Genomic DNA, 57,671 nt, shown 5'->3' with positions numbered 1-57,671 from the left:
GCGAACGCTGGCGGCGATGAGTCCACGTTGCGCCGGTTTAATTCAATCCTGTTGGCCTGGGCAATTCCCCTCGCGCTGGCCGCACCGCTGTTCTCTCGCGATGTCTATTCGTATCTCATGCAGGGTGCGATGGTCCGCGATGGGTTTGATCCCTACACCGAGGGAGCTGCAGCTAATCCAGGGCCGATGCTGCTGGAGGTATCCGCAGACTGGCGGAACACCACCACCCCGTATGGCCCGCTGCATCTGGGAATTGGAGAGGTCATCACGCGGATTGTCGGCGACAACATCACCGTCGGCGTGATTCTCTACCGCATTGTGTGCCTGCTGGGCTTCGCCGCCATTGTCTGGTCGATCCCGCGAATCGCCCGGGAGCTTGGGGCAAATCCGGCTTTCGCACAGTGGCTCGGTGTGCTCAATCCACTGGTGCTACTGCATCTGATTGCGGGTATGCACAACGAGGCACTGATGGTCGGCTTGGTCAGCTTGGCGCTCGTCGCCGCACTGCGCATGGAGCACATGCGGGGTGGCCTGGTCGCCGCTGTCCTCATCGGAATCGGCGTCGCGCTGAAGGCCACCGCTGTCCTGGCGCTGCCCTTCGTCGTGTGGATTGTGTTGACCAGGCGCGAGCCCATCGCCACGGTTCAAGAGATGCTGCGCAAGATTCCGGCGATTGCCGGTGTGGGCATCGTGTTGGTCGCAGTTTGCGTCGGCACGCTTGCAGTGGTGACGTGGCTGACCGGCTCGAGCTGGGGCTGGATTTCCGAGATCAGTGGCAATACCAAGGTGATTAACCCCCTGGCAGCACCGTCAGCGGTCGCTGGTGTGATCTCGGGCGTCACGGCGTGGTTCAACGACGACATCGGTTTCAATGTCATCGTCAGCCACACACGCGTGGTCTCCTCCATCATCATGCTGGTGGGACTCGTGATCTCCTGGTTCTACTTCCGAGCCACCCCTCGTAACAATGTCGCTGGCATGATTGCCGCCTACGTGGTGGCCTGCGTATTTAATGCCGTGGCACTTCCCTGGTACTACGCCAGCTTATTGACTCCCATGGGAACGATTCGCCCGCCACGATGGGTGGTTCAAGGCACCGTGTTGTTCACATTCATCCTGTCGCTGTCCTTCGCCGGCGGCGGCAATCACCGCTTCTACGACGTGCCCTGGATGGTTATCATTACCGTTCTCGGCTGGCTGGCCGTCGGCTGGCTGACCACTGGAAAATTCAGCTGGAAGTACCCGTGGCGTGACGATAAAACCGCCGCAGACACGGATTCCACGGTGGCACCCCTGTCGCGGTCAACCGAGGTCGCATAGTTGTCCATGCCCACCCCACAGCCTCTCTCGACCATCGCGCTGCCACAGTCCTACGAGCTCTGCCGCGATATTATGGCCTCCCACGGTCGCACGTATTCCCTGGCCACGCGACTATTGGCACCCCGCCAACAGCGTGCGGTGTGGTCTCTCTACGCCTGGGCACGCATCGTCGATGACTACGTCGACTGCCCCGCCGACGCCGACCGCTCCCCCACGCACATCGAAGCCACGGTCACACGTTTAAGCGAGCTTTTCCACTCAGCTGTCGTCATCGGTTCGCTTGACGACGTCCACCGCGACCGCGACCGTGCCGTCATCTCGGCGGCCGCACAGACTTTTCGCGACTACGACATCGATCCACAGCTCTCTGCGGACTTTGTTCACTCCATGTTGATGGACGTGCCCGACACATCGTGCCACATTGCGCATTTTGAAACATGGGAGCAACTCGACTCGTATATGTGGGGCTCCGCAGCAGTCATCGGCCTTGAGATGATGCCCATCCTAGGCACCCGCACAGGGGTCTCCCGTGAGGAAGCCACTCCCTACGCAGAGCTCCTGGGAAAAGCCTTTCAGGTGACGAATTTCCTCCGCGACATCGCCGAGGATTTTCGCCGTGGCCGTATTTACCTACCACTGAATGAGTGGGAGGCCTTCGGAGTGGGTACCGAGGAGATCGGCTACTGTGCCGCCACGGGACAGACGACCCCGGCGGTACGTCAGGCATTGGCCTTCTTCATCGCTCGCAACCGCGCACTCTATGCCGAAGCCAGCAGCGGCGTGGACATGTTAGAGGTGCCAGGGCGTCAGGCTATCCGTGCCGCGGAGATTCTCTACTCAGACATTCTCGGCGAAATTGAGCGCATGAACTACAACGTCTTTGCGCAACGCGCTCAAGTGGGACGCGCTCGAAAAGCAAAAATCGCCCTCCCGCTGCTTTTCACAGCAGTGGCCGGGCGATTACGACAGGAGCTATCGCGGGCGTAGGACGGCGGGCGTAGGACGCCGTCCAGGTCTTTACAACGCCATAGCCTGTGCGCGGCGCATTACTTCGCGTGCAAGGTGACCGTGCAGGGCGTCCACCGGACGTCCAGGCAGAGATTCATCTTCGGTGAATAGCCACTCCAGCGTTTCTTCTCGCGTGTAGCCGCCGTCGGCAAGCAATGCGAGTGCGCCAGGTACAAAACGCGCGACCTCATCATCTTCAAAGAAGCGGGCGGGAATTTGTGCAATGCCGTCGCGGTGGACTGCAATAAGGCGACCCTCCTGCAGCAACGCGTGAATTCGGGTGACGGTGACGCCAATGAGGTCAGCGGCATCGGGCAGCGCAAGAGTGGGTTCGTCGGCGCTCAGGACATCGTGGCAAGTTGGAATCTTTCTCACACTGGTCACTTTAGCGCGTTGGCCTTGCAGTAGGTACGTCCCCATATACTTATTAGAAGCAACTGATTGGAACAGGGAAGGCTGGTTTATGTCGCAGCTTGTCGAGGGGCAGATTCTCGATGGTCGCTACCGCATCGGAGCCACCATCGCACACGGTGGCATGAGCACCGTGTACTGCGCCACCGATTTGCGGCTCGATCGCAGGGTGGCCGCAAAGGTCATGGATCCGCGTTTTGTCGACGACGAGTCTTTCCGCATCCGCTTCGAACGTGAGGCCCGCGCGGTCGCGCACCTCAATGACGAGTCGCTTGTCAACGTCTACGACCAGGGCACGGACCCGGCGGGGCATGTTTTCCTCATTATGGAATTCGTCGACGGTGGGACCCTCCGCGAACTGCTCCGTCAGCGCGGTCCGATGCCTCCGCATGCAGCTGCCGTCGTGATGCGCTCAGTTCTGCGCGCCCTATCGGTGGCGCATTCCCGCGGCATGGTGCACCGAGATATCAAGCCGGAAAATGTGCTGATTGCCTCGGACGGGCGAGTGAAGCTGGCGGACTTCGGTCTAGTGCGCGCGGCCGCTGATGCCAAGGTGACCTCTAACTCGGTCATCGTCGGCACCGTCGCTTATCTGGCTCCGGAGCAGGTCACGGGTGAATCCATCTCCCCTGCCTCCGATGTGTATGCGGCGGGTATTTTGCTCTTTGAGCTGCTTACCGGCACCACGCCATTCATCGCCGATTCTTCGCTCGGCGTTGCCATGAAGCGATTGAACGAAGATGTCCCGCCACCCTCGGAGCTCATCGACGGCGTTCCCGAGGAGTTCGACGAGTTGGTCGCCCGCGCTTGTTCCCGCAGGCCGGAGGATCGGTTTGAGACGGCCGAGGAATTCGGTGACGCACTCGAAGACATTGCGGACAAACTCGCGCTGCCACCATTCCGCGTGCCATCGCCCGTCAATTCAGCAGCCGCCAACGCTGCCGCCATGGAGGGGCTCACAGAGGACTTCCACCGACCGGGCAACGACCATTTCGATGACAGACACGGCACCGCAGAGACGGCACCCGAGCGCTTCGGTCACGACGGCTATGGCTTCTCGACGGACGCACCCGGTAGCCCCGTTTCTTCCCGACCACCGGGACCACCAAACGTTTTCGATGATTTCGACGACCCGGATGCGGGGCGGACACGCACTTTCGATCGCTATGACGAGTACAACCCCACTGGCTGGGAATCCCCGGAGCCGTCTGGTGGAGCTCTCGTACCAGCCGACGTTCCAGGCGCTCCGGAATATCCGCTGCCGCCGGACACTCAGGGGCCACAGCACCCACAGCATCCGCAGCCGCGATCTGCTCAGACTCAGACGCCTAAGAGCCGTCGAGCTACCCGACAGCGGACGCGCCGTGGATGTGCATTGTGGCTGATTATCGCCCTGGTTGCCACGTTGGGCATGGGGCTTGGCGCGTGGTGGCTGGGCTCTGGCCGTTATGGCGAAGTGCCCTCTATCACTGGGCTGTCGCAACCACAGGCGATGACCGCAATCAGTGAGGCGGGCTTTGAACCGGTGGTTGATGAGCGCTACGACAACGATGTCGCAGTGTCCCAGATTATTGGCTCGGACCCCCTAGCTGGAGCGCGGGTTGTCCGCGGTGATGATGTTCGCGTACTGGTCAGTCTCGGCCGCCCGACTGTGCCCGCATATCCCGCGAACCACTCAAAGGAAGTGTTCAGCGCTGCCCTAGCTAAGCGGACGTTGAAAGAAGAGGTCGGAGACCCCGTCTTTTCCGATGATGTCTCCACCGGCGGCTTGGTCTTTGCGGTTCCTGCTCCAGGACAGACCGTCGAAGTTGGCTCGGTTGTGACTGTGCATTACTCCAAGGGGCCAGCACCGGTGAAGGTGCCAAAAATCGTGGGCCTTCAAGAGGATGAAGCTCGTGAGCTGTTGAGTAAGGCCGGACTGGAAGTCCGGGAGGTATCGGCGGAGTTCTCCTCCTCTGCTGAGCCGGAAGAGGTTCTTTCCGTGTCTCCTGAGGAAGGCACTGGCCTCGAACGCGGTAGTTCTGTGACGTTGACCATTAACAACGGCATCGAAGTGCCCAATGTCGTGGGCAAGTCGGAGGATACTGCTCGCCAAATTCTGCAGCGCGAGGGCATTGAGGTAAGCGAAGTAAAGGACGCGTCCTCCTCCTCGCGCGACTACGGCCGTGTCGACGCAGTCTCACCGAGTGCAGGTCGTTTGGTTAACCCCAATGATGCGACTGTCACGCTGACGGTGTCCAGAGCAGTGAAGGTTCCGCAGCTGCTGGGTAAAACTGTTGCGCAGGCACGTCGTGAAGCGGAGAAACAGCATCTTCAGCTCGACATCGACGTCTCTGCGAACGAGGAGGATCGCATCGTATTGCAGTCACCCCGACCGGGCGCCAAGGCCACGGCGGGCGACCGCATTTCGGTCAGCACTCTGTAAAAAGTGCAGCGCTCCACTGAACGCGGCGCTGCACCAGCTGGGCTAGTTGTACCTAGCTGAGCTGGTTGCAACTAGTTGCGCAGCATCTCGGCAACCAGGAAGGCCAGCTCCAGCGACTGCTGAGTGTTCAAACGCGGGTCACAGGCGGATGCGTAACGGCCTGGCAGGTCGACATCGGAAATGTCCTGCGCGCCACCGAGGCACTCAGTGACATCTTCGCCGGTCAGCTCCACGTGGATACCGCCCGGGTGTGAACCGATCGAGCGGTGCACCTCGAAGAAGCCCTGAACCTCGTCGACGATGCGGTCGAAGTGGCGGGTCTTGTACCCATTGGAGGCCGAGTAAGTGTTGCCATGCATCGGGTCGCACTGCCAAATGACCTTGTGACCAGAAGCTTCCACAGCCTCAACGATGGGAGGCAGCACGGAGCGAACCTTGTCATTGCCCAGACGCGAAGTCAGGGTCAGGCGACCAGGCTGGAAGAACGGGTCGAGCTTGTCGGCGTAAGTGACAGCCTCCTCCGGCGTGGTGGTCGGGCCAATCTTCACACCGACGGGGTTGCCAATCATGGCAGCCAGGTTGATGTGGAAATCCTCAATGCCACGGGTGCGCTCACCAATCCACAGCTGATGCGCGGAGAGGTTGAACAGCTCCTGGCTGCCATCGTTTTCAGAAAGGCGCAGCATAGCGCGCTCGTAGTCAACAACCAGCGCCTCATGCGAGCAGTAAATCTGCGCGGTCTGCAGGTTCGAGTCCGCAACACCACAGGCAGCCATGAACTGCAGTGCGTGATCAATCTCGCGTGCCAGGTCCTCGTAGCGGGCGCCAGCCGGCGAGTTGCTGACGAACTCACGGTTCCACTCGTGCAGACGGTGCAGGTCAGCGGTGCCCGAACCTGTCAGTGCACGTACCAGGTTCATCGCCGCGGAGGCATTGGCGTAGGCACGCACCATTCGAGCTGGGTCGTGAACTCGAGCTTCTTCGGTCGGCTCAACACCGTTGACCATGTCACCGCGGTAGCTGAGCAAACCGTCGCCGTCGATGTCCTTCGAGCGCGGCTTGGCGTACTGACCAGCGATACGAGCCATCTTCACGACCGGAGTGGATGCGCCGTAGGTCAGCACAACGGCCATCTGCAGCAAGGTCTTCACATTGGCGCGGATGTGCGGCTCAGTATTGGACTCAAAGGTCTCCGCACAATCACCGCCCTGCAACAGGAAGGCCTTACCATTAGCGACGTCGGCAAGCTCCTGACGAAGCTTGCGAACCTCAGGCGCGACCACAATTGGCGGCACCGATTCGAGAATGCGACGCACGTTTGCAGCGGCGCGGGCATCCCAGCTTGGCTGCTGTAGGGCTTGGCGGGATACGACATCAGCAAAGCGCTCAGCCATGTCTCCGGGAAGCGGTGGCAGATCGGGCAGGTCATCTACAGGGAGATCAATAGTCCAACTCACAGAAGTTCATTGTAGTGCCCCTGCCAGAAGGGTGTTAGTCAGGTCACCAAATATTCGAATTCCGTTGCTTAATCAAGCGGCAACTTCTGTGCAATCTTTTGAAACTTCAGCAGATTGTGCTGGGCATCTGCCAGCGCGTCGTGCTTACCTGCAGTCTGTTTCGGCAACCGTGGCTTGCCCGCCATCTCCCAGTACTGCTTGAGTTCACGGGTATAACGTGGCATGAACTGCGGCAGCTTGGTCATATCACCCCAAAGCTGCACCAACGCAATGTGATCGTAGGCGCCTACCCAAGCCCACAGCTCTGGGCTGCCCGTACCGGGTTCGGTGAAAAATGCCAGCAGTTCCTCGCGGATCGTGTCCCGGTTCTTCCACAGCGGAGATGAGGGGTTGGGCAGCTGATTGAGCACGTTGGCCCGCACCCACGGGCCGGCCTTGCTCTCATTGAACTCGGTAGACACCGCGTAGTATTCGCGGCCGTCCTCAGCTACGACACCGATGGAGACAAGATCAATAGTCTTGCCGTCTTCAATAAACTCGGTGTCATAAAAATAACGCACGGTGTGGAATCCTCTCCAGCCTCGGCCTCGCGTCGGCTACCTCGCGACCAAAAGACCGTGGAGCCCTACCGAGCAAATCTTACCCATGCACCGAATCGCCATAGGAAGTGTGCAGCCCCACTGTCGCGAAAACTATCTGCGCCTAATTATTCTAGCGAGCGCGTCGGAACCAGCGACGAGGGGTCGGCTTCGGCCCCGGAGCCGGAGTAGTGAGCTCTCCACCCGGTTCGGTTCCCGCTGGATAGCCGGTGCCGGCCTCCAAGGACTTCTTCACATCAGTCGCGTAAGCATCGACATATTCCTGACCAGAAAGCTTCTGAATTTCCTTAATCAGGTCATCCGTCAGTGCCCTGGCCGCTTCATACTCATCGCTGTACTTGGCTTTGTACTCCGACGGATCAATCGGATCACCGATAATCGTGCCGACCTTCACCGGACGAGGAATCCACGAACCAATCGGGTTGGCTTTCTCCGTATCAATCATCGCCATTGGGAACACCGGCACACCGGCCTCCAGCGCGACACGTGCCGCACCGGTTTTACCGCGGTACAGTCGACCATCGGGACTACGGGTGCCTTCCAAGGAAATGCCCAGCAGGTCACCGCGTGACAGCACCTTCAAGCCGGCGTTCAGCGCATCGCGAGCTGCATCACCAGAGGTACGGTCAATCGGCACCTGCCCCACCGAGGAGAAGAAGAACTTCTGGATACCGCCGACAAAGCCCGGCGTGGTGAAGTACTCCGCCTTCGCCAGGAACGTCAGCTGACGACGGCAGACCAGTGGGAAGAAAAAGTGATCCATCACAGCAAGGTGGTTCGACGCCATCAGCGCTGGACCTTCCTGAGGAATCTTCTCACCACCGATGTAGTACGGGCGATTATAGATCCGCAGCCAAGGGCCAATGAGGATGTACTTAAAGAACTTGTACCAGCGATTATTCACAGTTTAAAACTATACAGGTTCAGTTGGTCCGACGATCCATCTCCGCAGCCATTCCCCCACCTTTTCGCGGGCGAATCCCCTTGAATCCCCAAATTGACGCTTTACGACGATGTCGCACCCTCGGCAGCCACAACGCTGCGCGCAATATCCGCCGCACCAATCAACCCAGCATCCGCACCTAGTTCAGCGACCCGCACATCCGCTACCGGACGATAGCCAGCGCCGGTGAGATTGCGGGCAAACTCGGCCTTGGCCTTGTCCAGGTATAGATCAGACGCCGAGGCAACACCGCCACCGATAACAATCAATTCCGGATCAAAGACATCGCCCACCATCGACAGGCCACGCCCCAGCCAGGTAGCAAAGTCATCAATCGCAGCTAGAGCCAATTCATCCCCCGGGCGAGCAGCCGAGACGACATCGGTACCAGTTACCGAGCCGGCCACGAGCCCGTCGGTAAGCCGCGAGAAGTAGCGACCGGATTCAGAGAGTTCCTGAGCGGTGGTAACCAACGCCGTACCCGAGCAGTAACGCTCCAAGCAACCACGCTTTCCGCAGGAGCAGGGACGACCATCCGGCACAACGGTGAGGTGGCCGAATTCCGGCGCCGTGCCGTACGCGCCACGGTAAATCTCACCACCCTGCATCATCGCGCCGCCGATTCCCGTACCCAGCGCAAACAGCACCCAATTATCCGCACCGCGAGCCGCACCAAAGCGATACTCACCCCAGGCGGCCGAGTTGGCATCGTGCTCAAGCTGCAGCGGACATGGGAGAAGCAAGGATAAACGCTTGACGACGTTCGCATCGCGCCACGGCAGATGCGGGGCGAAACGAACCGTCTGGCGGTCAGAATCCAAAAAACCAGCTACAGCTAAACCGATGGCGCTGACATCTGGAAAGCGTTCAACCAAGCGCTCGGATGTCTGGACAATGCCACGTTCAATGGCATCCACACTGCCATCAGAACTGGTCTGAACTCGATACAACACCTGCCCATCAGCGCTGACCACTGCAGCGCGCAGGTTTGTTCCACCAATATCAAAACCGATAGCCGGGCGATCAGCGGCGTCGGACTCGTCTGAGTTCGGATGAATCGGAATATCGGTGGACATAACAGTTGATTATAAAGGGATTGCGCAGGTTCGGAGAATTCGGCGAGCCCGAGCAGCCATGACCTCCCAGGTCCACGACTGCACAACATGCTCCCGACCACAGGCCCCCATCGCCGCCGCGCGCTCCGGATCATCCAAAACCTCAACCAGCCCGGTGGCGACGCTGCGCTTCGAGGCCCCGTCGACAACGATGCCAGTTTCGCCATCGATAACTGTCTCCGGAGCACCACCGGACTTGCCAGCTATGACAGGGACACCGCAGGCCTGTGCTTCCAAGTAGACAATGCCGAGGCCTTCTACATCGAGGCCACGTCCGCGGGTTCGGGCGGGCATGGCGAAGACGCTGGCCGCATTGTAATAAGCGGGGAGGTCATCATAAGAGACCTTTCCGGCAAAAATAACCTGCTCGGAGACCCCGAGCTTTACTGCCAGCTTTTTCAATTCTCGGTTCAACGGACCAACACCCACGATCAGCAATCTGGCATCCGGGTGCTGCTCAAGAACCTTAGGCATGCTGCGAATCAGCATATCCTGCCCTTTTCGGCGCACTAGCCGAGAAATACAGACGATAAGCGGCTGGGATTCACCAATTCCGTGGTGCTGCCGGATCTTCTGTCCCGCCTCGGGGTCCGGGGAGAATCGCTCGATATCGACACCGGAAGGCAGGCGTTCAAATGCTGTTTGCGGACCAAAGGCTGCCGCAAATCGACCACGGGTGTAGCGGGAAATATAGGTCACAACATCGGAGCTCTTACCAATGCGCCTCAGCATCTGGCGGGCCAATGGCAGCATCGACCAGCCCACTTCATGTCCGTGAGTGGTAGCAACGATGCGGGTGGCACCTGCGCGACGACATGCGTCGGCAAGCAAACCAAGTGGCGCGGCGGCACCAAACCAGACGGTGTCAATGCGTTCGGTGCGAATAATCTGAGCGGCGCGACGAGCTACGTGCGGCAGTGGCAGCAGCACGGAATCACGCATGCGATAAACACGGTACGGTAGCGACTCGTCGTAGGCGCGGAGCTTTTCTTCGGGGGCTCGCGAGGACGCGAGGACTACGAGGTTCTCCGGGGCCAAACGAGCACAGAAATCACGCAGGTAGGACTCGATTCCACCATCGCGAGGCGGGAAATCATTCGTAATGAGCAGTACGCGCGCAGACATGGAGCCGAGTTTATCTACCTTGACTAAAAGGACGCGAGGTCACCTGCCGCTAGTTAGAAGCGGACAGCGCCTTGGTACGGGCCACCTTGGTCGATGGAAACGACCTGGACTGGAATACCGTAGTCGGAAGCATGGACAATCTGACCATTGCCGATGTACATGCCCACGTGCGTGATTCCCGGGTAGTAACCGATGATGTCGCCCGGCTGCAGCTGGTCGCGGCTCACCGGAGTACCACCGGCGAGCTGTGCCTGCGAGGTCCGCGGGATGGACTTACCAATCTGCTGGTACGCCCAGTACATCAGGCCGGAGCAGTCGAATGCGGAGGGACCAGCAGCTCCCCACGAGTACGGGGAACCCAGCTTCGACATCGCGGCATCAACTGCGGCGGAAGATCCGAGCAGTTTGTCCAACCCTTCGGTAATTGGGTTGTTCTTGGAAATCCAGATTTCCCGCTGTTCGGGGCTCAGCGATTCAACCATGGACTTGACATGCTCGGCGCGCTCATCAAATTCGGCACTGCGCTTGTCCAAATCATCGCGACGCTTAGCCAGGTCATCGAGCTGCTTGCGGATATCGCCCTGCAGACGCAGCGCATTGGCCTTACCATCCTCGGCATCCTTGCGGGCTTGCACCGCACGGCTGACGACTTCATCGTTGTCGCGGAACATCTTGTTGATGTAACCGGCACGGTCGATAGCGTCCTGAGCACTGGCAGATCCCAGGGCGGCCGACAATGGGTCGACGATTTCACCACGCATCCGCTTCTTCGCGAAGTAAGAAATCTCACCAGAGAGCGCCTTGAGGTCATCCTGTGCTCGGAGAACCTGATCCTCAGAGTGCTTCAGCTCCCCCTCGGCGTGCCGGAGTTCCTCTTCCTTGGCCTGAACCTGGGAATCCAGCTCGGTAACTTCCTCAGAAACCGCTTCGGCATCCCGAGAAATCTTCTCCAGCTCTGCAATAATGCCGCCTGCAGTAGCCAGATCCGGGGCTGGCTGTTCATCCTGTGCAGAGGCAATCGGCGCCAAACCTACGGAGCCAAAGGTTAGCCCAGTCACGACCGTAAGCCCGACTACACCGCGACGAGAGTTGTGGCGACGGCGAGAGGCACGGTGACGCGACAAATCCAAACCCTTTTCAAGTTGTGTATTCAAATTTCTTCCCCGAAAAACAAAACATCAAACCACTTGACGCATTCGAGCAAATTGTAGCAGCCTTGCCGCGGAACAACACACCGACAAACCGCCAGCACAAAGGGGTATCCAAAGGGAGTAACCAGGACAGCCCTTCGACTCCACGCATTGCGTAACCGCAGTAGAAAAACAAAAAATGAGGCGAGCGCCCCTATAGTGCTTTACGACGCGCATAGCGTCAGCACCCGGGCGCTCGCCTCAGTGCCCCCCTCGGTAAAAAGAGAGTCAAGGCTCTGCGGGGCATCAAGGCCCCGCAGGTTGTCATCCGTTCAAACAGATTAGAAGCGGACGAAGTTGTGAACCGGCATGTAGTTCATCGGAGCTTCCTTGACGACATCGCCGGACTGCGGAGCGTGAATCACGTTGCCGTTGCCGGAGAAGATGCCGACGTGGGTAGCGCCAGAGTAGAAGGAAACGATGTCACCCAGTGCCGGGCTGGAGACCGCGGTACCCTGGGAAGCCTGCGCCTGGGAGGTACGCGGGATCGACTTACCGACCTGCTGGTATGCCCAGGAGGTCAGACCGGAGCAGTCGAAAGAGTTCGGACCGGTAGCGCCCCACACATACGGGGAACCGATCTTGGAACGTGCAGCGGAGACGATAGCCGAACCAGTGGACGGTGCTGCAACGTTTGCAACGCTGCCGGAGGTAACCTCACCTGCGATGTCATTGAACTTGCCAACAACATCCTGCATACCTGCAACCTGCGGGGTATCGAAGCCGTTCAGTGCGCCCTGGATGTCGTTCAGCGGGTTAGCGTTAGCGGTCGGAACTGCGAGAGCGGTAACGCCGGCGACAGTTGCGCCAAATGCGACTGCGTTGCGTGCAAAGCTAGAACGGCGGTGGTGCTTGCCCATTGTTTTGAAACTCCAAAATCTTCCTGTTTAGCCGACCGGGTTAGCTGACGGGTTCGGAAGAATGGAAGACTTCCTACCCTCCGGGATTTCCCTTTGGGATTCACCCCATGGTTCGAGGTGGGTCCCCGGCTCGAATCCCCTGAGGCTCTCACTACTTAGACCCTCAGGACCTTCGATAAGGCTCTGTGTTTTCTTATCAATGACCGGCACCAACTCAGTGGCCCCGTTTCAATGTCTCGATAAGGTTACGAAATGGCATCAAGTTTTGTCTAGCCGTTTGTCCAGAAAACCGCTCGAGGTCCGGTTGTTACCATCGATAGAACTAAACCGTTACCAAGCTGTTACAACTAGACACTCCCCCCATAGCGGAATAATAACAGTTTGATAAACGTGCCACTATCTGGCATTTTGAAGTCCGCCGAGAACTTTACACTTAATGCCTTAAAGTCGACACATTTTTATCGCGGGCTCAAAACGTGTTTTATGTCACACCCCAGCTTGCAACAGCTCAATTTGCTCAAGTTTCACAGTTTTAACACCGCTAGGAGCGCTCAGAATAGGATTATTGATGTGGATTCAGGACAACAGCACTTCCCTCTCGAAGGCACCGTCGATGATTCTCTTTTCAACACCACCTTTGTCGTCGTAGACCTAGAAACGACTGGACTGAAGGCCAAGAACGACCACATCATTGAAATTGGGGCCATCAAAACCCGTGGCGGTAAGACGATTGGCACCTTTTCCAGCTTCATCGACCCCGGCATGGAGATCCCCGACCACATCACATCTCTCACCGGCATCACTACCGCCGATGTTGAAACTGCTCCACAGCTCGGCACAGTTATTACTCAGTTCCTCGAATTTGCCCGGGGAAGCGTCTGGGTTGCGCATAATGCCAAGTTCGATATTGGATTCCTCCGCCAGGCTTGCACAGATTTGGGCCTAGATTGGCCGAGCCCCAGTGTCGTAGACACTCTCACGTTGGCGCGTCGCGTCCTCGACCGCTCACAAGTTGGCAGTTTCAAGCTCTCACAGCTCGCACGGTACGTCGGTTCTCCGAATCGCCCTACCCACCGGGCGCTTGACGACGCAATCGCAACCGTCGACGTCCTTCACTACCTCATGGAGAGACTAGCTGGCGATGAAGTACAAACAGCGTCCGAGCTAGTGCACTACTCGCCCACCGTCGCTCCAGAGGTTCGTGCTAAACGGCACCTTGCCGATGGAGCTCCGCACACCCCTGGTGTCTATGTTTTTCGGTCAAGAAATGACGACCCCTTATATATAGGTACAGCTCTCGATTTGCGACGTAGACTTCTGCAGTATTTCAACGGCACTGATTCTCGTCGCAAGATTACGGAAATGGTCTCTCTAGCCGAACGCGTCGAGATCATCGAGTGCCCGCACGGCTTCGCTGCAGAAATCCGCGAGGGCCGTCTGATCTCTGCACTCCGTCCGCCCTACAACCGACAACGCACCGAACCAACCCGCGGCTGGTACATCGTCCCCACTAGCCCCGGTCGGCCTGCCAAGATTAGCCGGACAGTCACCGACGCCCGCGGCCTAGGTCCTTTCCGCACGCGCGACACCGCTACCGCCATCCGCGACAGGTTCTCTGCGCTTAACGACGACTTTGCGATAACAACCACCCAGATCTCTACCACCGGCGCAGACGAGATCGCAGACATGATTGCAGAGATATCAGCACTTGCCGAAGCACACCGCTTCCAACGCGCGGCAGTGCAGCGTGACCGCACTGCGGAGTTCATTATCAGCTTGGACAAGCAGCAGCGCCTGAGCATGCTTGCCGCCATCCCATCTCTGCAAGCCGCTTTCCCCGATGGCAATGGAGGCTGGCACCTAGCGGAAATTCGCTACGGCAGGTTGGCCGGCGCCTGCACCGCACCACGTGGCGCGGATATGAACTACATCATCGACCTCATGGTGAGTTCGGCCCAAACAGTCACTCCAGATGACTCCTTATATAAAGGAGCATCAATTGATGAACTCAGTATTATCTGGAAATGGCTGCAGCGCCCGGAGGTACGAATAAAGCCCACCGGAGGCGAGTTTTCCTACCCTAGGCTGGGCGCAGGAAAATACCTTCAGTGGGCAATTGACGCGCAGCAAGCACGTCGTGAAGCGCGACGCGAACCTTAACCCTTCATCGCCGCGGTAAGGATGTCCAAGCACAGCCCCGACTGGAGCGTTTCCTTGACCTCTTCAATGGAGTCGGCCATAGCTTCCTTTAGTGGACGGCCACTCAGACCACGCGAAATGGCGATCGCGGCAGCGGAGTTAAGGATGACTGCATCGCGAATCGGGCCTTCGAGCTCGCCAGCCCAAATGCGACGTGCAACATCAGCGTTGTAAGCAGGGTCACCGCCACGCAGCGCGTCAATTTCGGAGTACTCCATGCCATAGTCATGTGGATCGATGACATCTTCGGCAACTCCACCGTTTTCCACAATAAAGACCTTGGTGGGGCCAGTAACGGTAATCTCGTCGAGGCCATCGCTTCCGCGAACCACCAGCGCGCGCTGACCACGGCGGGCGAAGGTGTCCGCCATCGTCTCCATCTGATCTTCGAAGGCACAGCCAATCAAGCTCGCCTGCGGGCGTGCTGGATTCGTCAGCGGCCCCAACAGGTTGAAGACTGTCGGAACCGCTAGCTCCTTACGCACCGGTCCAGCGAAGCGCATGGCCGGATGAAAGCGAGCGGCAAAGAGGAAGCGCACGTAGAAATCCGGATGTTCCGGAGAAGTAACGAGACCGTTCTCAATGTCGATGCCAAAGGCCTCCAGCATGTCAGCTCCGCCCGACTTCGAGGAAGCCGCGCGGTTACCGTGCTTGAGCACCGGCACACCGCTGGCCGCGATAACAATCATGGACATCGTGGAGATGTTGACGGTATTTGCGCCATCACCACCGGTGCCGACGATATCGACTGCTCCACGCTCAATAACACCGGCGAGCTGTGGATCATGAACTGGGCGGGCAAATGAAAGCATGCCTTCAGCCGCAGCATCGAGCTCGGCAGCCGTAATCCCCTTGGCGAGGAGACCGAAAGCAAACGTTGCGGTCTGCACGTCTCCGGAAGCACCAGACATGATCTGATCCATGGCGAATCGAATGCCCTCACCGGAAACTTCGCGGCCAGCGCCAATCGTGGAGAGAACATGGCGCCAGTTCTCGACCGCCCTCTTATCGCCGATCTCGCTCATCGCCACTCCCTTCCACTAGATAGTCAAGTCTGTACCCGTACAGTATTAATACAACTGCACCTAGGTACTACTGGTTATCCGGTCCACCAGGTGCACCACATCACAGGGCTTTTGAAAAATCCCACCGTGATGTACGTAATAAGACAAGATACCTCCCCCATATATCCAGCGCATCACCAGGTCCACCTTTTGCGTTCGCCGAAAATCTCACCCCCATTGGGGCAACTGGAAAAATACGATATTAAATAGAGCCGAACCTGCGATAAACTAACCGACAGCTGATGCCGCAGTATCGCAAACCCAGGTTCGCCGGAAGTGAACCTGGCAGTCCAGGGGGGATGGACACCGCGCACCTCGGCACAACAAAGCCCTCGAATTCACCCGCGTCGGATAAAGACACTGGAAAGTTCCCAACAGGGGGAAAAATTAGTGAAATTCTCAGAAACCTTTCCTCGCGACCTGGGATTTTAGGAATTTTTATACAAAAACGGGGGTTGCAACGTGACTACTCCTTAAGAACAGTACATACTGTTAGTTGTGACGAGCGCAGTTGAAAATCAAGGTATGACAGCACCACGTCGTGCTGCGACACTGAACCGACCGAATATGGTCAGTGTCGGCACGATTGTGTTCCTGTCTCAGGAATTAATGTTCTTCGCCGGTCTGTTCGCGATGTACTTCGTGTCACGCGCGAACGGCCAGGGCGATTCGTGGGATTGGGGTACCGGCCACCTCAATGTCCCGTACGCACTATTGATCACCGTGATCCTAGTGTCGTCTTCGTTCACTGCCCAGTGGGGCGTGTTCGCGGCCGAGCGTGGCGACGTTTTCGCACTCCGTAAGTGGTACGCACTGTCTACCGCCCTGGGTGCAATCTTCCTCGTCGGCCAGGCTTACGAGTACTTCACCCTGGTTAGCCACGGTCTGACCATTCAGAACTCCATTTACGGTTCGGTCTTCTTCATCACCACCGGATTTCACGCAGCCCACGTCCTCGCGGGTGTGCTGGCTTTCGTTGTGGTGCTTATCCGTACCTCCAAGGCGAAGTTCACCCCGGCACAGGCCACTGCTGCCATCGTGGTCTCGTACTACTGGCACTTCGTCGACGTCGTGTGGATTGGCCTGTTCATCACCATCTACTTCATCCAGTAGGCCGTATTGGCCGTCCTTTGTTTAGTACGGCCTACAGCCCATCCACTTTCCACGAACAGTCTTAAAGGGAAAAAGATGGAAAACACTACCTCCGAAACCAAGGACACCACGTCCTTGGCTGCGGCCCCGAAGTCAAAGGGCCGCCGCAAGATGCGCCGTACTGCCTCCGGCATTATGGCTATGGCTCTCGCCCTCACCGGCGCGGGCTTCCTCGCTAATGCTCTGACCCCTGATGCACAGACGGCTACTGCTCAGCAGGATGAAGCCGCAATGATTCAGCAGGGCAAGGAGCTTTACGACGTTGCTTGTATTACTTGCCACGGCGCCAACCTTCAGGGCGTTAAGGACCGCGGCAAGTCGCTGATCGGCGTCGGCGAAGGCTCGGTTTACTTCCAGGTTCACTCCGGTCGTATGCCGATGCTCCGCAACGAGGCTCAGGCAGCACGTAAGACCCCGCGTTACTCCGAAGAGCAGACGCTGGCTATCGCAGCCTACGTCCAGGCTAATGGTGGCGGCGCCGGCATCGTCCGCGACGAGGACGGCTCCATCGCTATGGAGTCGCTACGCGGTAAGAACGCTGGCCCGAACGGTGAGCTTGACAAGGCTGACGTTGCTCGCGGTTCCGAGCTGTTCCGCCTGAACTGTGCATCCTGCCACAACTTCACCGGTCGTGGCGGCGCACTGTCCAGCGGTAAGTACGCACCGGTCCTGGATCCTGCAAATGAGCAGGAAATCTACCAGGCCATGCTGACCGGCCCGCAGAATATGCCGAAGTTCTCTGACCGCCAGCTGTCTGCTGACGAGAAGAAGGACATCATCGCCTACATCAAGAACGCCAAGGAAACTCCGACCCCGGGTGGTTGGGGCATTGGTGGCATCGGCCCAGTTGCTGAGGGCCTTGTCATGTGGATTGTAGGCATTGTCGCTCTCGTAGCGGCCGCTCTTTGGATTGGATCCCGCCGATGAGTAATAACGAAAACAAGAAGTACAGCTCCGAAGAGCTGTCGAAGATGAGCAATGCGGATCTCGCTCGTCTGGGTGCTGAACTCGATGACGTGACCATTGCTTACCGCAAGGAACGCTTCCCGATTGCCAACGACCCGGCTGAAAAGCGCGCGGCTCGTGGTGTCACCATCTGGCTGGCACTGTCGGTCATTCTTGGCCTGGCATTCATCGCCATCTACCTGTTCTACCCGTGGCACTACAAGGGGCACGGCGAAGAGGGTCTGTGGCTGTACACTATGTACACCCCGCTGCTGGGTATCACCATCGGTGGCTGCATCGTCACCCTGGGTATTGGTGCAGTTAAGTTCACCAAGCGCTTCATTCCGGAAGAGATTTCGGTTCAGCGCCGCCACGATGGTCCGTCCGAAGAGGTCGACCAGAAGACCATCGTTGCCCTGCTGAACGATTCTTGGCAGACCTCCACCCTGGGTCGTCGCTCCGCTATCAAGGGCCTCCTTGGTACCGGCGCCGTCCTGGCTGGTATCGGCATGATCCTTCCGCTTGGCGGCATGATTAAGAACCCGTGGAAGCCACGCCACGACGTTGACGTCACTGGTGACGGCACCCTGTGGACCACCGGCTGGACTCTCGTCGAGAAGGGCCACAAGGTTTACCTGGGTCGCGACACCGGCGCTATCGCTGAAGAGGGCGTACACGGCTACACCACTAAGGGCGTTTCCCGCCTGGTTCGCCTCCGCCCAGAGGACCTGTCCGCAGGTTCCATGGAGACCGTCTTCCCTCTTCCGGAGGAGGACGTCAACGACGGCGACAAGTACTCCAAGGATGCTGATGTCTACGAGGCACACATGCACTCGATTCACGGCTCCCGCAACTCGGTCATGCTGATCCGTCTGCGTTCCCAGGACGCTGAAAAGGCAATCCTGCGCAAGGGTCAGGAAGACTTCCACTACGGCGACTACTTCGCCTACTCGAAGATTTGTACACACATCGGTTGCCCGACTTCTCTGTACGAACAGCAGACGAACCGTATTCTCTGCCCATGCCACCAGTCGCAGTTCGATGCACTGCACTACGGCAAGCCGGTCTTCGGTCCAGCTGCTCGCGCTCTTCCAGAGCTGCCGATCAGCGTTGACGAAGAAGGCTACATGTACGCAGAGGGCAACTTTATTGAGCCCGTCGGTCCGGCATTCTGGGAGCGTCAGTCATGAGTAATCCAACGAAACTAGCAACCGCTGCTAAGAATATGGATGACCGCTACACCCTGTCTGGCGGCATGCGTAAGCAGCTCAATAAGGTATTCCCTACCCACTGGTCCTTCCTGCTGGGCGAGATTGCACTCTACTCCTTCGTAGTCCTGCTCTTCTCGGGTGTTTACCTGACTCTGTTCTTCGACCCGTCGATGTCGAAGGTCATTTACGACGGTGCCTACGCGCCGCTCAACGGTGTCGAGATGTCTCGCGCCTACGAGACCGCCCTGCAGATCTCCTTCGAGGTTCGCGGTGGCCTGTTCATTCGCCAGATTCACCACTGGGGTGCTCTGCTGTTCGCCGTGTCCATCATGGCGCACATGTTCCGCATCTTCTTCACCGGCGCATTCCGCAAGCCGCGTGAGGCTAACTGGGTCATCGGTTCCATCCTCCTGCTGCTGTCCGTGGCAGAGGGCTTCATGGGTTACTCCCTGCCGGACGACCTGCTTTCCGGTGTTGGTCTGCGTATTATGTCCGCAATCATCATCGGTCTGCCGATTATCGGCACCTGGCTGCACTGGATGATGTTCAACGGCGACTTCCCGGGTGACATGATTATCCCGCGCCTGTACATTGCACACGTGCTGATTCTCCCGGCCCTGCTGCTGGGTCTGATTGCCGCTCACCTGGCTCTGGTCTGGTACCAGAAGCACACCCAGTTCCCTGGCGCAGGTCGTACCGAGAACAACGTCGTCGGCGTTCGTATTCTCCCGATCTTCGCAGTCAAGTCCGTTTCCTTCGGTCTGATTACGTTCGGCTTCCTGGCGCTATTCGCTGGTATCTTCCAGATCAACGCAATTTGGAACCTTGGCCCGTACAACCCGGCGCAGGTTTCCGCTGGTTCCCAGCCGGATATCTACATGCTGTGGACTGACGGTGCTGCCCGTGTCATGCCGCCGTGGGAGCTCTACTTGGGCTCTTACACGATCCCGGCAGTCTTCTGGGTCGCCCTGCTCTGTGGTGTTCTGGTTGTCCTGCTCTTCGCTTACCCGTTCATCGAGGCGAAGATCACCGGCGACAACGCCCACCACAACCTGCTGCAGCGTCCGCGCGACGTGCCGGTTCGCTCCGGCCTGGGTGCCATGGCTCTGGTCTTCTACACCCTGCTGACTCTGTCCGGTGGTAACGACCTGATCGCATACCACTTCCAGATTTCGCTGAACGTGATGACCTGGGTTGGCCGTATCGGTCTGATCATCCTGCCTCCGATCGCTTACTTCGTCACTTACCGAATCTGCATCGGCCTGCAGCGCTCTGACCGCGCTGTCCTGGAGCACGGCATCGAGACGGGCATCATCAACCAGCTGCCTGATGGTTCCTTCATCGAGGTCCACCAGCCACTGGGTCCGGTCGACGAGCACGGCCACGCCGTTCCGCTCGAGTACCAGGGTGCTTACGTCCCGAAGACCATGAACGAACTGGGTGCCGCTGGTAGCCCGGGTCGCGGTAGCTTCTTCAGCCCGGACTCCCCGGAGATCGCCGAAGAGGCAGCTCGTATCGAGCACGAGAACCACGAGCAGCAGGCTCAGATGTTCCGTGACCTCGAAGCTCAGAACGCTGAAGAGCGTCGCCAGCTCGAGCAGTAAAACTCCGCGGTAGGTTTTCTACTGCGCTCAAATAAGACCACCCCGGTCCGCATCCACTTCGGATGTCGACCGGGGTGGTTTTTGTTACCCAGATTCTTCCGACCTCGCCTTGACCCAACATACGTCGGATACCAAATCTGCTGTTTACCAGTACTAAAATGGACATATGTCTACCAGTCCCTCCCCCACCACCGATCTTTCGAACAACGCCACACAGCTTGTCGCCAACGGTGTCAATTTCGACTACGAGGCCACGCCTGTTCTGCGCGATGTCTCGCTCACGCTTTCCGACGGCGATGTCCTCGGTCTGGTTGGAGACAACGGAGCCGGCAAGTCCACACTTCTTTGGCTACTATCTGGTCGTCGTCGGCCCACGAGCGGTACGGTGACTCATATTGGCACGCGTGTCCTCGGCTCTCAGGAGCTGGAAGCGCCTTTCGACTCCACGGTGCAAATGCTTATCGATGAGGCCCTCGGCCCCTCGAAACGTCGTTTAGCGGAGCTAGAAGAAGCAGCTGAGGCGATGGCCTTAGCAAAGACCCCAGATGAGTCTGAGGCGGCAGAGAAGGCGTATTCGAAGGCCTTCTCGGACGTCATGGCTCACGATGACTGGAACGCCGAACATAATGCGGAGATTGTGCTCGACCATCTCGGCCTGACCGGTACTGCTCCGGACGGCGCTCCCCTGACAGAGCAACTAACCACGGAGATTTCCGGCGGGCAGCGGGCGCGGCTGGGGCTCGCGATTACGCTCATTCGAAAGCCAGAGATTTTGCTTCTCGACGAGCCCACCAACCATCTCGATGAACGCGGTCGCCAGCTCGTGATTGACACCATCCAGAACCACCCTGGAGTGGTTGTGGTGGCAACACATGACCGCGACTTCCTGGATGCCGTTTGTACTGTAATTGGAGACTTGGTGCCGGGGCGCCCTGGTATTGGGCTGTTCCGTGGTAATTACTCCGACTACGCGAAGCACCGTCGCCACCAGCGTGAGCTATGGGAGCACCAGTGGCGCTCGGAGGAGCATGAACGCAATCGGTTGGAAGACACCATCGAGAATGGCGCTCGTGAGGTCTCACCGGGTCGGGAAATGACGGACAATAACAAGATGGCTTATGACCGCCGTGGCGGTCGTGTAGAGCGGCAAATCGCCCGCCGCGTGCGTTCGGCTAAGCAACGGCTGGAGGAACTCATTGAGGAAGGTGTGGAGCGTCCACCGGCACTACTGGGCTTTGATGCCCCGTTGACCGCACCCTTACCGACCAAGCGCGCTGCTTCGGGCAGCGATGAAGATTTTCACATCAAGATGCGCGGTGTGATCGTCCCAGATCGAATTCGGGTTGGTTCACTGACTATTCGTCCCGGAGACAAGGTCGTGATCACCGGCCCTAATGGGGCCGGCAAATCTACTTTGTTTAAGACGATCATGGGGCAAGTTGAGACGCAGGCTGGCGAGGTGCGTATCGGCGAGAACTGTCGAGTAGCCATGCTGGCTCAGGAACAAGACTGGGAAAACCCAAAGAAGTCCGCCCGTGAGTTGTACGACCTTGCGCCCTATGCCCGCGTGCCTCTCGACGACTTTGGATTGCTTAGCCCTGAGGATGCCAATCGACCGGTAGGAAGCCTCTCCATCGGCCAGCAGCGCCGGGTGGCGTTAGCGTTGGTCGTAGCCAACCCGCCGGAGATCTTGCTGCTCGACGAGCCTACGAACCACCTGAGTGTGGATCTGATCGAGCAGGTCCAAGACGCGATCGCATCTGCAGAGGGCACAATTATTGTGATTACCCACGATCACCGCATGATCAACTCGCTCGAAGCGCGTCATCTGCAGGTGACTGACGGTGAGGTCATCGAACTACCTAAGGGGCAGAAACCCATCGAATTCGCTTGATACGGAATCACATACTTACCACTCACCTACCGACTGCGGAGCCTAACCGGCAAAGTAACGCCGGTTGGGTTCTCTCTCCCCCGCTTGCCCAAACAAAAAAGTCTCTCCCACTAACGCCCTTGTTAGTGGGAGAGACTTTTCGGTTATCTACGACTGTGGTTCAGTCTGATTGCACTCGGACTAGTGCTTCTCCGGCGGAGTGATGTACTGAGTGTTGAGCTTGGTGCCGGAGACGATCAGAATTACCGCGCCAAGGACAATCAGCCAGTAGGCCATGAATGCGATGCCGTAGCCCATGAGGAGGATGCCCATGGTCATCACGAACGGCCAAATCGAGCTAGCGGAGAAGAAACCGAGGGTACCTGCACCGTCGGCAATCTCTGCCTCTTCGAAGTCGGCCGGGGTGATGTCGGAGCGGCGCTCAGTGAAGTGGAAGTATCCACCGAGCATCAGAGTCATCAGAGCTGCGAGGACCAGGCCGGTTGCGCCAGCCCACTCGAGGCGACCCTGGCTTTCGTTGATGACGTTACCGGTGTCCTGGAGGTACTGAGTGCCGAAGATGTAGACGACAGCCATGAACCCCAGGAACACGGTAAGTCCGTAGAAGAGCTTTGCTGCAGACTTCATTTGAGAACTTCCTTTAAGTAAGAATCTTGCTGGGTTTACTTGGCGGTCGCGTTCAGGTCAATGGTGTTAGCACCACGATCACCCATGTCGCGGGTGTCGACACGACCGGAGTTGAACGGCGAAGTGGAGACTGCGAATGCCGGCTCACCGATGTGCTTCAGAGCATCAGCGTTAGTAGCTTCTGGGTTCTCCTGGCGGAACTTGATGTACTCGGTGAATGCCTCACGGGAGACAGCACGAATCTCGAAGTTCATCATTGCGTGGTAGGTACCACACATCTCGGCACAACGGCCAACGAATGCGTTCTTGACCTTGTCGCTCGGGTTGTCCTCTGGTCGGTTGGCAATCTTGTCCGAGTCAATCTTTTCGATCTGGAAGACACGGTTGGACTTGTTAGCCTCCGGGTGCGGGAACACGTCGCGCTTGAAGAGGAACTCCGGAACCCAGAAGGAGTGAATCACGTCAGCGGACGCGAGGTCGAACTGGATTGCAGTGTCTTCCGGAACAACGAGGACCGGAACCTCTTCGGTGGTACCGAGGGTCTCAATCTCGTCGTAGTGCAGGTAGTCGAGGCTCTCCTTGGAGCGTCCGTGAACCGGGTGCTCCTTCTGCTTTGCGCGATCCTCAGCGGACGGAACCTCGTGGCCGCCCTCGGTGAAGAACTGCTCATCAGCCGGCTTCTCAATACGGCCGTTGTATTCCTCGCCGCCCATCAGGTCAGCGGAAATGTTGGCGTAACCGAACTTCCAGTTCCACTGGAAACCGGTGACGTCGACGGTAACTTCCGGATCCTTATCCAGGGCAGTGACCTTGTCCTGAGTCTGAACCGTGAAGAAGAACAGAGTCATCACGATCAGAATCGGGAGAATGGTCAGAGACAACTCAACCGGAACGTTGTATGCAGTCTGGCGCGGGAACTCGCCCTTGCCCTTCTTTTCAGCCTTCTTAGCTGTGAAGTTTGCCATCGAGTAAAGGGTAACGCCCCAAACGATGATGCCGATAATCCAAGCTGCAACCCAGGTCCAAACCCAGAAGTTACCCATGGACTGTGCTTCCGGGGTCACACCTTCCGGCCAACCAAAGCGGAGCAGCTTGAAGAAGCCGTTCTCCGGAGGATTAACATCGCAGCCGGCAAGCAAGGCTGCGCTACCGGTGGCAACGCCGAGGACGCCGAGCTTACGGGCGACTCCGAACTTTCTACGCTGATTCACGTGTGTCTGCCTTCCTGATCCACACAATTTTCGATAACCGATTAAGGTTTCGTCCTACCCAAGCAGAGTAGTCGATTCTTAAGCTTTCTCCACAATAAATATGGCTGTGGGGTGCCTTTGAGTATATCTGCCCTAATAAAATACTGAGAAAGACCCGCCTATCGGGGGTGGCATTCTCACCAGTTACACCCTGTTGCCGCTCCCAAGTCTATGAATTTTTTAGTGTTTGCGCCACGAGCTGACGCCCACACCGTTCCGCATAACCCCGCGCCGAGGCCAGACACGGCGAGCTAAGACATTCTCCCTTTTCCCCAAAAGGCATTAAAGTAGGTGCAGCATTTCTATGTGGCGCCAATCTGGGGTTCAACCCAACTACTCAGCCACGCGGCGGTTCTTCATGGCCACCGGTTCAGACGACAGTCAGTCGCGCTGAGCCTCTAGCTACGAAGCCGTCAAAATCCACTAAGTGACACTAACTGAAAGGTGCGCGCACGAAGCATGTGTGGTCTTCTCGGAATCCTGACTGCAAATTCTGACGCAGCGGAGCTCGTTCCCGTTGTCGAAAGGGCTCTGCCCTGCATGCGGCACCGCGGTCCTGACGATGCAGGCACGTGGCACGATGAGGACGCAGTTTTCGGCTTCAACCGCCTATCCATTATTGATATTGCTCACAGCCACCAGCCGCTGCAGTGGGGACCAGAAAATCAGCCGAATCGGTACTCCATGACCTTCAACGGCGAAATCTACAATTTCGTCGAACTTCGCGAGCAGCTGGAGAAGGAAGGTTACGCCTTTAATACCTCCGGCGATGGCGAACCTATCGTCGTTGGGTTCCACCACTGGGGAGCCGACGTCGTAAAGCACTTGCGCGGCATGTTCGGCATTGCTATTTGGGACAGCGTCGAGCGCAAGCTTTTCCTGGCGCGCGATCCGTTCGGCATTAAGCCTCTCTACTACGCCACCACCGAGCGCGGCACGATTTTCGGTTCTGAGAAGAAGTCCCTGCTGGAGGCCGCGCCGGAGATGGGCATCGATGCGAAAAAGCTGAATAAGCGTGCACTGGAGCACTACGTCGACCTGCAGTACGTGCCGGAACCGGAGTCTCTGCACACTGACATCGTCCGCCTGGAGTCGGGCTGCACTGCCATCGTTACGCCTGGTGGCGAAGTTAAGCAGACCCGCTACTTCAAGCCTAGTTTCCCGATTCAGCCAGTCACTAAGGGCGCTGAGCAGGACGTTTTTGACCGCATTGCCCGTGCGCTGGAGGACAGCGTCGAGAAGCATATGCGTGCCGACGTCACGGTGGGCTCGTTCCTGTCGGGCGGTATCGACTCCACTGCGATTGCAACTTTGGCTAAGCGCCACAACCCGAACCTGCTGACGTTTACCACTGGCTTCGAGCGCGAGGGCTTCTCAGAGGTCGATGTGGCTGCCGAGTCCGCCGCCGCCATTGGCGTCGAGCACATTGTGAAGGTCGTCTCGCCGGAGGAGTTCGCCGGGGCGATTCCGAAGATTATGTGGTACCTCGATGACCCGGTAGCTGACCCTGCACTGGTGCCGCTGTACTTCGTGGCCGCAGAGGCTCGTAAGCACGTTAAGGTCGTACTGTCCGGTGAGGGCGCAGACGAGCTCTTTGGTGGTTACACCATTTATAAGGAGCCGCTGTCGCTGAAGCCGTTCGACAAGGTTCCATCTCCCCTGCTGCGCGGTCTGGCTAAGGTCGGCGAAGCTCTGCCAGAGGGCATGCGCGGCAAGTCGCTCCTGCAGCGAGGCACTACTCCGCTGGAACAGCGCTACTACGGCAATGCTCGTTCCTTTAACTTTGAGCAGCTGCAGGAAGTGCTGCCGTGGGCCAAGAAGGAATGGGACCACAGCGATGTCACTGCGCCGATTTACGCGCAGTCTGAAGGCTGGGACCCGGTGACTCGGATGCAGCACTTGGATCTGTTCACCTGGTTGCGTGGCGACATTCTGGTCAAGGCGGACAAGATCACCATGGCTAACTCCCTGGAGCTGCGCGTGCCGTTCCTCGACCGTGTGGTCTTCGACGTTGCACAGACGCTGCCGGTGGACATGCGTGTTTCTCACGGCACCACCAAGTACGCACTGCGTCGCGCCATGGAGCAGATTGTTCCGGAGCACGTGCTCAACCGCCGCAAACTGGGCTTCCCGGTGCCGATTCGCCACTGGCTGGCAGGCGACGAGTTGCACGGCTGGGCCGAGGACATCATCCGCGAGTCCCAGACCGAAGAGTTCATTAATAAGGACGCCGTGCTCAAGATGCTCGCCGAGCACCACCCAGCCGAGCGCGACCACTCCCGCCGCCTCTGGACCATCCTGGCCTTCATGGTCTGGCACGGCATCTTCATCGAAGACCGCATTACTCCGGACATCGAGCAGCGCGACTACCCCGTCGAGCTCTAGCTCGCTTTACGACGGTCCCCGCGATTCAGCCCCATCCTGCCCCGGCAGGCTGTCACCATCGCTGGGGCAACCAATAGAAAAGGCTCGGACCTCACTCAGTTAACAAGAGTGAGGTCCGAGCCTTTTTACTATCCGACGCTTTTCACAGCGTCTGCTGACAGCTCTGCTCAGCTAATGACTTAGTTGAAGGAGTCACCGCAAGCGCAGGAGCCAGTGGCATTCGGGTTATCGATTGTGAAGCCCTGCTGTTCAATGGTGTCAGCAAAGTCGATGGTGGCACCGGACAGGTACGGAACCGACTGGCGATCAACGACCAGCTTGACGCCACCGAAAACTTCGGCGACATCGCCGTCGAGGCTGCGGTCATCGAAGTAGAGCTGGTAGCGCAGGCCGGCACAGCCGCCCGGAGCCACGGAAATACGCAGTGCCAGGTCGGTGGCACCTTCTTGGTCCAGAAGTGCCTTTGCCTTGGCAGCCGCAGCTTCGGTCAGGGTAACGCCAGTGCTCTGAGCAGTAGTCATAGCGCGTGTCCTCCTTGTTGAAGTGTTTAAGTATGCGAGTCGACCCCAAGGTCGGCTACGTCATTATTTATCACAACCTTACCGGCCAGTCTTTAATTCCCAATTCTGGGTTCTCTTTTTCTTTCTCTTTATCGAAAGTCTTTTTGCCGCCACATCGCAACCACACCACGGCTTCCCACGCCACAAGCGCACTCTTCCCGCCTGCCCCGCGGCGGTCATCCCCAAAACCTCGCCCTTGCCCCGCCCCTGACCCTCAACCTGCAACCTAATTAGGGAAGCACCTTGGAGACCTTATAATCTGGGGTCGTGAATCTACCGTGGAAAAAGAATGACAAAAAGTCCAAGGCAGCTGACGCAGCTAACGCTGACGCAACCAACGCCGGAGACGTAGCCACCGACGCGACCGCATCCAGCGGGGCCAAGGGCACCGCTTCGGAGTCTCAGCAGCCCGAGAAGAAGCACAGCGGTGCTTTTACTCCCAAGAAGGGGCGCCCCACTCCGAAGCGCAACGAGGTTGAGCGCGAACGCGGCATCCGCCGTGGCCCGGTCGAGGCGCCGCTGACCGCTAAGGAAGCTCGCCAGCGCCGCAAGGAGCTCAAGGCTTCCATGTCCAAGGAAGAGCTCAAGGCCGCCAAGGCACGCGAGCGAGCAGAGCGACGTGAGCAGCGTCGCATTGCCGACGAGCGCATGGCCGCCGGCGATCCGCGCTACATGCTGCCACGCGACCAGGGCGCTGAGCGCAAGTTTGTCCGCGACTGGGTTGATTCCCGTCGCTTCCTCGCTAACGTGTTCCTCCCGTTCGCGCTGATTCTGCTGCTGATTATGATGATTGGCACTTCCCTGCCGAAGCTGGCCAACATCGCATCTCTCATCGCTATGGTTCTCATCATTGCCCTGATCATCGAGGGCATCTACATCGGCCGCCGTGCCATCAAGCTGACGCGCGAGCGCTTCCCGAAGACCACCGAAGGGGCCTGGGGACTGGGCTTCTACGCTTACTCCCGCGCTTCTCAGCCGCGTCGTCTGCGTACTCCGCGTCCGCAGGTCAACATCGGCGACGAGATCAAGTAGCCTCATCTGCCATGCGCACTCTGGTTCTCGGTGGCGCCCGCTCAGGCAAGTCCTCATGGGCTGAGCACGAGCTGCTGGCCACCGCCGCAGCCTCAACCGGCGATGCCTCAGATGCTGCAGCCTCAACGGTGTTGCACTACATCGCAACAGCACGGCCCTGGCCCGGTGATAGCGATTTTCACTCCAGGGTTGAGGAGCACCGCATTCGTCGTCAAGCACAGGCAAAAGAGCACGGAGTGGCCTGGCACACGGTTGATGACGTCGATGCGGTGGAAGCTCTCGCGTCGCCGGAGCGGCGCATGCTGCTGGACGATGTCGGCACCTGGCTGACGCACATCATCGACGTGCAGGGGCTGTGGGAGGCGCCGAGGGGCAGCGTCTCGCCGTGGACGCACTCGCTTGTCGACGCCGTGCGCAACTTCCCCGCAGATTCCGACCTGTTCATTGTGTCGCCCGAAGTGGGCTTCGGTGTCATTCCCGAACACCGCTCAGGGCGGCTTTTCCGTGATGAAATTGGCCTTCTCAACCAACAGCTCGCAGCTGTCTGTGATCGTGTTGTCCTAGTTGTGGCTGGCTGCCCCATGGAAGTCAAGGCGGCGAACTAGATTCACTCCACGCCGCTTCCCCTATGACGGTCTGCCTAGCAATGCGAATAACTGTGCACCAATGGTCGGTAGACAAATCGTTTTCGGGTAGCGTTTGAGAGTATGAACGCGGATTATTTTGGACCGGTAGCACGCCCTGACGAAGAGACTGAACAGGCCGCCCGCGCGCGCCATGAGCAGTTGACTAAACCCGCAGGCTCACTTGGCCGGTTGGAAGAACTCGGCATTTGGATTTCGGCGTGTCAGGGAGAATGCCCTCCGCGTGACCTGGACGATTGTCGTGTTTATGTCTTCGCTGGTGACCACGGTGTTGCCCAGGGCGGGGTGTCCGCGTACCCGTCCGAGGTGTCTATTCAGATGCTTGCCAATATCGAGGCAAAGGGTGCCGGCGTGAACGCTATCGCTGACATCGCGGGAGCCACTGTTACCGGTGTGGACATTTCCCTCGACCACGATGCCGAAGGGCCATACCGTATCCGTCGCAGCTGTGGTTCTATCGACCGCGAGGATGCGATGAGCGAGGAGGAGGTCGATAAGGCCATCCGCACGGGCATCGCGATTGCCGACGCCGCCGTTGATGAAGGCGCTGACCTGCTCATTGCCGGCGACCTGGGCATCGGAAACACCACTCCAGCCGCGGCGCTGATTGGTGCCGTGACCAACTCCGAACCGGTGGTCGTCGTCGGCCGAGGCACTGGCATTGATGACGAGGGGTGGAAGCTCAAGGTCGCTGCCGTACGCGATGCCATGTTCCGCGTGCGTCGCCTGCGCAATGACCCGGTTGAGGTGCTCCGTCGTATTTCCTCGCCGGATATGACCGTGATGGCCGCGTTCTTGGCGCAAGCAGCGGTTCGTCGCACTCCTGTGATTTTGGACGGAGTGGTTGTCACATCCGCTGCTCTGCTGGCTGACCAGCTCGCTCCGGGCGCCCGCGATTGGTGGGTCGCCGGCCACAAGTCGGCAGAGCCCGCGCACGCGCTTGCCCTTCGACACCTGGATAAGGAACCACTTCTCGAATACGGGATGCGTCTTGGCGAAGGCTCCGGCGCCGTCGCTGCCCTACCGCTGGTCAAGTCCGGCGTATCGGTCCTGCGCAACATGGCTACTTTCGCCGACGCAGGCGTAAGCACCAAGGACTAATCGACTTGTCCGACAAAGCCGGCCCGTCTCGCCAGGACAACCTCGACGGCGATCCCTCTGCTCACGGCAATGCCGTCGCTGAGGCCATCACCACTGCCCTGTCCTGGCTCACCATCCTGCCTTTCAAAGGCGCGAGCGTGTTCGACCGCATCACCGGCCGTCGCGCCATCGCCGCACTGCCAGTAGCTGGGCTCGTTCCTGCCGCGGGTGCAGTTCTCATCACGGCGGCGCTGTTCGCAACGTCGTCGTCAGGCACGCCCACGCTTTACGACGTCACCCCGATCCTCGGCGGCACCCTGATTATGGTGGCGGCACAGATGTTGACCCGCGCGATGCACCTGGATGGGCTGGCGGATGTGGCGGATGCCCTCGGCTCGTATAAGCCGCCGGAGGGGGCGCGGGAGGTGCTGCGCGATCCGAGCACCGGCCCAATGGGCGTGGGCTCCATCGTGCTGACGATGTTGACGACGACGACTGCTTTTGCCGTGATTGTGGCTAGTGTGCTGTCGCAGTGGTCTGCTGGTCAGATGTGGCCTGGTGTGGTTGCGCTGTGCTTGCCTTTTGTAGCCTCTCGCGCGGCAGCAACGACTGCCTGCTGGCGCGGCTTTCCGCCTTTTTCGAACAGCGGCTTCGGCTCTCTGACTGCCGGTACTCAGTCCACAGTCACGGTGACCTGCTGGTGGATACTGCTGCTCGCTGTGTCGGGCTGGGTGGTTGGGCTCGTGGGCGTAGTCGCTTGTGCACTGAGCTTTGGCGTTACACTGCTGCTGACGCGGCATTGCGTGAAGAGGTTTGGCGGAGTCAACGGCGACGTGTTTGGTGCAGTCATTGAGATAGCGTGCGCTGTCTGTGCCGTGGCACTTGCCATAGGGTTCTAGCAGGGAAAATGCGCGCATTGCCCCCGTTGGGGTTTTCTTTAAAAAGAACTATTGACGGTCGCTTTGACGCGGACGTATTCTGAGGGCACACCGCCGGGAAGGCGGAGTACAGGAGGCTCGTTTCGGGGCTCGCCCAAATTATTTTGCGCCGACCGTTTGCCGGGGCGCCAAGAACGAGCACACCTTCTAGCCTCCCAGCTAATTAAAAAAGCGCGTCCCGCCGCAGCGATGCACGGGACGCGCTTTTCTTTGTTGGGGTGGCACTCCCAGGTTTGGGTTCAGTGGGGTTTGGGTTCAGTGGGGCTAGTGACTGCGGTTATGTTAGCGACGGCGGGCCAATGCGAGTTACTGACTGCGTTTATGTCAAAAATGGTCCGAAAAATGGCTTGAAAGTGTCATAAACTCACACAGTTTCACATCTGCAGCCCATAATTCTTGGAGTTGTCAGTTCTTGCGGCTAAGTAGCAAAAAATGTGCCCGCCAGCGATACGCCAAGCGGACACAATTTTGCTGCCTTCCCCACCCTGCCCCCCCTGCTCAGGAACTTCCTGATCTTACGGTTTGTCTACTCCTTGCGCTTCTTGTTCTGGTAGACGATTGCGCCGGCAATGCCGATAAACACGGCGACCACTGCTACAACGGTGCCAATGACCAACGGGCTCATGCCCTCATCTTCCATGTCCGACGAGGATGCGGATGCCTGAGAATCCGTATCCGAGGAGTCAGATTCATTCGACGCATCTTCTGACGAGTCCTTTGACGTTTCCTGTTCCGACTCTCCCTTGGCCAGAATCGGCTTATCGGATGGAGTCGGGCCGTTCTTGTCAGTCGGTCGCCAGTCAGGCCCCTTAGTTGGCTTGTTGTCCAGGAGGAATGCGAGCTGGAACGGCTGATCGATGCCACTGACCTCTTCATCCGGGCGATAGTTAGCCATTCGGACAGTCGCGTAGTAGTAGCCGGCGTTGGCTACAGGTCGTCCTCCAACATTAGATTCTCGGTTGTTGTATTCGACCGGACGATCTGTTGACAAGTTCAGGTCCTCGGAATCCTGATAAAAGTGCATTGTTCCATCCGCAACGGAAACCTCGAACGGATTCAGCAGGGCAACTCCCATGGAATCGGCATTATCGCGCTCCGAATTTCCAGTGCGGGCAGCAATCACTGGTCGCTGACCCCACTCGACAGGGATCTTGTAGAACTTCTGTTCACCGGGCACGATTGTGTCAGAGATGGTATCCCCAGATTTAACTTCCGGCGCTTGGGCTGCGTTATTGCCACCGTTTACGGGCTTGGCCTCTCCAAAAGTGGCCTTTTTGTAGGCTTTGTCGCCGGTCGAAGAAGACCGCCCCTCATTTAGCTTGCCAGCATCCTGCTTCTTCAGGACTGGCTCAAACTGGACGCTAACCTCGACCTTCACCGGTTCATCACGATAGTCCGCTACTGAATCACCGTCATAGACCCACACGTTATTTGCGACGAGCCACTTGGTTTGATCGCAACTGGATTCGATGCGGTCACTATCCCATGCAAGAATGCTTGCATCAGCCGAAGTTGGAGTCCACGAATCGGCACTAGCTTCGGCGCCAGTCAGCGACCCCATACGACCGTCGTCCTGGCATTTTCCGCCAGTTTCATTGATGATTTCGTCAACTTCAGTTCGGACATCCTGCTGGCCTTTACCCTCAGCATCGATATTCGCTAACACCTTTGAGGTAACAATCGCGTTGTGTCCCTTCGGCACTGCGATTCGGTAGTAGAGCGGGGTGCGATCGTGCTGGGCAACCTCTGGCACCAGCGTCGTCTGGTACTTGCCCTCGCCGAGCCATTTCGCGCCTTCCTTAGTCTCGGAGAACTCGAAAGGAGTACCCGTGGTTTCGTAGCCCTGCACTGACCGCTGAGTCAAGAACTTCATGTGGTCTGCAAGCTGGGTAGCATCGTCCGCAGTCATGCTCTGTCCACCGGATACCTGCGCAACACACTCCAGCTCAGCGCGAGCTTCTTCATCGACCTTGAAGCCCACTGTGTGAATCGTCAGGCCAACACCCTGCCCTGCCAGTTCCTTCGCAACCTCACACACCGGTGGCGGCGCGCAGGTGTCGATACCGTCAGAGACCAAAATAATTGACCGCTCACCGTCTGGGCCAAGCTCATCAGCCGCCTTACGCAGTGCATTGCCGATCGGCGTATAGCCCTGAGCTTCCAACCCGGCAATCCTGCTCTTCAGGCCTTCTTTGTCGACCTTTTGGACAGGCGACAGCACCTCGATGTCCTGGCAACCACGTTCGCGGTTGGATTCATCACTGGATTCGCGCTGGCCATAAACCAGCATGCCAAGCAGCGCATCATCCGGGAGGGAGTCAATCAGCTCCGTGGATGCGCGCTTTGCCGCATCGAGGCGGGTGCCTCCGGCGTCGTCGGCAAGCATCGAACCAGACAGATCCATGATTAGCTCTGCTTTTGCTTCGCCCGTACCCCCTTCGCCCGTAGGAGCGGGCTGTTCCACCCCGGACGGCGAAGGCGAATCTTGGGCTGCCGCCACCGGAGCCGGAATCGCACTAAACCCAATCGTCCACGCAGCCAACAACAGAGTGACAACGATGGTTACCCTTAGGCGCTTTGAACTACTTGACGAAAAACTATCTTTAAAAAAGTCTTGAACTACCACCATCACAGCGCCTCAAACTGTTTTCCCAACTACAAAAATCAATCGTGTTGGTAGTTTTTCACAGTGACCCCGGTCACGCTAGAGGTGTTTTTAACGGCTAAACAAATGCCGCCTGAACAATTCATGAACCATGAGAAAATCGCACAGCCGTTGGGGAGCCAGCAAAGCAAAAACGCAGCCCCTGAACAGCGAATACTGAACAGGGGCTGCGAAAGTACTAATTCTAGTAACCACTATTAAATTTTTCTTAGCCGACCTACGCCGAAACTAAGCCTCAACGAGCTTGTAAATCCAACCGTGGGTATCCTCAACCTCGCCGTGCTGGATACCGGTCAGCCGCTCGCGCAGCTTCATAGTCCACTCACCGGTCTCGCCGCCGTTGATCTCGAACTCGCCCTCAGCGGACTTCACAAAACCGACCGGGGTGATGACTGCAGCAGTACCGCAGGCGAATGCCTCGCTCATAACACCGGAGGTGGCATCATTCTTCCATTCCTCGGTGGAAATGCGACGCTCCTCGACATTCATGCCCAGATCCTGAGCAGCCTGCAGCAGCGATGCCCGAGTAATGCCCGGCAGCAGCGAACCAGACAGCTCTGGAGTCACCAGCCGAACACCAGCGTCAGCATTCTCATCCGGGTAGATAAACGCCAGGTTCATGCCGCCCATCTCCTCGATGTACTTGCGCTCGACAGCGTCCAGCCACACAACCTGGTCGCAGCCCTTTTCCTCTGCCTGCTGCTGAGCCGCCAGCGAAGCTGCATAGTTACCTGCGAACTTCGCAGCACCGGTGCCGCCCGGCGCGGCACGCACGTACTCGTGGGAGATCCACACGGTCACCGGGTTAATGCCACCGGAGAAGTACGCGCCGGCAGGTGAAGCGATGAGCAGGAAGGTGTAAGAGTTCGACGGGTGCACGCCCAGGGTGCTCTCGGTGGAGAACATGATTGGACGCAGGTACAGGGATTCTTCGCCACCAGCTGGCGGCACCCATGCTGCATCGGCTTCAACCAGTAGGCGAATTGCCTCGAGGAAGGTCTCCTCCGGCAGCTGCGGCATTGCAATGCGGTCAGCGGAGCGCTGGAAGCGACGGGCGTTCTGCTCCGGGCGGAAAGTAACAATGGAACCATCCGGCATGCGATACGCCTTCAGGCCCTCAAAAATCGACTGCCCGTAATGCAGGACCGAAGAAGACGGCTGCATTTCAATCGAACCGTATGCCTGCAGCTTGGCGTCATGCCAGCCCTTGTCTGCAGTCCAGTCAATTCGGACCATGTGGTCGGTGAAGTGCTTACCAAAACCAGGGTTGCCCAGAATCTCCTCGCGCTCGGCATCAGAGAGTGGATTCGGGTTACGTTCGATTGCAAATTCCAAAGCAGACATGTCTTTCATCCTAAACCGTCGAGGATCGAGTCGTATCAATACTCGCCCCCGAAAGACCGTGTTAGTCAGGGCAATGTCAGCGTCGCGGGCACTAGGCGCGGGTACATTCCAATAGTCGTGGCGCTGGCTCGTCAGTCCGCTGTCCAGGGGTGAAGGACACGAACCGGCAAATAGGGATACGGTGGTGTACCACATAGTACGACTACAAGGAGATGCAACTACATGTCAGTCCCCGCTAACAATGATTCGGCACAGCTCGGCGCCTCTCGCAACGCCGCTGTTTTGTCCAATTACCTGCCGGCTATCGGCACTCGCGTGGTCATCGCTGCCGACAACTCTCTGCCCGCGGACGCCGACGCGGTCCTCGTCGCGCTTATCGACGGCGAGGATGGCCTCGAGCTGGTCGCACCCGAGGCCATCGGTTCGGTTGCAGAGCAGCTGCTCGCCTCCTTTGAGGCAGTCTCCGCCAGCGCTAAGGCCGAGTCCGTGACCACCATCCCGGCTCCTGCTGGCCTGGATGTCGACAGTGTCACGGGCGTTGGCGTGGGTTCTGAGGACCTGGATGCCGAGGACATCCGCCGTGCCTGCGGCGCCGCTGCGCGCCGTATGACCAAGGCCAAGGTGGTCTTTAACACTCTCGGCGCCATCGATCCGCAGGCTGCAGCCGAGGGCTTTGCGCTGGGCGCTTACGCTTACTCCGGTCAGAAGAGCGACGAAGAAAGCAACGAGGCCACCCAGAAGGTGGTTGTGTTGGGCGCTGATGACGACGTCGTAAAGCGCGCTTCGGCAATTGTAGATGCCGTTGCCACCGCGCGTGACTTCGTCAATACAGCATCGTCGCACCTCTACCCCGAGACGTTTGCTGACGCTGCTGCAGCGCTGGGCCGTGACGCGGGGCTCGAGGTCGAGGTGCTTGACGACGACGCTCTGCGCGCCGGCGGTTTCGGAGGCCTCAATGCCGTGGGTGGTGGATCCTCGCGCGGGCCGCGCCTGGTGCGCCTGATCTGGAAGGGCGATGAGTCGGCAGAGAATTCGCTGGGCCTGGTCGGTAAGGGCATCACCTTTGATACTGGCGGTATTTCGCTGAAGCCGGGTGCCAGCATGGAGAACATGATCTCCGATATGGGCGGCGCTGCGGCTGTTATTGCCACAGTCGTCCTGGCTGCTCGCCTAGGCGTATCCACCCCAGTGACCGCAACCGTTCCAATGGCGGAGAACATGCCGGGCGGTAAGGCGTACCGTCCGGGCGATGTCATCACACAGTACGGCGGTAAGACCATTGAGATTCTGAATACCGACGCAGAGGGCCGCCTCGTACTCGCAGATGCCATTGTCCGCGCCTGCGAAGACAATCCGACTCACCTGATTGACACCGCCACCCTGACCGGTGCGCAGCTAGTCGCTCTTGGCGAGCGCACCCCGGGTGTCCTGGGTAACGACGAGTTCCGTGACCGTGTTGCAGAGCTGTCTCAGAGCATTGGTGAAAATGGTTGGGCAATGCCGATTCCAGTTGAGCTAGCAGAGGCCCTGAAGTCGCCGGTAGCTGACCTGCGGAATGTCACGAACTCTCGCTTTGGTGGCATGAGCGTTGCAGCTGCATACCTGCGCGAATTCGTTGGCGAGGATGTTGAATGGGTTCACATCGACGTTGCCGGTCCGGCCTTCAACACCACCGGGGAGTATGGTTATACCCCGAAGCGGGGCACTGGTGTTCCGGTTCGGACGATGTTCTCTGTGATTGAGGATTTGGCAACGAAGTAGCCGGTCATCCGACTGCGTCCCGCCCGGCTGGAATCATGGCTGGAATGAGCTATTCCAAGCACCAGTCGAAAGCGGGCGCAGCCCACGGGGCAAGCAGAGTTTTCAACCTGTAAGCTAATTTGTAATAACCGTCTTAAAACGAGATTTCTTAACTTTTCGAGGAGTGCACAAACATGGCGACCTCTATTGAGATGCCGGAGCTCGGTGAATCAGTTACCGAAGGCACCATTACCACCTGGCTGAAGAAGGTCGGCGACACCGTCGAGGTCGACGAACCGTTGCTCGAGGTTTCCACCGACAAGGTCGACACCGAAATTCCATCTCCGGTCGCCGGTGTTCTCACCGAGATTCTCTTTGAAGAAGACGACACCGTCGATGTTGGCGAGGTCATCGCAAAGGTCGGCGAGCCGGGCGAAGAGCCGGAAGGCACTGACGATTCCGCTGAGGAGACCGAGGAAGAGGCTCCGAAGGAAGACGCTGAAGAGCCAAAGAAGGAAGCACCGAAGGCTGCCTCCGGTTCCGCTACTGATGTTGAGATGCCGGAGCTCGGCGAGTCCGTCACCGAAGGCACGATTACCACTTGGCTGAAGAAGGTCGGCGACACCGTCGAGGTCGACGAACCGTTGCTCGAGGTTTCCACCGACAAGGTCGACACCGAAATTCCTTCCCCGGTCGCAGGCACCCTGCTCGAGGTCCTCTACGACGAAGACGACACCGTTGACGTCGGCGAGGTCATCGCTCGCGTTGGCGATGCAGACGCTGCTCCAGCCGCCAAGGAAGAGGCCGAGGAGGCATCTGCCACAGTCGAGAAGGACGAGGAGCCAGTAAAGGCTAACGAGGAGACTGAGGAAGACTCCACTGACGTTGACGCTGGCGACGCTACTGACGTTGAGATGCCGGAGCTCGGCGAATCCGTCACCGAAGGCACCATCACCACCTGGCTGAAGAAGGTCGGCGACACCGTCGAGGTCGACGAACCGTTGCTCGAGGTTTCCACCGACAAGGTCGACACCGAAATTCCTTCCCCGGTCGCAGGCACCCTGCTCGAGGTCCTCTACGACGAAGACGACACCGTTGACGTCGGCGAGGTCATCGCTCGCGTTGGCAGTGGCCAGCCAAAGAAGGCTGCACCGAAGAAGGAAGCTCCAAAGGCTGAATCCAAGCCTGAGCCGAAGAAGGAAGAGCCGAAGGCAGAGTCCAAGCCGGAGCCGAAGAAGGAAGAGCCGAAGAAGGAGACTCCGAAGGCTGAGGCTCCGAAGGCTGAATCCAAGCCTTCCGCTAACAAGGACGTTCCTTACGTCACCCCGCTGGTCCGCAAGCTGGCTGACAAGCACGGCGTTGACCTGACTAAGGTCGAGGGCTCTGGAATCGGCGGCCGCATTCGTAAGCAGGATGTTCTGCGCGCTGCCGAGGGCGGCCAGGAGACTACTGCTGAGTCCGGCTCCAACTGGTCCACCAAGGGCGTTCGCCCTGAGCTCGCTGAGCTGCGCGGCACCACCCAGCGTGTCAACCGCATCCGCGAGATTACCGCTGCCAAGACCCTCGAGTCTCTGCAGACTTCCGCACAGCTGACCCAGGTCCACGAGGCCGATATGACTGCCATCTGGGATCTGCGCGCTACTAAGAAGGCTGAGTTCGAGAAGAAGCACGGCGCGAAGCTGACCTTCCTGCCATTCTTTGCAAAGGCAATCGTTGAGGCTCTGGTCAGCCACCCGAACGTCAACGCTTCCTGGAACGAAGAGACCAAGGAGATTACCTACCACGAGCAGGTCAACCTGGGTATCGCTGTCGATACCGAGCGGGGTTTGCTCTCCCCGGTCATCCACAACGCTCAGGATATGTCCCTGCCGGAGCTGGCTGCTGCTATTGCGGACATCGCAGACCGCGCTCGCAACAACAAGCTGACCCCGAACGACCTGTCCGGCGGCACCTTCACCATTACCAACATCGGCTCCGAGGGCGCTCTGACCGACACTCCGATTCTGGTTCCGCCGCAGGCCGCAATGGTCGGCACCGGCGCGATTAAGAAGCGCGCAGTAGTCGTCACCGAGAATGAGGCAGATGCCATTGGTATTCGCGCCATGGTCTTCCTGCCAATTACCTACGATCACCGCCTGATCGACGGCGCTGATGCAGGTCGCTTTATGACGACCGTTGTTGACCGCCTCGAGGTTGCTAACTTCGAATCGGATCTGCAGCTCTAAGCAGCTTGCTCCCTTCCTGGGGTAGTAGCGCCGCGGGAATCTAGCTGGCTTGCTAGCAGGAGGTTCTGCCTCTTCCCTGCCCGCGTTAGTCGCACTTTGCGGCTGACGCGGGTATTTCTTTTGCCGCATTCGTCCCGCAGTTGAACCTAATCAGCGATTCCTTCAAATGCGCAGGCCCCCTATTCTTGGCTAGTGCTCAGATTTCACGTAGCCACACATAGCTAGCAAAGGCTCCATCGGCACAAAGAATTAACGTGCTGTTATTGCGCCGTTAAGCCATTAGCAGACAGCGGGAGGGTCGAACCGAAAGCAAAGCTGCAAGTAGCAAATGCGCATACTTTTTGTCCTGCCGAAATGCGAGAACACCACACACCCCCGCACACAGTTCCGGCTATCGCTTTCAGCTACACCGACGAGAGCTGAAGATAGCGATAATTAAATTCATTATTTGTTAACCTCGCCGTCACCTAGTTAGCAATTAGCCTTTACCAATCTAAGAAATCATTAGACAGCAGGCTTCTTTGGCGTGCCTATTTTTGCTCTCTGTACGTAACTTAGAAAGGTGGAGCATGTCCTCGGCTCCAGCGAATACTAGTTCGTCGACCGGGACCACATCATCTGAGCAATCGAGCTCCTCAGATAAGTGGTGGCACCTCTTCTTCGGCGGGCTTCTTGCAATCAACATCGTAATTTTTGTCTTCTGGGCTTATGACTTTGTGGGCCCGCAGGCAAATACGGCAATTCTTCTGATTACCATCGCGTTCGCCGTCTTCATGGCGTTCAACATCGGCGGTAACGACGTTGCTAACTCCTTCGGTACTTCAGTCGGTGCCGGCACCCTGAGCATGAAGCAGGCGCTTGTTGTCGCTTCAGTCTTTGAGGTTTCGGGCGCCGTCCTCGCTGGTGGCGAGGTTACTGACACCGTCCGTTCCGGCATTGTGGACCTGAACGCAATCCACGGTTTGGACCCGATGGAGTTCGCCTTCATCATGATGTCCGCGCTTCTCGGCGCGGCAGTGTGGCTCCTCGTTGCCACCCGCATGGGTTGGCCAGTTTCCACTACCCACTCCATCGTCGGCGGTATCGTCGGTGCCGCACTGACGGTCGGTTTTATCACCGGCAAGGGTGGCTGGAGCATGGTCCAGTGGGATCAGATCGGTCAGATCGCCGTTTCTTGGGTCCTCTCTCCGCTCCTCGGCGGTTTGGTCGCGTTCCTCCTGTTCGGCGGCATTAAGAACTCGATTCTCGTCTACAACGACAAGGCTTCCAAGCAGCTGCAGGCCATCCACCAGGAAAAGGCGGACCTCAAGGCGCAGCACCGCGACGACTTCGAAAAGCTCCCTGAGCACGATCAGATCTCGTACACCAACGCGATGCTTCGCGACGCGACGACGATGCGTGACAACGACTGGACTCCGGATGACCTGGAGTCTGAGTACTTCCGCAAGCTCGTCCACATCGAATCCAAGGTTGATGATGTCCGCGCTCACCGTGCGCTGGAAGCTTGGGTTCCGGGTCTAGCAGCCCTGGGCTCTATTGTCATCTCCGCGATGATGCTGTTCAAGGGTCTGAAGAACCTTCACCTAGGGCTTTCCAGCCTGGACAACTTCCTGATTATGGGCATGATCGCCACCGCAGTGTGGCTTGCCGTTTACATCTTCGCGCGTACTTTGAAGCGTCAGGATTTGGATCGTTCCACCTTCCTGCTGTTCAGCTGGATGCAGGTCTTCACCGCTGCTGCATTCGCTTTCTCCCACGGCTCGAACGACATCGCTAACGCGCTTGGCCCGTTCGTCGCAATTCTGGATGTTCTCCGTACCAACGAGATCTCTTCCGAGTCCGGCGTCCCGCTGGCAGTCATGACCACCATGGGTGTCGCTCTCATCTCCGGTCTGTGGTTTATCGGCCGCTTCGTTATCAAGACCGTCGGATCCGGCCTGACTGAGATCCACCCAGCATCGGGTTTTGCCGCAGAGCTTTCCGCTGCTGTGGTCGTTATGATTGCTTCCCTGCTGGGTCTGCCGGTTTCCTCCACCCACATTCTGATTGGTGCCGTTCTCGGTGTCGGTATCGTTAACCGTGCCGCTAACTGGAACCTGATGAAGCCGATTGGTTTGGCCTGGGTTATTACCCTTCCGGCCGCTGCAGGTATCTCGGCAATCACCGTTTCCATCCTCCGCGTCGTCTTCGGCTAAGCCCACAAAAGCACGCCACTTTTACCCCGGCGGTCACTTTCTAGTGACCACCGGGGTATTTTTACGTCTGGCGCTATCCAAGTAAGTTTGGCGCTATCCAAGTAACAAGTAATCTGAGGCCTACAGAATTTCGGCGTATCCTATAGGCCACCATGACTGCCCCAAGAAAACCTTTTACTCGCGCAGATGAATCCATTCGGGAATCAAGCTCCGACATCGAGATTCAACATCTCGGCCTTGTCGACTACGAAGAGACCTGGCACCTACAGGCAGACCTTGCTGCCAAGCGTGCGAAAGACCTAATTCCAGATCAGGTTCTCGTGCTTGAGCACCCGAGTCTTTACACAGCAGGAAAGCGCACCCAGCCGGAGGACCGTCCTACCAATGGGTTGCCGGTCGTCGATGTCGACCGCGGTGGCCGCATCACCTGGCACGGCCCGGGCCAGCTTGTGATGTATCCCATCATCAAGCTCGCTCAGCCGGTCGATGTGGTGGACTACGTCCGCAGACTGGAAGAAGCCCTCATTCAAACCGTTCGCCGAGCCGGCATCGCGGCTGCTGGCCGCATCGATGGCCGCTCGGGGGTATGGGTTCCCGCATCAAACGGACTGAGCGACCGAAAGATTGCGGCACTGGGAATCCGCGTGACCCATGGTGTAACCATGCACGGACTCAGTCTGAACTGCGACAACTCTATGGAGTTCTACAACTACATCATCCCGTGTGGCATCTCCGATGCTGGAGTGACCGCCCTATCCCGGGAGCTTGACCGAAATGTTAGCGTGTCAGAGATGACAGAGCCGCTTCTGGCAGATTTGCAAGATGCTTTGGAAGGCCGTTTGACCGTTGCCGACCATTCCTTCGGCTCCGCGCCCGACCCCACGAAGGACCTGCCACACCGGGTGAAGCACAACTCCACCACCGGCATATTCGAGTACTCATCAACAAAAGAGTAGGATGAAACTGTGACTGTTAAGCCAGAAGGACGTAAGTTACTGCGCGTCGAGGCACGAAATGCCGAGACCCCTATCGAGAACAAGCCCCGGTGGATTCGCAACCAGGTTCGTCCGGGCCCCAGCTACAAGGACATGAAAAACCGTGTCTCGGGTGCCTCTTTGCACACGGTCTGTCAGGAGGCTGGCTGCCCGAACATTCACGAATGTTGGGAAGACCGCGAGGCCACCTTCCTCATCGGCGGCGATAAGTGCACCCGCCGCTGCGACTTCTGCCAGATTAACTCAGCCAAGCCCGACCCATTGGATAAGGATGAGCCGCGTCGTGTTGCGGAATCCGTCCGCGAGATGGGTCTTCGTTACGCCACTATCACCGGTGTCGCCCGCGACGATCTGCCCGACGGTGCATCCTGGCTCTACGCTGAGACCTGCCGCCAGATCCACGAACTCAACCCGAATACCGGAGTCGAGCTCCTTGTCGATGACTTCCGTGGCGACGAATCTGCAGCACAGCAGGTCTTCGATGCCAAGCCTGAGGTTTTCGCCCACAACGTGGAGACGGTGCCTCGTATCTTCAAGCGCATCCGCCCCGCATTCCGCTACGAGCGTTCCTTGGAACTCATCACTCGCGCTCGCGAAGCTGGACTGGTTACCAAGTCCAACCTCATCCTGGGCATGGGCGAAACCTATGACGAGATCATCTCCGCTATGCAGGATTTGCACGATGCCGGCTGCGATATTCTGACGATTACTCAATACCTCCGCCCCACTCCACTGCACCATCCAATTGAACGTTGGGTTAAGCCGGAGGAGTTCGTCAAGCTCTCCAAGACCGCTGAAGAGATGGGCTTTGCCGGCGTCATGTCCGGCCCGCTGGTCCGCTCTTCCTACCGCGCTGGACGGCTCTACGCCCGCGCACTGGCGCACCGCGGTCAGGAACTGCCGGCGCATCTGTCCGCGCTTGCCGACGACAACGACAACAACCTCGCGCTTCAGGAAGCCTCGACGCTGCTCGACCGCTATGGCGCATCGGAGGATACGCCAGTCACTTCGGCTATTCCGGCTTCCTAGAGGCTGACGGCCGCAGCGCCGTCGTAAAGCGAAACGGCGCTACGGCGCGGTCTATTGCCTAAAACTACATCGCATGCCCTAAAGTTGGTGATTATGGCGACCAATGATGCGAAAGAAATGAAGAAGGCGAACCGCGCCGCCAAGCGCGCTCAGCGTAAGCAGACTCGTAGCCAGATGTGGCAGGCGTTTAAGCTGCAGCGCTCGCGGGACAACAAGCTCGTGCCTTACATGGCGCTGGGCTTCTTCGGTCCAATTATCCTGCTGTTACTGCTTGGTCTGCTCATTGGTGGAGTCTGGCCCTGGGTTCTGACGATTATTGGTATCTCGATCGGCTTTATGGTCGCGATGTACATCTTCTCTAAGCGTCTTGAGGCGTCCTTCTACACAGAGGCGGAAGGCCAGGCCGGCGCTGCGGCGTGGACGCTGGACAATATGCGTCAGGGCGTTGGCTATGTCTGGCACGTCAAGACCGGTGTTGTCGCTAATCAGCACATGGATGCTGTTCACCGTGTTATTGGTAACGCCGGTGTTGTGCTGGTCGGTGAAGGTGATCCGAACCGCGTCAAGCAGATGATTGCTCGTGAAAAGAAGTCGCTGGCACGCATTGCGGGCGAAGCTCCGATTTACGACATGATTGCTGGTAGCGACGAGGGCCAGGTCCCGCCGAAGAAGCTGCAGCGCGAACTCATGCGTTTGCCGCGCAACCTGAATAAGGATCAGGCTAACGCTCTGAATGAGCGCATCCAGTCGATGGACCGTATTCGCGATGCGCGCGCGAACATGCCCAAGGGTCCAATGCCGAAGGGCGCTAACCCACAGGCCGGCATGAACCGTCGTGCGCGCCGTGCCGCCAATCGCGGCAAGAAGCACTAGAGGTTTTAGCTAGGTTTCACCAGGGTCGGTTGCTCGGGCAACCCACCGAGGGGCAATCTAGGTTGAAGCAGAAAAAAGGGGCTTTCGGGCCCCCTTTTTTTGTGCTTTAAAGCTTTAAAACGATGCCTAAAGCCATGTCTTCACACACAGTTATTGATGTCTTGTTGAAGTGATTGCTCTCACTTATCACGCTGTCAGCAAAGGTCGTATCCTTGCTGGAAACAATGCTTAATGAAGATTACTGCTAGTTGTGCCACCATGGGATATGTGCAACTCTTGGCTGAAAATGAACTCTTAGCGCTTCTAGTGATTTTGTTTCTTGGCCTGGCAATTGGCCAGATCAAGATCTTCGGCTTCAAGCTTGGCGTGGCTGCCGTCCTCTTCGTCGGCCTTATCCTCGCGACTATTGAGCCGGAAATTCAAATCTCCCCGTTGATTTACATCGTGGGCCTGGCATTATTCGTCTACACCATCGGGCTGGAGGCGGGCCCCGAGTTCTTCAGCTCGTTACGCTCGCGCGGCATCAAGCACAACCTGTTCGGCATTGGTGTGCTCGCAGTTGTCACCATCGAGTCTTTCCTGCTGATCAAGTTTTTGCCTATCGATCCGGTGGAAGGCGCAGGCGCCTTCACAGGCGCCCTGACCAACACCCCGGCTATGGCAGCAATCGTCGATGCTCTTCCTAGCCTCATTTCGGATAAGGGCGAGCTGGCCGCTGCGCACGATATGCCGGTGATTGGTTACTCCCTGGCCTACCCAATCGGTGTGCTGGCAGTGATTGCCTCTATCGGCATTATGTCGAAGGTCTTCCGCGTCGATCACGACCAGGAAGCCATTGACGCAGGTGTCGCCGCACTTCCGCTGCATACTCGGGACATCAAGATCCTCAAGGACGACCTGCCTTCCATCACTGACCTTCCGTCGAAGTTCGGTTTGGACATTACGGTTTCGCGTATTGAGTACAAGGGCCACCTCTACATTCCATCTCCGGGTGACACTGTCTCCGTCGGCGATATTATTTCCGTCGTCGGCACAGAGGAAGAAATTGCTCGTGCCGCCGAGTACCTTGGCGAGCTTATGCCAGGCGATCCGACACACGACGGCCGCCTGGACTTCCGCCGCATCTTCGTCTCTGCATCTGACGTGGTTGGAGTACCCATCGCGGAGCTTCAGACTCGCATGGACGGCATGATCATTACGCGTATTCGCCGCGGCGACCACGACATCGTCGCGGAACCAAACATGCGCCTAGAGCTTGGTGATCGCGTCCGCGTAGTTGCACCGCCAGAGAAAATCAAGGACGCAACAAAGTTCTTCGGCGACTCTTACAAGAAGCTTTCCGACGTCAACCTCTTGCCGCTCACCCTTGGGCTTACGCTGGGTGTCTTGGTGGGTCTCATCAAGATTCCGCTTCCGGGCGGCAGCTCGCTAGCCCTGGGATCCGCTGGTGGTCCACTGGTTGTGGCGCTGATTCTGGGTGCTGTCGGTCGCACTGGCCCGTTGGTTTGGCCTATCCCCTACTCGGCCAACCTGGCGTTCCGCACCATGGGTCTAGCACTGTTCCTGGCTGGTATCGGCACCACTGCCGGTAAGGGATTCCAGGCTGCGTTGTCTGACCCGGCATCACTGACAGTTCTGGGTCTTGCCGCCATCATCGCGTTTAGCTCCGCACTGTTGACCCTCATTGTCGGTCACCGTGTGCTGAAGATTCCATTCGGCCAAACTGCGGGTATCCTCTCGGGCTTGCAGACTCACCCGGCAGTGCTCTCATACGTCAACGACCAGGCCAAGAACGAGTTGCCGGCAATGGGATACACAACGGTGTATCCAATGGCCATGATCATGAAGATTATTCTCGCCCAGGTCCTGGTCGTGTTGGTGCTATAGCGCTAACCCAAAATGACGGCCGTGCCAGTGGCACGGTCGTGCATGCCGCGCATATCCGAGTCGGTGATTGCTGGCGGCAGCAAGAAAAGAGTAAGCAAGCTGCGGAAGAAGGCACGAACAAAGCCAACTCGCTCGCCGGGCTTGTCCACGCGAGCGACACCCATCTTCATCATCCACTGGCCCGGAGTGCGGGCGAACAGCCAAACCGACACCGTGCCAATAATGAGGAAGACAACTGGCGAATAGGTCGCAAGGAATGACTGCCAGGCGATAAACGAATCTCCGAACTGGTCAATCTGCGCCTCGCTCGGGCCGAAGAACATCGAAAAAGCGCCGGCAATCATCAAGGAAATAATCCAGTCAATGAGAATGCCGCCGACGCGACGCATCAACGTCGCTTGCGATCCTGGGCCATCGGGGGCAAGACCCAATGCCTGGCCGGGATAGTCCGAGAGCTTGTCCGGATTATCGAACTCTCCCGGAATCTGAGGGCCATCTAGCCAACTGTGCTTTTCTTCCATGGGTTCATAGTCTAATGCAGCAATCCGGCTATCAAATCACGGGCTGGGACAGCCATTCAGCGCGTGCGGGGGTAATCCGGGGGCGATGTTGCGTCGCCTTTTCCATTTTCTTATCAGCATGGGAGCTAAAGGCGCGTCGTAAAGCGTGTGTGACATGAATGCGCAGGGTATTGCCTTGTTTCCACAAATAGATAACCCGCTCCCTATTTGCGTAACCCATTCCGTATTGGCGAATTTCTCACGCGCCATGCCAGAAATTCGTGGTTCTAATTCCAGAATGAATGCGTGGTTCGTTAAGCTTGAAGGCGTCAACCGGCCAGTCCTTGACAGCGCGGCAGGTGCACGAAACATCGTGCAAGAATTCCCTGCTGCGTACTAAACAAGGCCAACTAAGGAGACCGCACATGTCCTTCAAAACTCCCGAGGAAGTAGTCGCGTATATCAAGGAAGAGGGCGTCGAGTTCGTAGACGTCCGCTTCACGGATGTTCCCGGCATCGAGCAACACTTCACCATCCCGGCATCCGCATTTGACGAGGACGCGATGGCCGAAGGCCTGGCATTCGACGGTTCCTCGATTCGTGGTTTCACTTCCATCGACGAGTCCGACATGGCACTGCTACCCGACCTGAGCACTGCGCGCATTGACCCGTTCCGCAAGGCAAAGACCCTGAACGTCAAGTTCTTCGTCCACGATCCGTTTACCCTCGAGCCGTTCTCCCGCGACCCACGTAACGTCGCGAAGAAGGCGGAGGAATACCTCATCTCTACCGGCATCGCCGACACCTGCTTCTTCGGTGCTGAGGCTGAGTTTTACATCTTCGACAACGTCAAGTTCGAGACCGACACCAACCGCGGCTTCTACGAAGTTGATTCCATCGAAGGCTGGTGGAACCGCGGCAAGGACCAGAACCCGGACGGCTCTGCAAACCTGGGTTACAAGACCCGTCTGAAGGGCGGCTACTTCCCTACCGCTCCGTACGACCACTACCAGGACCTCCGCGACAAGATGTGCCTGAAGCTCGCTGACGCCGGCTTCGACCTGGAGCGCGCCCACCACGAGGTCGGCACCGGTGGCCAGCAGGAGATCAACTACAAGTTCAACACGATGTTGCACGCTGCAGACGACCTGCAGACCTTCAAGTACATCATCAAGAACACCGCCTGGGAAGAGGGCAAGTCCGTCACCTTTATGCCGAAGCCGCTGGCTGGCGACAACGGCTCGGGCATGCACGCTCACCAGTCGCTGTGGAAGGACGGCAAGCCGCTGTTCCACGATGAGGCCGGTTACGCAGGACTGTCGGACATCGCTCGCTGGTACATCGGCGGCATCCTGCACCACGCAGGTGCGGTACTGGCCTTCACCAACCCGACCCTGAACTCCTACCACCGCCTGGTCAAGGGCTTCGAGGCTCCGATTAACCTGGTCTACTCACAGCGCAATCGCTCCGCCGCTGTTCGCATTCCGATCACCGGCTCCAACCCGAAGGCAAAGCGCATCGAGTTCCGCGCCCCGGACCCGTCGGGCAACCCGTACCTTGGCTTCGCTGCCATGATGATGGCCGGACTGGACGGCGTGAAGAACCGCATCGAACCGCACGCTCCGGTCGACAAGGATCTCTACGAGCTCCCGCCGGAGGAAGCCGCCGACATCCCGCAGGCTCCGACCTCTCTCGAGGCCGCACTCGAGGCCCTGCGCAACGACCACGAGTTCCTGCTCGAGGGCGATGTCTTCACCGAGGACCTCATCCAGACCTACATCGACTACAAGTACGAAAACGAGATCGAGCCGGTTCGCCTGCGCCCCACTCCGCAGGAATACGAAATGTACTACGACTGCTAAAGTTTTCGCTTCACGACGGCCACAGCAAGCACCCCCCCCCCCATTGCTCCTCATGGCCGCCCAACGAGCTTGTTAGATGCCGCCTGACCACAGTTAATGTGGTCAGGCGGTTTTTCGTTGCGGCCATGCTGGCTGCGGGTGCCTGGGCCCTCATACGCGCGCGTATGTGAGCACGAATTTGTGCGCGGTTGCGGGCCACTCCCCTGAACAGGGCCATACACCACCACAAAAGGGCCGCGACCCCTGCACGAGTAGAGTTGCACACTCTCCGCCCCAGTCTTATCGATGCAATATTCACTTGTCGATGCGCTATAGCGTGGCCATAAGTGAACAGCGCATCGACAAGTGACAGGGTGGGGAGGATACCGTGCGCATAAGTGCCGGACAGCCGTCGATAAGTGACGAAAAATCGTCGATAAGTCAAGGAAAATCATCGATAAGTGCCAGGAAATTGGCCATACGTGCGAGGGTGGCGCTAGGGACAACACGAGGGACGGATGCGAGGGACACCGCAAGGGGGCGGACACCAAGAGCGGATGGGGCATGCTGCGAAGGTAGGATGCCAGGCAATCACGCCCGTTGAACCAGAAATGTGTCGCAACTTAATGACATGTGACAAAGTTCATAAACATTGATGCGTGGGAGGATAATTCACTCATCTGTAATCGTTCTCAAAAAGTATCAATTGTGCATGTCGAAGTAGTTATTACGGGCAACTTATTGACGGAAGTTGGGCTCTGTCGCTGTGACCGTCGTAAAGCGGGAATGTCGTGCTGAAAACTGCGTAAACGCCCCTACGCTGTGGTTTTTCCGTATGGTGGTACGCCATACCCCTCGGAAATGGCGACTCGAGAGCCCACGCCGAGGCGATTTGATTGATTCTGGAGAGCATGCATCTGGAATTTCTTAAGCAGAGCCGCCGCATAGGGTGGCCGATGAACATTAAGAAGGATTTGAGCATTCTTGACTAACGAAAACGCTGCCAACCCAGAAAACTCAACTCGCATTGATTTTCTCTACCTCAGCGAACCGGACATGGTTGAAGCTGGTGTCACGGATTTCGCCAAGTGTGTTGAGACCATGGAAGAAACCCTGATTCTGCTGGCTGACGGCGACTACCGCATGGCCGGTGCTTCCGCTAACTCCCACGGTGCCCAGATCAACTTCCCGGATAACCCAATCCATGAGGGTATGCCGGCAAATGGCCCTGACCGTCGTTTCATGGCAATGCCCGCTTACCTCGGTGGTCGCTTCAACGGCGCAGGTGTGAAGTGGTACGGCTCCAATGCCGATAACCGCCAGAACGACCTGCCACGTTCGATCCACCTGTTCATTCTCAACGATGCAATTACGGGTGCCCCGAAGGCTGTCATGTCGGCAAACCTCCTGTCGGCATACCGCACTGGCGCTGTTCCGGGTGTCGGCGTCAAGCACCTTGCCGTCGAAGACGCCGAGGTCGTTGGCATCATTGGCCCGGGTGTTATGAGCCGCACCATTCTCGGCTCTGCCATGTCGCAGCGTCCGGGCATTAAGAAGGTCAAGGTCAAGGGCCGCTCCCAGGCCTCGACTCAGAAGGCTGTCGATTGGATTAAGAACGAGTTCCCGCAGCTGGAAGAGGTCCGTATCGTCGAGACCGAAGAAGAGGCCATCCGCGACTCCGACATCCTCATCGCCGGCACCTCGACTTCCTCCGATGGTCCGGCCGGTTTCCCGTACTTCAAGAAGGAGTATCTGAAGCCCGGCGCGCTGCTGCTCATGCCGGCCGCTGCACGCCTCGACGACGACTTCGTGCGTTCCGACGACTGCAACCTCGTCGTTGACTACACCGGCCTGTACGAAGAGTGGTTCAACGAGAACGGCCCAGACGTGACCTATGAGCGCTTGCTCGGTATTCCGGGTAACCGCTGGTGGGACATGAAGGAAGAGGGCACCCTTCCCGCCGAGAAGCTTGTCAACATTGGTGATATCGCTTCCGGTAAGGCTCCGGGTCGCCAGAACGACGAGGAAATCTTCTGCTACTCCATCGGAGGCATGCCAGTCGAGGACGTCGCCTGGGCCTCCGATGTCTACGACAACGCCCTGGCAAAGGGCATCGGCACCAAGCTGAACCTGTGGGATGTTCCGCTGCTGAAGTAGTAGTGACCAGTAAGTTCGACAACACGATTAGTAAGCTCAACAAGCTAGACGCGAAGTAGGCGAGTTTTACCAATGGGTAAGTTCAAACCCAGCAGTGACCAGACAACTCCGGAAGGAATCCAACGATACATCCGGGACAATGACATTCGCTGGGTAGACGTCCAGTTCACCGACGTTCCCGGCATCGAACAGCACCTAACCGTTCCGGTATCCGAGTTTGATGAGGACTCCGCTTACGAGGGCCTTGCCTTCGACGGATCGTCCATTGCGGGTTACACCTCGGTGGATAACTCCGACATGATGCTGCTGCCAGACCTGGACACGGCTTTCATCGACCCGTTCCGTAAGTCGAAGACGCTGAACATGAAGTTCTTCGTCCATGACCCGCACACCCGCGAGCCGTTTAGTCGCGACCCGCGCAATATTGCCCGTAAGGCCGAGAACTACCTGAACGAACTGGGCTTCGCCGATACCTGTAATTTTGGCGCTGAGGCAGAGTTCTACATCTTCGACTCCGTCCGCTACGACTCCAGTTCAAACAAGTCATTCCACGAGGTGGACTCGGTTGAGGGCTGGTGGAACTCCGGTGTGAAGGTAAACCCGGACGGATCGCGCAACCTCGGCCACAAGGTGCGCACCAAAGGCGGCTACTTCCCTACTGCTCCGTATGACCACATGCAGGATCTTCGTGACGAAATCGGCGAGCACCTGCAGGATGTTGGCTTCCATGTTGAGCGCTCCCACCACGAGATGGGCTCCGGCGGTCAGCAGGAGATTAACTATCGTTTCAATACCCTGCTGCACGCCGCCGATGACATGCAGACTTTCAAGTACGTGGTGAAGAACACCGCCAAGTTCAACCAGAAGTCCGCTACCTTCATGCCGAAGCCGTTGGCCGGCGATGGCGGCTCTGGTATGCACATCCACCAGTCACTGTGGAAGGATGGCAAGCCACTATTCCACGATGAAAACGGTTACGGTGGCCTGTCCGACATGGCGCGCTACTACATTGGCGGCATCTTGAAGCACGCCGGTGCAGTCCTGGCTTTCACCAACCCGACAATGAACAGCTACCACCGCCTGGTTCCGGGATTCGAGGCTCCCGTCAACTTGGTCTACAGCCAGGAGAACCGCTCGGCCGCCATCCGAATCCCGATTACCGGCGCAAACCCGAAGGCCAAGCGCATCGAGTTCCGCGCTCCGGACCCGTCGGGCAACCCGTACTTGGCTTTCACCGCCGCAATGATGGCTGGTCTCGACGGCATCAAGAACCGCATCGAGCCTGGCAAGCCGATTGACAAGGATCTCTACGAGCTGCCACCAGAGGAACTCAAGGACGTCCCCACCGTCCCGCATTCGCTGGAGGGTGCGCTGAAGGCGCTGGAAGAGGACCACGAGTTCCTGCTTGCCGGCGATGTCTTCACACAGGATCTCATCGACGCGCATATCCGCTACAAGTTCGAGCAGGAGATTATGCCGGCACGTCTGCGCCCGACGACGCAGGAGTTCGAGCTCTACTACGACTGCTAGCATTAGCCCCGTAAAAGCTCGCTTGACGACGCCCACACCGCTACCCCACCTAACCGTATTGGGGTAGCGGTGTTTTTAGCTGGGACACGCTGTTTTTAGTCGGCACATTTAGTAGAGCTAGCACCACTGCGAACTAGACGGATCAGGGCTACCCTTGATTGTTATGAACAACAAGTCACTGACCCGTTCCACCAATAACAAAATGGTTGCAGGTGTACTCGGTGGATTCGCTGAGTATTTCAACTGGGATGCGACTTTGCTGCGCGTTATATTTGTCGCGTCTTTCCTGATGCCTGGTCCGCAGTTTCTTCTCTACCTCGCAGCATGGATTATCATGCCGAAGGAAACTTACGTATAAGCGCGGTCGACCGAAAAATACCTAAATAGCCATACCTTGGAGTATTTATCTAATGAGCGACGCCGCTCCCGAAAAACCCACCAAGAAAATTTACCGCTCGCGTAATGACCGCCTCCTCGGTGGCGTCCTCGCAGGAATCGCGGAAAGCCAAGGCTGGGATATCACTTTCACACGAATGGTCTACATCATCCTTCCCTGCGTTGGATCGATGATTGGCTGGAAGATTAGCGCTGGATTCCTAGCTCTTTACCTCTTAGCCTGGTTCGTCCTGCCAGATGGCGAGTACACGCTTGACGACGATGCCCGCGGCTCCAACCACGCAGAGAAAGAAAATAAGCAATAAACGTCAAGCTTAATAAGATTGATACCTTTCCGTTACTCGCAACGCCCTCACCAGCACTATTCCAATTTCGCAATCACGCACATTCGGTAACAAATAGAGCATAGAGTGCACAGATTCGCGCCATTTGACTTGCACAGGCCCCAGAATTACCTAGTGTTCTTTCTGTACGGCTTTGAAGCCACACCATCTTCGAATGTCCGATATTCAAAAGAATTGTCAATTTCTCTTTGAATTTAATTCGGACAAATAGTGGAAGATGCCAATAATTGAATAGGTAACTTAGTTAGCTCTCAAGAAAGTGGTTTTGAAATGCAGAACAAGAAGATGACCCGTATCGCTACCGCAATCGTTGGCTCCGCCGCTCTTCTCGGCGGCCTGGCTGCATGTTCTTCCGATGACGCACAGGATGCTGCTAACAACGCCAAGGATCAGGCGGGCCAGGTAGCAACCGACGCCACTGATAAGGCTGGCGAGGCTGCTGATGGCGCTAAGGACAAGGCTAACGAGGCTATGAACGGTCTGGGGCTGGGCGACGCTGCTGGCGAGGATGTGGCAGAGGCTGACCTGCCTGAGTCCATCACCGAGGCAGCTTCTTCCTTCACCTCCCCGTACGATTCTGAGGCTGGCGAGTTCAAGTCCGCTAAGAAGGTCGGCGACGCGGTTGCCGCTGAATACGAGAACGTCACCTTCGTTGAGTCCCCAGAGACTAATGGTGCACAGCCGCTGATCGGTAAGATTCGCGAGACCTGGGTTGCCAACGGTGCACTGGAAAACGAGATTGGTCTGCCGACCGCACCGGAGTCGGAGATTGAAAACGGCTGGGAGCAGCCGTTCACTAAGGACACCATGAAGTGGACCTCTGAGGACGGCCAGAACTACTCCGACTCCTACGAGAACAAGTAGTTCTACACGAACCGAAAGATTTTGAGCGTGCCGGGTGGCACGCTCTTTTTCTTTCCCCCTAGCTAGTTAAATCCCCCTTTCCCCTAGTCAAAAACGCCAGAGGCACCGCGCCGATGTGCGCCAACAATGTTGATATCGACAATCCCCACGGCAGCCATTGATGCAAAGACCGTGGTGGGGCCTACGAACTTAAAACCAGCTTTCTTCAATGCCTTGGCAAGCGCCTTGGACTCCTCGGAGTAGCTGGGCACCTCTTCGATTGAACGTGGCTCGGGAGACTTCTCCGGTTTAAACGACCACATCAACTCGGCTAAGCCGCCGTTTTCACGCAGAGCAATCGTCGCCACGGCGTTATTGATTACCGCGGTAATCTTCCTGTGATTCCGAATGATTCGTTCATCATTCATCAATCTTTCGACATCTTCGTCATCGAAATCAGCAACCGCATCGGGGTCGAAGTTCGCGAAGGCTTCCTGAAACGCGGGCCGCTTCTTCAGCACTGTCTCCCACGACAACCCCGCCTGAAATACCTCCAGGCTGAGCCGTTCGAATAGTCCTTGCTCATCGCGCACCGGCATCCCCCACTCGGTGTCGTAGTACTCTCTCAGCAGCTCACTGTGAGCAGCCCATGCCGGTCGAGCCAATCCATCCTCACCGATGATGAGCCCATTGTTTTCCGTGTAGTCCGATCCAATTTTCATCAGTCTTTCCAATCCCCCAATTCCGGTTTGACTTAGCTGAGCACCGCAGCTCTTAATTCTTATGCTTGTGTTGACGCCCAACCAGAGCGCCATACACCAGATCCAGCGTCGGCGTTTCCACTTTCGCCTTCTGCCCCATCCGGCGGATTGCGCCAATCTGGGCATCGAGCTCATTGGTAAGTCCCGCGGTGTAGTCGCGCTGCATCGACGAGGTGTTGTCGTACCCTTGATCATCAGTAAAGGCCAAGGTCCGCGACACGATGTCCTCTGGCAGCGCAACGCCGCAGGCTCGACCGACTGCCTCGGTTTCTTCAAACATCCGCGTCAAGCTGTCGCGCATTTCCGAACGCAAGTAACCAATCGGACTATCAGCCAGGGCACCTAGGGCACCGAGGTTAGCCACGAACATCGCTTTTGCCCAGATATCGACCCAGATATCCGGGAGCTGTTCGCCACCGAGCCCAGCCATGTGCAATGCCTCGATAACTGCCCCGACCAGGTCATTAGTGGAGTCATCGAATGTGCCGATGTTCAGGCTCATCGGTCCTGGTCGGAAGGTGACTTCTGCCGGGCCAGTGTGGATAAAGAAACCGCGGATAACACCCGGGAACACCTTGTCCTCACCGAACCGCCCCGCTGCCAAATAAGGGATTTCCACCGAGTTATGGGTGGTCACCACTGCTGCACCAGCCGGAACTTGCGGGAAAGGATCGTTGCCCGGCAGCGCCTTGGTTGCCGCAATCACAACATCGACGTCGACGCCATCGGCAGTGAGTTCACCCCAATTGTCGGCTGCTTTGACGGGGATAATGCTGCGTTCCCCGTGCTCGTCGATAAGCGTGAGCCCCACCTCACGAAGACGTGTCAGGGTCTCGCCGCGGGCGAGAAAGACGACATCATAACCCGCTTGCACGAGGCGACCGCCAAACCAGCCGCCGACAGCTCCTACACCTAAAACTCCAATCCTCATAGCTGCCACCTTACGACTTCCGCACTGAGCGCGAAATAGGTTGCATGCGGTTGTCCACAGGCAATCCAGGCTATCCCCAAATGTGAAATTTGAGCTTGAATTACTACCTTGTCAAAACTATGTAAAGCGGAGTAGGGTCGAAATTAATAGATATCAACCCAGGGTTGTTACTCTTTTGAGGCAAGACCTGAGGCCCACAGTTTGTGGCGCCTCGGGTCTTTTTGCGTTTAACGGCCCTGCTTACTGTGAAGGAAGGTCACGATGGGGTCGTCAAAAGATTCCAGCGCGAGGGCAATAGTTGAAAACCTCGGTGGACCCGGAAACATCACAAGCATGACGCACTGTGCGACGCGTCTGCGTTTTGAACTCGGTGATGTCTCCAAGATCAACGAGGACAAGATTGACAAGGTGCCGGGCGTACTCGGTGTCGTTCACCAGGGCGATAACCGCTACCAGGTCATCTGTGGCGGTGGCGTCGAATCGATGTACACGGCAATTAAGCATCTACCGGAAATGAAGGGTGCCGGCGCAGTCGCCACTAAGTCCGACGCAGACGTTAAGGCAGAAGCTCGCTCGAAGGCACGCGGCAAGTACTCCTGGCTGGACAATTTCTTCGAGTACCTCTCGGATTCCTTCCGCCCAATCCTGGGCGTGCTGTTGGGTGCATCGCTGATTATCGCGATTGCGGCTGTACTCGACGGCCTGAACATCGTCGACTTCCGCGCTGAGGATAAGTCCGCCACCTGGATTTTCGTCGATGCCATGTGGCGCAGCGTCTTCTACTTCCTGCCAATCATGGTCGCCTACAACGCAGCGAAGAAGCTGCGGGTAGATCCATGGCTGGGCGCAGCCATCATGGCTGCCCTAATGACACCGGAGTTTATGAGTCTGCAGGATACCGATCGCTTCTCGGACACCATCAAGACAGTCAACGAGGAACTCGGTACCGAAACTTTCACCGCCAACATCTTCGGCCTGCCAATGCAGCTCAATGACTACGGCGGACAGGTCTTTGTACCGCTGATCATGGTCGCCATCCTGGCAGTGGTCTACCACGGTTTGAAGAAGATCTTCCCGGAGAATGTGCAGATGGTCTTCGTGCCGTTTATCTCCATGCTGATCATGATTCCGCTAACGGCCTTCCTCATCGGCCCGCTGGGCATCTGGCTTGGTAACGGCATCGGCTCCGGCCTGGCATGGATGAACTCGAACGCACCGTTTGTGTTCGCAATTCTCATCCCGATGCTCTACCCGTTCCTCGTACCGCTTGGCCTGCACTGGCCACTGAATGCGCTGATGCTGGTCAATATCCAGACTCTCGGCTACGACTTCATCCAAGGCCCGATGGGTGCCTGGAACTTCGCCTGCTTCGGAGCAACTGCCGGTGTGCTGGTTCTTTCCATGCGCGACCACGACACTCAGATGCGCCAAACTGCAACGGGTGCACTCGCTGCCGGTCTCTTCGGTGGTATCTCCGAGCCGTCCCTCTACGGTATTCACCTGCGCTTCAAGCGGATTTACCCGCGCATGCTGCTCGGCTGTTTCGCCGGCGGTCTGACTATCGCCATCCTGTCGGCTCCGTTCGGTGGTGTGACAACCAACGCCTTCGTCTTCACCTCCCTCATCACCACTGTCGTGTTCAAACCGATGTGGGTCTACCTGATTTCCGTCGCCGTGGCATTCTTCGTCGCCATGTTCGCCATCATTCTCACCGACTACCGCACGCCGGAAGAGAAGGCTGAGGCCGAGGCCGCACGCGCCGCAGAGCTTGACGACGAACCCAGCGACGCCACCCCACACGCTGCCACCAGTGGCTCCGATTCGGCTCCAGCTGAGGCTTCCGGTGACGCTGGTACCAACGCCGAGGCTGCCGCACCGGCTGCTGCGGCAGCTGGCGCCGGTGGTGTCGCAACTGCCGTTGATACCAAGCCTGTACAGGTGCAGGCCCCGGTTGCCGGTGAGGTTGTCAGCCTTGCCGAGGCCGGCGACGCGGTCTTTGCCTCCGGTGCTCTCGGTGACGGTGTCGGTATCAAGCCAACCAGTTCTACCGTGGTCGCACCCGTATCGGGCACGTTGATGACTGTGGCAAAGACCGGTCACGCCTTCGGTATTAAGACCGATGACGGTGTAGAGGTACTCGTCCACGTCGGTATCGACACAGTCAAGATGGCCGGTGAAGGCTTCGATGTCCAGGTTTCCAAGAAGCAGCACGTCGAGGCCGGCGATGTACTTGCCGAGGTCGATTTCGACAAGGTCAAGGAAGCTGGTTACCCAACCACGACACTGATGACCATCACCAATACCAAGAAGCTAACCAAGGTTTCCCCGGTCACCGGCATCTCTGTCCAAGCCGGCGACATGGTCATCGAAGTTCAGC

At 57.8% G+C, this 57,671-nt stretch carries 45 protein-coding genes and 1 riboswitch (2 of these 46 cut by a window edge); of the genes, 28 read left to right on the top strand and 17 right to left on the bottom strand.

All coding sequences use genetic code 11. From position 1 onward, the window contains the following. Together HMPREF2849_RS09730 and HMPREF2849_RS09725 are read left to right on the top strand one after the other, a co-directional pair. Nucleotides 1-1,320: the 3' portion of an alpha-(1->6)-mannopyranosyltransferase A gene (locus tag HMPREF2849_RS09730; protein WP_070600868.1), read on the top strand. 297 nt of this gene lie to the left of the window's left edge; 1,320 of the gene's 1,617 nt are visible here — the last part of the coding sequence; the start codon falls outside the window, past its left edge; its stop codon occupies nucleotides 1,318-1,320. A gap of 6 nt (nucleotides 1,321-1,326) precedes the next feature. Further along, on the top strand, nucleotides 1,327-2,307 hold the full coding sequence (locus HMPREF2849_RS09725) for a phytoene/squalene synthase family protein (RefSeq protein ID WP_049170403.1): 981 nt from the start codon (nucleotides 1,327-1,329) through the stop codon (nucleotides 2,305-2,307). Between the two features lie 30 nt (nucleotides 2,308-2,337). Here HMPREF2849_RS09725 and HMPREF2849_RS09720 read toward each other — a convergent pair whose 3' ends face one another. Then, nucleotides 2,338-2,712 (bottom strand): Rv2175c family DNA-binding protein, encoded by a 375-nt coding sequence (locus tag HMPREF2849_RS09720; RefSeq protein ID WP_005510311.1) that lies wholly within the window; start codon nucleotides 2,710-2,712, stop codon nucleotides 2,338-2,340. 79 nt (nucleotides 2,713-2,791) lie between these two features. On the opposite strand from HMPREF2849_RS09720, the gene HMPREF2849_RS09715 reads away from it, so the two are divergent. Then, entirely contained in the window at nucleotides 2,792-5,164 is a 2,373-nt protein-coding gene (locus HMPREF2849_RS09715) for a Stk1 family PASTA domain-containing Ser/Thr kinase (protein ID WP_070862929.1), read from the top strand. 71 nt (nucleotides 5,165-5,235) lie between these two features. Here HMPREF2849_RS09715 and HMPREF2849_RS09710 read toward each other — a convergent pair whose 3' ends face one another. From HMPREF2849_RS09710 to HMPREF2849_RS09680, 7 genes are all read right to left on the bottom strand, one after another. Next, a complete protein-coding gene (locus HMPREF2849_RS09710) occupies nucleotides 5,236-6,621 on the bottom strand; it encodes a class II 3-deoxy-7-phosphoheptulonate synthase (protein WP_070429538.1) in 1,386 nt (461 codons plus the stop codon). Nucleotides 6,622-6,689: 68 nt separating this feature from the next. Then, on the bottom strand, nucleotides 6,690-7,181 hold the full coding sequence (locus HMPREF2849_RS09705; protein WP_016423018.1) for a polyadenylate-specific 3'-exoribonuclease AS: 492 nt from the start codon (nucleotides 7,179-7,181) through the stop codon (nucleotides 6,690-6,692). 151 nt (nucleotides 7,182-7,332) lie between these two features. After that, nucleotides 7,333-8,124: a lysophospholipid acyltransferase family protein gene (locus HMPREF2849_RS09700; RefSeq protein ID WP_049170252.1), complete on the bottom strand. Its 792-nt coding sequence runs from the start codon at nucleotides 8,122-8,124 to the stop codon at nucleotides 7,333-7,335. 101 nt (nucleotides 8,125-8,225) lie between these two features. Next, nucleotides 8,226-9,239 carry an ROK family protein gene (locus HMPREF2849_RS09695; protein WP_070862928.1) on the bottom strand — a complete coding sequence of 338 codons (1,014 nt, stop codon included), beginning with the start codon at nucleotides 9,237-9,239 and terminating at the stop codon, nucleotides 8,226-8,228. 9 nt (nucleotides 9,240-9,248) lie between these two features. Beyond that, entirely contained in the window at nucleotides 9,249-10,403 is a 1,155-nt protein-coding gene (locus HMPREF2849_RS09690; protein WP_070862927.1) for a glycosyltransferase family 4 protein, read from the bottom strand. A 53-nt stretch (nucleotides 10,404-10,456) separates the two neighbouring features. Next, nucleotides 10,457-11,527: an NlpC/P60 family protein gene (locus HMPREF2849_RS09685; RefSeq protein WP_371259588.1), complete on the bottom strand. Its 1,071-nt coding sequence runs from the start codon at nucleotides 11,525-11,527 to the stop codon at nucleotides 10,457-10,459. Between the two features lie 347 nt (nucleotides 11,528-11,874). Then, nucleotides 11,875-12,453 carry a C40 family peptidase gene (locus HMPREF2849_RS09680; RefSeq protein WP_070862925.1) on the bottom strand — a complete coding sequence of 193 codons (579 nt, stop codon included), beginning with the start codon at nucleotides 12,451-12,453 and terminating at the stop codon, nucleotides 11,875-11,877. Nucleotides 12,454-12,467: 14 nt separating this feature from the next. Further along, nucleotides 12,468-12,610, bottom strand: a riboswitch (cyclic di-AMP (ydaO/yuaA leader). Between the two features lie 413 nt (nucleotides 12,611-13,023). On the opposite strand from HMPREF2849_RS09680, the gene HMPREF2849_RS09675 reads away from it, so the two are divergent. After that, nucleotides 13,024-14,613: a DEDD exonuclease domain-containing protein gene (locus tag HMPREF2849_RS09675; protein WP_070862924.1), complete on the top strand. Its 1,590-nt coding sequence runs from the start codon at nucleotides 13,024-13,026 to the stop codon at nucleotides 14,611-14,613. Here HMPREF2849_RS09675 and trpD read toward each other — a convergent pair. After that, nucleotides 14,610-15,677 carry an anthranilate phosphoribosyltransferase gene (gene trpD / locus HMPREF2849_RS09670; protein ID WP_049192934.1) on the bottom strand — a complete coding sequence of 356 codons (1,068 nt, stop codon included), beginning with the start codon at nucleotides 15,675-15,677 and terminating at the stop codon, nucleotides 14,610-14,612. The genes HMPREF2849_RS09675 and trpD overlap by 4 nt on opposite strands. A 537-nt stretch (nucleotides 15,678-16,214) precedes the next feature. On the opposite strand from trpD, the gene HMPREF2849_RS09665 reads away from it, so the two are divergent. From HMPREF2849_RS09665 to HMPREF2849_RS09645, 5 genes are all read left to right on the top strand, one after another. Beyond that, nucleotides 16,215-16,829: an aa3-type cytochrome oxidase subunit III gene (locus tag HMPREF2849_RS09665; RefSeq protein ID WP_088611596.1), complete on the top strand. Its 615-nt coding sequence runs from the start codon at nucleotides 16,215-16,217 to the stop codon at nucleotides 16,827-16,829. A 75-nt stretch (nucleotides 16,830-16,904) separates the two neighbouring features. Next, nucleotides 16,905-17,795 (top strand): cytochrome bc1 complex diheme cytochrome c subunit, encoded by an 891-nt coding sequence (locus HMPREF2849_RS09660; protein ID WP_016423027.1) that lies wholly within the window; start codon nucleotides 16,905-16,907, stop codon nucleotides 17,793-17,795. Beyond that, on the top strand, nucleotides 17,792-19,003 hold the full coding sequence (locus HMPREF2849_RS09655; RefSeq protein ID WP_049170241.1) for a cytochrome bc1 complex Rieske iron-sulfur subunit: 1,212 nt from the start codon (nucleotides 17,792-17,794) through the stop codon (nucleotides 19,001-19,003). Before HMPREF2849_RS09660 ends, HMPREF2849_RS09655 begins: the two co-directional genes overlap by 4 nt. Further along, nucleotides 19,000-20,628: a cytochrome bc1 complex cytochrome b subunit gene (locus HMPREF2849_RS09650; RefSeq protein ID WP_016423029.1), complete on the top strand. Its 1,629-nt coding sequence runs from the start codon at nucleotides 19,000-19,002 to the stop codon at nucleotides 20,626-20,628. Before HMPREF2849_RS09655 ends, HMPREF2849_RS09650 begins: the two co-directional genes overlap by 4 nt. A 166-nt stretch (nucleotides 20,629-20,794) precedes the next feature. Continuing rightward, nucleotides 20,795-22,522, top strand: a complete 1,728-nt coding sequence (locus HMPREF2849_RS09645) for an ABC-F family ATP-binding cassette domain-containing protein (RefSeq protein ID WP_070827218.1) — start codon at nucleotides 20,795-20,797, stop codon at nucleotides 22,520-22,522. A gap of 180 nt (nucleotides 22,523-22,702) precedes the next feature. Here HMPREF2849_RS09645 and HMPREF2849_RS09640 read toward each other — a convergent pair whose 3' ends face one another. Together HMPREF2849_RS09640 and HMPREF2849_RS09635 are read right to left on the bottom strand one after the other, a co-directional pair. Then, nucleotides 22,703-23,149 (bottom strand): aa3-type cytochrome oxidase subunit IV, encoded by a 447-nt coding sequence (locus tag HMPREF2849_RS09640; protein WP_016423031.1) that lies wholly within the window; start codon nucleotides 23,147-23,149, stop codon nucleotides 22,703-22,705. 35 nt (nucleotides 23,150-23,184) lie between these two features. Continuing rightward, complete coding sequence (locus HMPREF2849_RS09635) at nucleotides 23,185-24,360, bottom strand: aa3-type cytochrome oxidase subunit II (protein WP_049190506.1); 1,176 nt, start codon at nucleotides 24,358-24,360, stop codon at nucleotides 23,185-23,187. A 498-nt stretch (nucleotides 24,361-24,858) separates the two neighbouring features. Here HMPREF2849_RS09635 and asnB point away from each other — a divergent pair, with 498 nt between their 5' ends. Next, nucleotides 24,859-26,784, top strand: a complete 1,926-nt coding sequence (gene asnB / locus HMPREF2849_RS09630; protein ID WP_070862923.1) for an asparagine synthase (glutamine-hydrolyzing) — start codon at nucleotides 24,859-24,861, stop codon at nucleotides 26,782-26,784. Between the two features lie 179 nt (nucleotides 26,785-26,963). On the opposite strand, the gene HMPREF2849_RS09625 is transcribed toward asnB, so the two are convergent. After that, nucleotides 26,964-27,305 (bottom strand): HesB/IscA family protein, encoded by a 342-nt coding sequence (locus HMPREF2849_RS09625; protein ID WP_005512007.1) that lies wholly within the window; start codon nucleotides 27,303-27,305, stop codon nucleotides 26,964-26,966. Nucleotides 27,306-27,611: 306 nt separating this feature from the next. Between HMPREF2849_RS09625 and HMPREF2849_RS09620 the strand changes: the two genes are divergently transcribed. The 4 genes from HMPREF2849_RS09620 to HMPREF2849_RS09605 all read left to right on the top strand — a co-directional run bounded on the left by HMPREF2849_RS09620 (nucleotide 27,612) and on the right by HMPREF2849_RS09605 (nucleotide 30,999). Continuing rightward, nucleotides 27,612-28,376, top strand: a complete 765-nt coding sequence (locus HMPREF2849_RS09620) for a DUF3043 domain-containing protein (RefSeq protein ID WP_070605656.1) — start codon at nucleotides 27,612-27,614, stop codon at nucleotides 28,374-28,376. Nucleotides 28,377-28,387: 11 nt separating this feature from the next. Further along, nucleotides 28,388-28,981 (top strand): bifunctional adenosylcobinamide kinase/adenosylcobinamide-phosphate guanylyltransferase, encoded by a 594-nt coding sequence (locus tag HMPREF2849_RS09615; protein ID WP_070566886.1) that lies wholly within the window; start codon nucleotides 28,388-28,390, stop codon nucleotides 28,979-28,981. Between the two features lie 102 nt (nucleotides 28,982-29,083). Beyond that, nucleotides 29,084-30,121 carry a nicotinate-nucleotide--dimethylbenzimidazole phosphoribosyltransferase gene (cobT, locus tag HMPREF2849_RS09610; protein WP_049190512.1) on the top strand — a complete coding sequence of 346 codons (1,038 nt, stop codon included), beginning with the start codon at nucleotides 29,084-29,086 and terminating at the stop codon, nucleotides 30,119-30,121. Nucleotides 30,122-30,126: 5 nt separating this feature from the next. Beyond that, entirely contained in the window at nucleotides 30,127-30,999 is an 873-nt protein-coding gene (locus tag HMPREF2849_RS09605) for an adenosylcobinamide-GDP ribazoletransferase (protein WP_049192930.1), read from the top strand. 565 nt (nucleotides 31,000-31,564) lie between these two features. On the opposite strand, the gene HMPREF2849_RS09600 is transcribed toward HMPREF2849_RS09605, so the two are convergent. Further along, complete coding sequence (locus HMPREF2849_RS09600) at nucleotides 31,565-33,580, bottom strand: vWA domain-containing protein (protein ID WP_180950655.1); 2,016 nt, start codon at nucleotides 33,578-33,580, stop codon at nucleotides 31,565-31,567. Between the two features lie 351 nt (nucleotides 33,581-33,931). Continuing rightward, nucleotides 33,932-35,047, bottom strand: a complete 1,116-nt coding sequence (locus HMPREF2849_RS09595; protein WP_070767554.1) for a branched-chain amino acid aminotransferase — start codon at nucleotides 35,045-35,047, stop codon at nucleotides 33,932-33,934. A gap of 222 nt (nucleotides 35,048-35,269) precedes the next feature. Here HMPREF2849_RS09595 and HMPREF2849_RS09590 point away from each other — a divergent pair, with 222 nt between their 5' ends. The 7 genes from HMPREF2849_RS09590 to HMPREF2849_RS09560 all read left to right on the top strand — a co-directional run bounded on the left by HMPREF2849_RS09590 (nucleotide 35,270) and on the right by HMPREF2849_RS09560 (nucleotide 45,991). Next, nucleotides 35,270-36,808, top strand: coding sequence for a leucyl aminopeptidase (locus HMPREF2849_RS09590; RefSeq protein WP_083296886.1), 1,539 nt, complete (start codon nucleotides 35,270-35,272; stop codon nucleotides 36,806-36,808). Nucleotides 36,809-36,981: 173 nt separating this feature from the next. After that, complete coding sequence (sucB, locus tag HMPREF2849_RS09585) at nucleotides 36,982-39,012, top strand: 2-oxoglutarate dehydrogenase, E2 component, dihydrolipoamide succinyltransferase (protein ID WP_070862922.1); 2,031 nt, start codon at nucleotides 36,982-36,984, stop codon at nucleotides 39,010-39,012. 569 nt (nucleotides 39,013-39,581) lie between these two features. Continuing rightward, complete coding sequence (locus tag HMPREF2849_RS09580; RefSeq protein ID WP_016423042.1) at nucleotides 39,582-41,207, top strand: inorganic phosphate transporter; 1,626 nt, start codon at nucleotides 39,582-39,584, stop codon at nucleotides 41,205-41,207. Nucleotides 41,208-41,359: 152 nt separating this feature from the next. After that, the gene (lipB, locus tag HMPREF2849_RS09575) at nucleotides 41,360-42,163 is read left to right on the top strand and encodes a lipoyl(octanoyl) transferase LipB (RefSeq protein WP_070862921.1); all 804 of its coding nucleotides are present in this window, start codon (nucleotides 41,360-41,362) and stop codon (nucleotides 42,161-42,163) included. A 9-nt stretch (nucleotides 42,164-42,172) separates the two neighbouring features. Beyond that, nucleotides 42,173-43,231 carry a lipoyl synthase gene (lipA, locus tag HMPREF2849_RS09570; protein WP_049192902.1) on the top strand — a complete coding sequence of 353 codons (1,059 nt, stop codon included), beginning with the start codon at nucleotides 42,173-42,175 and terminating at the stop codon, nucleotides 43,229-43,231. A 93-nt stretch (nucleotides 43,232-43,324) separates the two neighbouring features. Next, entirely contained in the window at nucleotides 43,325-44,104 is a 780-nt protein-coding gene (locus tag HMPREF2849_RS09565) for a DUF4191 domain-containing protein (RefSeq protein WP_005511046.1), read from the top strand. Between the two features lie 267 nt (nucleotides 44,105-44,371). Then, nucleotides 44,372-45,991 carry an aspartate:alanine exchanger family transporter gene (locus HMPREF2849_RS09560; protein ID WP_180802898.1) on the top strand — a complete coding sequence of 540 codons (1,620 nt, stop codon included), beginning with the start codon at nucleotides 44,372-44,374 and terminating at the stop codon, nucleotides 45,989-45,991. 2 nt (nucleotides 45,992-45,993) lie between these two features. Here the strand turns inward: HMPREF2849_RS09560 and HMPREF2849_RS09555 are convergent, their stop codons facing one another. Beyond that, entirely contained in the window at nucleotides 45,994-46,512 is a 519-nt protein-coding gene (locus HMPREF2849_RS09555; protein ID WP_016423046.1) for an RDD family protein, read from the bottom strand. A 404-nt stretch (nucleotides 46,513-46,916) separates the two neighbouring features. Between HMPREF2849_RS09555 and glnA (HMPREF2849_RS09550) the strand changes: the two genes are divergently transcribed. From glnA (HMPREF2849_RS09550) to HMPREF2849_RS09525, 6 genes are all read left to right on the top strand, one after another. Further along, a complete protein-coding gene (gene glnA / locus HMPREF2849_RS09550) occupies nucleotides 46,917-48,353 on the top strand; it encodes a type I glutamate--ammonia ligase (protein ID WP_048732575.1) in 1,437 nt (478 codons plus the stop codon). Between the two features lie 963 nt (nucleotides 48,354-49,316). Continuing rightward, the gene (locus HMPREF2849_RS09545) at nucleotides 49,317-50,489 is read left to right on the top strand and encodes an ornithine cyclodeaminase family protein (RefSeq protein ID WP_070862920.1); all 1,173 of its coding nucleotides are present in this window, start codon (nucleotides 49,317-49,319) and stop codon (nucleotides 50,487-50,489) included. 72 nt (nucleotides 50,490-50,561) lie between these two features. After that, nucleotides 50,562-52,019 carry a type I glutamate--ammonia ligase gene (gene glnA, locus HMPREF2849_RS09540; protein WP_048732579.1) on the top strand — a complete coding sequence of 486 codons (1,458 nt, stop codon included), beginning with the start codon at nucleotides 50,562-50,564 and terminating at the stop codon, nucleotides 52,017-52,019. 163 nt (nucleotides 52,020-52,182) lie between these two features. Beyond that, on the top strand, nucleotides 52,183-52,377 hold the full coding sequence (locus tag HMPREF2849_RS09535) for a PspC domain-containing protein (RefSeq protein WP_048732581.1): 195 nt from the start codon (nucleotides 52,183-52,185) through the stop codon (nucleotides 52,375-52,377). 52 nt (nucleotides 52,378-52,429) lie between these two features. Further along, the gene (locus HMPREF2849_RS09530) at nucleotides 52,430-52,720 is read left to right on the top strand and encodes a PspC domain-containing protein (protein ID WP_070600876.1); all 291 of its coding nucleotides are present in this window, start codon (nucleotides 52,430-52,432) and stop codon (nucleotides 52,718-52,720) included. A 309-nt stretch (nucleotides 52,721-53,029) separates the two neighbouring features. Further along, nucleotides 53,030-53,623, top strand: a complete 594-nt coding sequence (locus HMPREF2849_RS09525; RefSeq protein ID WP_070862919.1) for an LGFP repeat-containing protein — start codon at nucleotides 53,030-53,032, stop codon at nucleotides 53,621-53,623. Nucleotides 53,624-53,706: 83 nt separating this feature from the next. On the opposite strand, the gene HMPREF2849_RS09520 is transcribed toward HMPREF2849_RS09525, so the two are convergent. Together HMPREF2849_RS09520 and HMPREF2849_RS09515 are read right to left on the bottom strand one after the other, a co-directional pair. Continuing rightward, nucleotides 53,707-54,324, bottom strand: a complete 618-nt coding sequence (locus tag HMPREF2849_RS09520) for a DNA-3-methyladenine glycosylase I (RefSeq protein WP_049170196.1) — start codon at nucleotides 54,322-54,324, stop codon at nucleotides 53,707-53,709. A 52-nt stretch (nucleotides 54,325-54,376) separates the two neighbouring features. Next, nucleotides 54,377-55,294: a 2-dehydropantoate 2-reductase gene (locus HMPREF2849_RS09515; protein WP_048732590.1), complete on the bottom strand. Its 918-nt coding sequence runs from the start codon at nucleotides 55,292-55,294 to the stop codon at nucleotides 54,377-54,379. A gap of 261 nt (nucleotides 55,295-55,555) precedes the next feature. Here HMPREF2849_RS09515 and HMPREF2849_RS09510 point away from each other — a divergent pair, with 261 nt between their 5' ends. Further along, nucleotides 55,556-57,671, top strand: the 5' portion of a protein-coding gene (locus HMPREF2849_RS09510; RefSeq protein WP_016423055.1) for a glucose PTS transporter subunit IIA. It continues 5 nt past the right edge of the window; only the first 2,116 of its 2,121 coding nucleotides appear in the window; it begins with the start codon at nucleotides 55,556-55,558; its stop codon lies beyond the right edge, outside the window.

This window comes from Corynebacterium sp. HMSC073B01, from assembly GCF_001838255.1.
GTDB lineage: Bacteria > Actinomycetota > Actinomycetes > Mycobacteriales > Mycobacteriaceae > Corynebacterium > Corynebacterium jeikeium_D.
The sequence above is the reverse complement of the archived record's forward strand: the minus strand, read 5'-3'. Positions and strand labels throughout refer to the sequence as shown.

Coding starts and splice junctions, on each gene's coding strand:
- sucB (WP_070862922.1), top strand. CDS start 36,982: ATGGCGACCTCTATTGAGATGCCGGAGCTCGGTGAATCAGTTACCGAA.
- HMPREF2849_RS09625 (WP_005512007.1), bottom strand. CDS start 27,305: ATGACTACTGCTCAGAGCACTGGCGTTACCCTGACCGAAGCTGCGGCT.
- HMPREF2849_RS09565 (WP_005511046.1), top strand. CDS start 43,325: ATGGCGACCAATGATGCGAAAGAAATGAAGAAGGCGAACCGCGCCGCC.
- HMPREF2849_RS09615 (WP_070566886.1), top strand. CDS start 28,388: ATGCGCACTCTGGTTCTCGGTGGCGCCCGCTCAGGCAAGTCCTCATGG.
- HMPREF2849_RS09530 (WP_070600876.1), top strand. CDS start 52,430: ATGAGCGACGCCGCTCCCGAAAAACCCACCAAGAAAATTTACCGCTCG.
- cobT (WP_049190512.1), top strand. CDS start 29,084: ATGAACGCGGATTATTTTGGACCGGTAGCACGCCCTGACGAAGAGACT.
- HMPREF2849_RS09650 (WP_016423029.1), top strand. CDS start 19,000: ATGAGTAATCCAACGAAACTAGCAACCGCTGCTAAGAATATGGATGAC.
- asnB (WP_070862923.1), top strand. CDS start 24,859: ATGTGTGGTCTTCTCGGAATCCTGACTGCAAATTCTGACGCAGCGGAG.
- HMPREF2849_RS09525 (WP_070862919.1), top strand. CDS start 53,030: ATGCAGAACAAGAAGATGACCCGTATCGCTACCGCAATCGTTGGCTCC.
- glnA (WP_048732575.1), top strand. CDS start 46,917: ATGTCCTTCAAAACTCCCGAGGAAGTAGTCGCGTATATCAAGGAAGAG.
- HMPREF2849_RS09595 (WP_070767554.1), bottom strand. CDS start 35,047: ATGTCTGCTTTGGAATTTGCAATCGAACGTAACCCGAATCCACTCTCT.
- HMPREF2849_RS09725 (WP_049170403.1), top strand. CDS start 1,327: ATGCCCACCCCACAGCCTCTCTCGACCATCGCGCTGCCACAGTCCTAC.
- HMPREF2849_RS09580 (WP_016423042.1), top strand. CDS start 39,582: ATGTCCTCGGCTCCAGCGAATACTAGTTCGTCGACCGGGACCACATCA.
- HMPREF2849_RS09590 (WP_083296886.1), top strand. CDS start 35,270: ATGTCAGTCCCCGCTAACAATGATTCGGCACAGCTCGGCGCCTCTCGC.
- HMPREF2849_RS09660 (WP_016423027.1), top strand. CDS start 16,905: ATGGAAAACACTACCTCCGAAACCAAGGACACCACGTCCTTGGCTGCG.
- trpD (WP_049192934.1), bottom strand. CDS start 15,677: ATGAGCGAGATCGGCGATAAGAGGGCGGTCGAGAACTGGCGCCATGTT.
- HMPREF2849_RS09645 (WP_070827218.1), top strand. CDS start 20,795: ATGTCTACCAGTCCCTCCCCCACCACCGATCTTTCGAACAACGCCACA.
- HMPREF2849_RS09535 (WP_048732581.1), top strand. CDS start 52,183: ATGAACAACAAGTCACTGACCCGTTCCACCAATAACAAAATGGTTGCA.
- HMPREF2849_RS09515 (WP_048732590.1), bottom strand. CDS start 55,294: ATGAGGATTGGAGTTTTAGGTGTAGGAGCTGTCGGCGGCTGGTTTGGC.
- lipB (WP_070862921.1), top strand. CDS start 41,360: ATGACTGCCCCAAGAAAACCTTTTACTCGCGCAGATGAATCCATTCGG.
- HMPREF2849_RS09695 (WP_070862928.1), bottom strand. CDS start 9,239: ATGTCCACCGATATTCCGATTCATCCGAACTCAGACGAGTCCGACGCC.
- HMPREF2849_RS09680 (WP_070862925.1), bottom strand. CDS start 12,453: ATGGGCAAGCACCACCGCCGTTCTAGCTTTGCACGCAACGCAGTCGCA.
- HMPREF2849_RS09655 (WP_049170241.1), top strand. CDS start 17,792: ATGAGTAATAACGAAAACAAGAAGTACAGCTCCGAAGAGCTGTCGAAG.
- HMPREF2849_RS09715 (WP_070862929.1), top strand. CDS start 2,792: ATGTCGCAGCTTGTCGAGGGGCAGATTCTCGATGGTCGCTACCGCATC.
- HMPREF2849_RS09640 (WP_016423031.1), bottom strand. CDS start 23,149: ATGAAGTCTGCAGCAAAGCTCTTCTACGGACTTACCGTGTTCCTGGGG.
- HMPREF2849_RS09555 (WP_016423046.1), bottom strand. CDS start 46,512: ATGGAAGAAAAGCACAGTTGGCTAGATGGCCCTCAGATTCCGGGAGAG.
- HMPREF2849_RS09690 (WP_070862927.1), bottom strand. CDS start 10,403: ATGTCTGCGCGCGTACTGCTCATTACGAATGATTTCCCGCCTCGCGAT.
- HMPREF2849_RS09520 (WP_049170196.1), bottom strand. CDS start 54,324: ATGAAAATTGGATCGGACTACACGGAAAACAATGGGCTCATCATCGGT.
- glnA (WP_048732579.1), top strand. CDS start 50,562: ATGGGTAAGTTCAAACCCAGCAGTGACCAGACAACTCCGGAAGGAATC.